This window comes from Alloacidobacterium sp. (assembly GCF_035631355.1).
Taxonomy (GTDB): domain Bacteria; phylum Acidobacteriota; class Terriglobia; order Terriglobales; family Acidobacteriaceae; genus Alloacidobacterium.
This window is the reverse complement of record NZ_DASQIX010000018.1, coordinates 1-40,859: the sequence shown is the minus strand read 5'-3', so window position 1 is coordinate 40,859 and position 40,859 is coordinate 1. Positions and strand designations below refer to the sequence as shown.

Sequence of the window (40,859 nt, the reverse complement as noted above, 5' to 3'; positions counted from 1 at the left end):
CAGGTCGACGAGCTCCATCCCGAACCGGAGGTCCGGCTTGTCGCTGCCGAACCGCTCCAGCGCCTCGTCGTAGGTGAACCGCGGGAACGGCGTCGTCGCGATCGGACGCTCCGGGGTCGTCTGCCGGCAGACGTCGATCGCCATCGCCTCGACGAACGACATCACGGCGTCCTCGTCGACGAAGCTCATCTCCAGGTCGAGCTGGGTGAACTCCGGCTGGCGGTCGGCGCGCAGGTCCTCGTCGCGGAAGCAGCGCGCGATCTGGAAGTAGCGGTCAAAGCCGGAAATCATCAGAATCTGCTTGAAGAGCTGCGGCGACTGCGGCAGGGCGTAGAAATTTCCCACATGGACGCGGCTGGGAACGAGGTAGTCGCGCGCACCTTCTGGGGTGGAGCGCGTCATGAAGGGCGTTTCCACTTCGAAGAAGTTCTGCTCCGACAAATACTGCCGCACTGCGAGCGCGATTTTGTGGCGCACCTCGAAATTGTGCTGCATCTCGGCGCGGCGCAGGTCGAGATAGCGGTACTTCAGCCGTACCTCCTCATTGACAATGGCGTCTTCCGCAGGCGAAAACGGCGGGACCTTCGCATCATTCAGAATGCGAATCTCGTCGGCGACGATTTCAATCTCACCTGTCGCCATCTTTGGATTGACGACGTCCTTGCCGCGTAACCGTACTTTGCCGACAGCCGCGACAACATACTCGGGCCGCGCCTGCTCCGCCTTTGCGTGACCCGCGGGGCTCAGGTCCTTATCAAGCACGACCTGCGAAATGCCGTAGCGGTCGCGCAGATCAAGAAAGATCAGGTTGCCGTGGTCGCGGCGGCGATTGACCCATCCAAGCAGAACAACAGATTTCCCGGCGTCTTCAGCGCGAAGCTCGCCACAGGTATGCGTGCGTTGCAGATTTCCTAAAAAGTCCAGCAAAGTTTCTGTCCTAAAAATTTAAGGTTGTCATCCTGAGCGCAGCGAAGGGTCTGCTTTATCTCGAAATTCGTGCCTCCGAAAAGAAAACCAGATCCTTCGCTGCGCTCAGGATGACAGGTTGGTTAGACTCATTCTGCTTTCAGCGACTGCGCTAGCTCCGTGCGGGGCACCTTCACTTGCTCGCCACTCGCAAAGTCCTTAACGGTCAGAATACCGGATTGCAGCTCATTCTCGCCGAGCAGCACAATCTTCCGCGCGAGCTTGTTTCCCATTTCGAACGACTTTTTTAAGCGGAAACCGCCATCGCCGAGTTCAATCCGCAATCCGGCGCGACGCAGATCGCGCGCCAGTTCCAGCGCAGCAGGATTCAGCGCCTCGCCCAGTGGCGCAATATAGGCATCGGCCAGAGCGAGCTTTTGATCTGCCTGCGCTTGCAACGTCAGGATCAAACGGTCCTCGCCCATGGCAAAGCCAATCCCCGGGGCCTTTGGTCCGCCGATGACTTCCGACAATCCATCGTAGCGGCCGCCGCCCAGCAAGGCATTCTGCGCGCCCAATCCGCCATGCGTGAATTCGAACGTTGTACGCGTGTAGTAGTCGAGGCCGCGCACCAGCCTTGGATTTACCGAATAGGCCACTCCGCAGGCGTCGAGCGCGGCGCAGACAGCGGCAAAATGCGCCTTCGACGATTCATCAAGAAAATCGGCAATCTTTGGCAGTGTTTCGATGATTGGCTGGTCTTCCGGAACCTTGCAGTCAAGCACGCGCAATGGGTTCGTGTTCGCGCGCTGCTGGCAATCGGAACACATCAGCGGAGCCTTTTCCTTCAGTGCCTCGCGTAACGCCGCAATGTAGCGCGGACGATCACTCATCGAACCGACGGAGTTGAGTTCCAGCTTCCAGCCCTCGATGCCAAGTTCAGTAAGCAGCGTCGCCAGCATCTCCAGCACTTCTGCATCCCGAAGGGGAGATTCAGAACCAGCGCTTGGCGGACCAATTACTTCCGCGCCTATCTGATAGAACTGCCGGTAGCGGCCCTTCTGTGGACGCTCGCGCCGAAACTGCGGACCGATGTAGTAGAGCTTCTGCAGCAGGCCCGTCTCACCAAGCTTGTTCTCGATGTATGCGCGGACCACGCCAGCTGTATTTTCAGGCCGCAGGGTCAGCGATTGCGCTTTTTCCGACTGCGCACGTGCGCGGTCTTCCCAGGTGTACATCTCTTTTGAGACGATGTCCGTCTCTTCGCCCACGCCGCGCGCAAAGAGCTGCGTGTCCTCAAAGATGGGCGTGCGAATCTCGCCGAAGTTGTAGCGCGCGAAGACACGTCGCGCAGTTTCTTCGACAAAATTCCAGAGTTCGGTTTCCGGCGGCAGTAAATCCCGTGTGCCGCGAACGGCTTTCAATGTGCTCATTTCTTTTGTGTAGGGCCTTATTTCCAGCTTATCAGGATGCCGGCTATTTCCAGTTCTTCTGCTCTTCGAGATAAATCTTCGTGTAATCGAGATAGTTGCGGGCGTACTTCAGAATCAGGTCGCGGTCGTCGGAGGTCAGCTCGCGACGCACCTTGCCGGGCACACCTGCGACCAGCGATTTCGGAGGAATCTGCGCGTTTTCAGGCACCACCGCGCCCGCAGCAATGATTGATCCCTCGCCGATGTGCGCATTATTGAGAATCACCGCGCCGATGCCGATCAGGCAGGCATCCTCAATTACGCAGCCGTGTATGGTGGCGTTGTGGCCGATGGTGACCCAGTCGCCGACAATCACCTGATAGAGATTTCGCATACCATGCAAAACCGCGCAGTCCTGGACGTTTGAATGGTCGCCGATGCGGATCGAGTTCACGTCGCCGCGCACCACGGCATTCATCCAGATGCTGGAGTGCTCGCCGAGAACCACGTCGCCGAGCACCTGGGCGGAAACATCGACGTAGCAGCTCGCGGGAATGACAGGCGTATGTCCCTGATAGGAGCGGATCATGACTTGCACCTCGGCATACATCAAGTGTAAGCCGGAGACGCGGTCAGGTGCGCGCCATCTCCTGCGGGCGGAAGATCGATCGCCAGGACGCATCTAGGTAGAGCCAGCGCTGCGTGCTGAACCAGCTGGTAGGCAGTTCCGGCACATGAAGAAAGCCGTGGCCCACGGCGCAGATCAGCTCGGTGCCGTTCCAGGCAAGGAAATTGCGTGAAGGCTCGCCGACATGCACGGGGTTGCGCAGCACTTGCAGGCAGACCGGGCAGCGGCGGCGCTGATCGCGCAGCATCCAGCGAAATGCGGCCAGAGCAGTCGCAAATGTGATGATGAGTTGAGCCGATTGCGTATCCTGAAATGCCTGTGCCGCGTCCAGCGACGCAAAACCTACAGCGGGCAGAATCAGAGCGAACTTCGCGCAAAAGAAGAGCCAGCGGCGCAGCCGCAACGAAAGTGTTTGCTGCCGCGGATTGTAGGGATATTCTCCCAGGGGCAAAGACGTGGTGGCCGGAAGCGCCAGTAGTGCCAGCAGCGTTGCGAAAGCGAAGAAGGCAAAGGGCTGGTGCTGATAATGGATTACGGAAACGCAGGCGAACCCTGCAGCGCTCTCACCTCTTTGCCATGCGGTCATGTGCCAGCTGCGCTCTGATGGATTGCGCGTGAGCGACGGCTGCATCCGGGCTACTACAAATCCGATTCCGCTGGGTGAAAGAGCGTCCATACGCTTGTCACTCTCCAGCAGCCATGCTTCGACTTTCCCGGGAAGGTGCCACGCATCGGGCTTAGCGACTCCAGCGATGGTGACCTTCTCGCCCATGAGGAAAACTACCCGTCCGGCAACATGAGGATCGGCGTGGAAATACCTGCGCCACACGGCGTCGCTCAGGATGAGTCGCGGGCCGGTGTCGGCACCGGATCTTTCAGCCGGAAAATTGGACGTTTGCAGCATGGACAACAGATTGCCCGAGGCGCGCGCGATGAAAAGCTCCAACTGTACGCCATGACCAGTGTGTAGTTCTCTGCGCATGATCTGGTAGAAGGCCAAATTAGAGAACACGCCCTGCGCCGCGCGTTGCCAGTACCGAAATTCATCCAGCGAAACACTCGGAGTCGGACTTTGAGTAGCGGCATCGCTCGAAACTATGACCAGCGTGCGCGCATCGTGGTACGACGACGGCAGCAGGGTTGCGTGCGTTCCAGGTAGAAGAAGGGCTGTACCCAAGCCCACCAGTCCGGTCAGCAGGAGAACAAGCAGGCACAATGCTGGAGAGGAGCCGAGCTTATGCGGCCTGTCAGCGTTAGCGACGCTAAGATCAGCCCGAAGCAGATGAGCATCCCGAAACGCGCCAGCGACAAATGCGGCAATCTCCCCTTCATCGCGCAGGTTAGCGATGTGCCACAGCTCGCCCTTCCATTCCTTCAGCCACTCGCGGCGTTCGTCTCCGGGAACCATCCACGAGGCAATACGCAGAGCAAGCATGTAAGGGCGCGTCATACGTGCTCCGTTTCGGTCTGTTTTTCGGTTTGCGGCAACAGCTTTTCAAGCAGAGGGTAGCGCTTGACTGATGCTTCCAGCGTCGTCTTTCCGGCGCGCGTCACTTTGTAATATTTGCGCGGCGGGCGCTGCTCGGCACTGGCGATGGACTCAGATTCCCACTTCGACTGGATCAAGCCGTCACGCTCCAGCCTGCGCATCGCCGGATACACGGTGCCGCTAGGCAGGCCTGTCATCTCCATCACGCTGAAGCCATAGATGTAGCCAGCGCTGATGGCGCGCAGAATCAGCGCGGCAGTATGCGAAAGTTTCGGCTCGGCGCCCATGCGCTGCATTTTACCTATGTAGCATGCTACTTGACAAGTAAATAAGTAGTTTGCTACATAGGGTACATGCAGGCTGCTCCTGTCCTCGAACTCCAGAACATTACCAAGCGCTACCGCGGCATTGCGGCAGTTGAAAATGTGAGTTTTCAGCTTGATGCAGGCGAGATTGCCGGATACCTCGGTCCCAACGGCTCGGGCAAATCGACCACGGTAAAGATCATCACCGGCATGGTTCAGCCAAATCTGGGCAAAGTCCTCTTTCGTGGCATGCCGATCCACGACAGTCTAGTCGCGTTCCGTGCTGTTCTCGGCTATGTACCTGAAGAGGCGCACGTCTACACGCATCTCTCTGGGCTCGAATATTTGCAACTTGTTGGACGCCTGCGTGGCATGACGGAAAAACTCATCGCGCTCAAGGCCAACACCCTCTTGAAACTGCTGGCGCTTGAATCCTGGCGCTATTCGCCGATTTCGCTCTACTCGAAAGGCATGAAGCAGCGCGTACTCATCGCAGCCGCATTGATGCACAACCCGCAACTGCTGATCTTCGACGAGCCGCTTTCCGGGCTTGATGTTGCTTCCTCGCGGCTTTTCAAAGATCTGCTCTCAGCGCTTGCAGCCGAGGGCAAGGCGATTCTTTACATCTCGCATGTGCTGGAAGTGGTCGAGCAGATTTGCAGCCGCGTGATTGTGATCGCGCAGGGAAAGATCCGCGCCAATGCCGCGCCATCCGAGCTGACGCAGCTTATGCAACTGCCGAGTCTCGAAAGCGTCTTCGCGCAGTTGGTTCAGCAAGAGGACACCAGAGCTGTCGCCTCCGAAATGGTTGAAGTGATGAGGGCAACCCGTGCTTAGCGCATTTCCATTTTTTTCGCCCTCAGAAAACCCCGTGCTGTCGCTCGAAGTGCAGGCGCGGGGGGTTTCGAAAGAAATTGTCCGCATGAACCGCTTCGTTGTCCTGACGGGGCATTTCTTCAACCGCTTTTTTGATAACCCGTTGACTTCGCTCGATGGAGAAAACGGCGTGAGGGTCATCCAGGTACTCAGTTTTCTTGCTGTCCCGGGCCTGATGATGGCCCTTTCGCTCATTCCTTCCTACTTCATTTTTCCTCCGAACACCGCGCCGCGCGGTTACTGGCCACGCGTCAGCGACCACTATTTTTACGTCATGTATGCCACGGTCTCGATGGGAGCTGCGACTGTTTTTGAGTGGGACCTGCTCTTTCCTGACTTGATCGATGCTCATGTCCTGACTCCGCTGCCGGTTCAGGCACGCAAGCTGTTTGCCGCGAAGCTGGCGGCACTGGGCGCGTTCGTAAGCCTCTTTCTGCTCGCCAGCGCCGTGTTCGGCACTGTGCTTTTGCCCCTCATTGCGGAAGAACACAGCTTTTTGCGGCACGTCATGGCGCATGTTCTTGCAGTGGCTGCTGGAGGCTTCTTTGCCGCCGGTTTTTTTGTTGCGCTCCAGGGAGTTCTGCTGAACGTTTTGGGGGAAAGGCTCTTTCGTTCGATATCGTCACTGTTGCAAGGTCTGTCGCTGGCTGCCTTGTTGCTTGTGCTTTTTCTTTTTCCTTTGCTGTCGCATAACCTGCGCCCACTGTTGACGTCCGGCGGACAGGCTGCGATCTGGTTCCCGCCTTTCTGGTTTCTCGGCATCTATCAGGTCCTGCTGGAAGGCGGACGGGCATCGCCGGTCTTTCACATGCTGGCTGTAAGAGGCCTATGGGCGCTGCTTGCCGTCCTCTCCCTTGCCTGCCTTACTTATCCGCTGGCATATCTCAGAAAGGTGCGAAGCACGATTGAAAGCAGGATTGGAAAGAGATCGCGCAACCGGCTGGCCGATATTAAGGATGCTCTTCTGCATTCGGTTTTCATCTTCAAGCCGTCTGAGAGGGCGGTGTATCACTTTACGAGCAGGACTCTACAGCGAGCGCCGCATCATCGGGTGTATCTCTCCATGTACGCCGGCGCCGGACTGGCGCTTCTGATTGCCATCACGGTCGAGCTTCGCCAGGCTGGCGGTCATCTGGCGATTGCCGTTTCCAGGCATGGACTGCTGGCGGCTGTGCCGGTCGTGGCCTTTCTCGCGGTCGCTGGGCTCAAGGGCGCATTTATGTCTCCGGTAGAGCTGAAGGCAAACTGGGCTTTTCATCTCACCGGCAGACGGCCCAATACGGAACATATTGCATCGACGCGGCGATGGACTCTTTTACGCGCTCTGTGGATCACTGTCCTGGTACTTTTACTGGCCCAGATCATCGGACGGGCCGCTTTTACAAGCCTTCGGCCGCTGATGGCGCAGTTGCTTGTGGCCCAGGGGGTCTGCCTTCTCCTTATCGACGTGTTGTTTCTGCGGTTTCTGTCGGTGCCGTTTACTGTGCCGCTGGCTTACTCGAAGCGGAATGTAGCGGTGATTGTCACTCTGTTTCTGGTTTTGTTTCCGCAGTACATCCGGCTGGCTGTCGCTGTCGGAGAGTGGACGGGGCAGGGCATCCCGCATTTCGTTGTCACGGGCCTGTTGATCCTGGTTGCCCATGTCCTCTTACAGAGGAAGCAGCGACAGGTGATTCAGGAGCGCGCGGCGCTGCCGGAAGACGACGACTTCGAGGAATTTCCGCAGCGGCTTGGGCTCTCATAAGCCCCAAAGTCCATAAGCTGCTCAATCAGCATTATTTAAATTCATCTAAATTGGCGCCGGAATCCTGATATCCTATACGAGCCCTGGTGGGCCGGTTTGGAGGTGTAGTTCAGTTGGCAGAGGTTCGTGTGCAGGAAGGCGAGCCGCTCGAAAATGCGTTGCGCCGGTTTAAGCGCAAGGTACAACAGGAGGACATCATCAAGGAAGTAAAGCGTCACTCCTTCTACCTGAAGCCCGGTGAAAAGCGCCGCGTAAAAGAAGCGCTGGCACGCAAGCGGAATCGCAAAAAGGCTCGTAAAGAGCAGGACTAACCCCACTTCCCATCATCATGCGTTGACAGCCCCGTAGCGATTGCGACGGGGCTGAGTCATCAGAAGTAGTGCCGCAGTTCACTCGGCATGTCTCTCGGCATGTCATACCGGTTCGATTAAGCAGCCGGTAGTCGCCGCCCCTCACCGCGGCCGGGCCCCTTTCATAAGAAGTTCACAAAAGAAGTTCGCTACGATCAGCAGCTTCCGTTCACCATTCTGTGAATTGGGGCTCTGAGCCGTCGCTGCGGTATCTTTGCAGCCCGGCTGGGGAACGCAACATGGAGTTTGTAGATAAGATTCTCAAGTGTGTGGACTGCGGGAATGAATTTGTATTCACCGCCGGGGAACAGCTGTTCTTTCACGACAAGCAATTCCGGAACGATCCAAAACGGTGCAAGCTTTGCAAGGCAAAGCGGGCTTCGGGGGGCTCGGCGGTTCGCGCGGAAACCCGCACGACGTGTTCGGAATGCGGCCACGAGACGACGGTGCCATTCAAGCCGACGCAGGGGCGTCCAGTGCTTTGCCGGGAGTGCTTTCAGCGGAAGAGGATAGTGCCTGCGGCCGCGCAGCCGCGGCCAGCTACTCTCTGAAATTTTATTGGATTCAGTGTGTCGCCAGGGCCTTGCGCGACGGTGTGCGTGTTTTTCCGGTGGATGCGTTATCCGCGACTGCCAGGGACGGTTGTTTCTTAGCGCTGCGTTTGTCATCTTCGTGCGTAACCAGCAGAGCTTCGATCTGCACCAGCAGGTCCTGGGTATTCATCGGCTTTACCAACACCTCGTCTGCGCCCTGCTCCTGCCAGTCGTCGCCGGGAATAGGAAACGCTGTCAGCATGGCCACAGCCGGTTGGTAAGGCGCTTTCTTGGCTGCGCGTACTACTTCAAGGCCCGCACTTTCGCTTTCCATGCGCATGTCGGTGATTACCATATGGAACGGGCCAGTTTTGATCTTTGATTTGGCCTCTTTGGCAGAAGCGGCTGTTTCTACTTCAAAGCCGTTGAATTCCAGCACTGCCTTCAAGGTCAGCAGGACCGCCAGTTCGTCGTCCACAAGTAAAATACGCCGCTTCATAGAAAACTCCTGACTGAAAAACCAAATAATACCGATCAACCCTGCATGACGCCAGAGTCAAACCCGCCGCATATCCATTGATACACTAAACAACGTGGCAGAATATCACGTCGAGAACTTCGGATGCCGAGCTAACCGTTCAGACGGCGAGGCCATTTCAGCAGAGCTGCGGCAGCAGGGTTGGCTTCCGGCAGCGGATTTCGCCAACGCCAAAGTCGTCGTGGTCAATACCTGCAGCGTTACTGCCAACGCTGACAGCGGAGCGCGCGCCTTCATTCGCCGCGTCCATCGCCACAATCCAGTGGTAAAGATCATTGTTACAGGATGTTATGCGCAGCGTGCGCCCGAGGAATTAGTGGCGTTAAATGGCGTGACTGGGGTCGTCGGCAACAGCCATAAATCACTGGTGGTAGAGAGAGTTCTTGAGCCGACGGGCTTTATTCCGCTGGCAAGGCTGGTCAACAACGTTCCTGTGCTGGTGGATGAAAATTTCGCGCATACCGATCTGGCGGCGCTGCCGTTCGCTGAGGATGCGCATCAAACTCGGCCTAATCTTAAGGTGCAGGACGGCTGCGCCAACCGCTGCGGGTTCTGCATCATACCGGAAACGCGCGGCCCCAGCCGGTCGGTTCCGCTGGCGGAATGTCTTGCGTCAGTCACGCGCTTCGTGGAAAACGGCGGTCAGGAGCTGGTGCTCTCCGGCATCAACCTGGGCCGCTGGGGACGCGACCTTAACCCGGCGCAGAAATTTGTCGATCTGGTGGCTGCGATTTTCCAACAGACGGCGCTGCCCCGCCTCCGGCTGAGTTCGATTGAGCCGATGGACTGGACATCTGAGTTGCTAGCTCTCTTCTCAGCTTATTCGGGACGGCTTGCACGCCATGCACACCTGCCGCTGCAATCGGGTTCTGATACGATTCTGCGCCGGATGTACCGCCGCTATCGCCCCTGGCATTACGCAGAAAAGCTCGCCCAGATTCGCAGCTTTATGCCTGACTCCGGTATTGGCGCGGATGTAATGGTTGGCTTCCCCGGCGAGACAGACAAACATTTCCAGGAGAGCTACGACTTCATCGCAGCCCAGCCGCTAACGTATCTACATCTCTTTCCATTTTCCGCGCGCCCGGGCACACCGGCTGCGGAACTTCATCGCCAACAGCCTGTTCCCGCAAAGTCCGTTCAGGAGCGGATGAATGCCATGCGTTCTCTGGCGGATGAGAAAAAAAGGACCTTCCGGAGCAGCTTTCTCGGACGTGAATTGGACGTTATCACTCTGAGGGGAAGCGGGGCTGCAACCACCCCAGCGCTGTCAGATAACTTCATCAAGGTAGACATTGCAACGGTTTGCCCGCCTAACCGCACCATGCGAGTGCAGGCCGCTCATCTGACCGAAACCGGCTTGTACGCGCTTCCGTTGCAGCAATAAAAAGCTACCAGCAATAAAAGCCATTCGCATCAGAAGTAAGAGTAGACCTGCTTGCTATACTGAGTAGGTATGTGGCGCTGCCACTATTTTGGAGGAAACACCCCATCGCACAACTAGACAAGCGTTCAGCCAAGCAGTTTATCCGTATCAATGAAAGAATCCGCGCGCGCGAAGTGCGCGTGATCGATGACAAAGGCGAGCAACTCGGCATCATGGCGCCTTTTGACGCACTGAAGATCGCCCGTGAACGCGGGCTCGATCTCGTGGAAGTATCGCCGAACGCGGTGCCTCCCGTCTGCCGCATCCAGGATTACGGCAAGTTTCTTTACGAAAAAGACAAGAGCGAGCGAGCGGCCCGCAAGAAGCAGAAAGTCATCGTGGTCAAAGAAGTCAAGTTCTCTGTCACTGTCGACGAGCATGACTACCAGACCAAGAAGAACCAGGCTGTCCGCTTTTTAACCGACGGCGACAAGGTGAAGGCCTCGCTGCGCTTCAAAGGCCGACAGATGGCCCATCGCGAACTGGGCTACAACATCATCAATCGCCTCATTCAGGACATTGGCGACGCGGGCACGGTTGAGTTTATGCCGCGCATGGAAGGCACGACGCTTCATGCGATTCTTGCACCCGGCAAGAAGGAAGCACCCAGGAAGCCGGCTGCTCCAAAGCCGCCTGTCACACAGACTCCGCAGGCGCAGCCCGCACAATCGTAAATTGGCAAGAGTTGTCATCCTGAGCGAGATTTGGACGCAAATTAAGAGAGAAGCAGATCCTTCCCCTTCGTTGCACTCAGAGAGTCAGGGTCAGGATGACAACGTTCTTCAATGCGAGTAGTTCTGGGCGTAGGTGTCTTTAGGCAGTCCTTCTTGAATGGCCTTGTCGCGCAATTGAAATGCGGAGGCGCGATCGGTGGCTGACCCCAGCGTTACCAGGAAGGGCGCTCCGCTGCCTTTGGGCGAGAAGACGCTTGCCTGCAAGCCGGGATGCGCTTCATTGATGGTGCGTGCCTTGTGCTCCGCCTGGTCCTGGTAGTTATAGGTGAAGGCCACCACCCGCCACATGCCTTTCGGTGATGTAGTAATGGTCGCGACAGCAGCTGGTTTTGCCGCAGGCTGCGGAGGAACTGCCGCGGGCTTTCTGCGAGGAGTTGTCTCCGGGGAAACGACTACAACCGGATTCTGTGCTGCGGCATCTTTGGAGCTGTATGCATGATGCAGCATGGCCCATAGTGCGAACCCGGCTAATAGAAGCAGCACAATGGCGCTGCCGATCTTGAGTGGTGCTTTGAGAGAAGCGCTTTGGCGCGCTGGTTCCAAACTCCGGTCCTGCTTGGTGGGCTCGCTCGCAACGGCTGACTTCTGGGGAGTTTTCGTTTGCGTGGGCATGGGTGCGGTCGTTGCGGGAGGGTGTAGTATCGCGGCAATTTCGTCGAGTGTTGCGCCTCCTGTCAAAGTTTGCCGCACAATCTGAACGAATGGGGGCGGAAGCAACTGCAATGATGGGTCGTTCCCGTCCGATACTCTTTTCAGTGGCTTTTGTGTCAGGCATTGATGCAGCAGGCTTCCAAGATCACGCAGGTCTTTGGCGGCAATCGGCTCGAAAGCCATGTCCGCCGGTACAAGTTGCAGGTAATCGCTGCGCAGCTTAATGGTATCGCCGGAAGCCAGCACGCTGGCCGCTTCCAGTCGCCCGCAGACCAGGCGCTCTTTGTGGATCGCACGCAGCGCACTCACCAGGCTATCCGCTACCTGCCTGGTTTCATCTGCGGAAAGCGCGCGTTCGCGAAGCACGTCTTCGAGGTTCTCTTCGGTGTATTCCATCACCGCGTAGACCAGCGGCGTAGCACGCAGCCGGGTCGCTCCGGATTCGAAAATCGCAACGACATCGGCGTCACTGACCTTCTCGACGACGCGCAGGCGTTCCAGCAGCATCTTTTCATCGTTCAGCGATTCAATCAGGCCGATGATCGCAGGCTTGCCCTCGAATTGCGCCTCAAACCACCCGCATCTACCCTCGGAGCGCATCAGCTTTCCGAGCGGATAGCGGCCTTCCACAACGTTGGATTCGAAATCACTCCACAAAACGCATTCTCTCTCTAATGAAGTTCAAAAGCTTTTGCGCGAGCACGCTACAGCATCTCACGCAACCAGCTGATTCAGGCAGGAAAGTTGAAGAGGGAGACGAAAACTATGCGACCGAGCTTTCCGGAGCGTTCATCGGCGGCGCGGGAGTCAGCCTGGGAACGGCGCTGGCTCGCGCCAGCAGCGACATGCCTTCCTGGGCAAGTTCGCGCGCCATCTTGCGTAACTCGTGGGGGCGCTCGTTGTGGACGTTGGTCAACTGGAAGAGAGCGGCCGCCGCTTTCAGCTTGGCCACGCCTTCAAATGCCATGGAACCCGCGCCGTCCGCGGCCTGCACAACGTTGTCCGCCGTGACTTTGAAGACATCGTCGCCGGCGATGACATAGGCTATCTGATATTTTTCCAGGGCTGAGGCGTAGGGGGGTGTGGTCGTCATATACAGATCCTTCAATAGGGAAGTAATAGGTACTACGATGCGTTCTGCGCGGGAACAGTTCACATCGCAGCGCCTTTCAACGTTAGTAAAGAACAGTTGAGAAGCAAAATCCAATGCTGTCTCTGTTTTTCCTGTGTCAGTTTTGATTCCCCTCGCATTTTTGCGCCCTCAACCTTGGTTTGCAGTCTGCAAAAATTGCCGTGCGATGTGCGAACGACGTGCTATTCTTGCTCCCGCATTCCTGAGGGGACAGCAATGGGAGTCAATAACTTCACTTACAGCCAGGATGGTCTTGCCCTCACCAAGCAGTTCGAGGGTTGCCGCCTGACAGCCTATCAAGATCAGGTCGGTGTCTGGACGATCGGCTACGGCCATACCGGCAAAGACGTTGTTTCCGGTCTGACGATCACCCAGGACCAGGCAGACGCCCTGCTGGCGCGCGATATCGCCGGGTCGTCCGCATATGTGAACCTGGTGGTCACGATGGCCTTGCAGCAGAACCAGTTCGATGCGCTGGTGGACTTCGTCTTCAATCTGGGCCGCACAGCCTTTGGCAACTCAACCATGCTCAAGTATCTGAACGCAGGCAATTTCGCCGGCGCGGCCGGCCAGTTCGTGCTTTGGGACCACGCCGGAGGCCAGGTCGTTCCCGGCCTCCTGCGCCGCCGCCAGGCTGAAGCGGCGATGTTCCAGGGTGCCGAAGACGGCGGTTTCGGGGTTTCAAATGGGTGATCGCATTACCTTGCCTGAGAGCGCGACTTTTCAGCGGCTGGAAGACCAGATTGCCTGGTATAGCAGCAAGAGCCGGTCCGCGCAAAAGATCTTCAAGCGCTTTAAGGTGGTCGAAATCATCGCTGCGGCGCTTATCCCGTTCCTGAGCGGCCTGAGCTTCAGCGACACAGTCAGGGTCTACATCCCGGTGACCACCGGCATTCTCGGCATGCTGATTACGATCCTCGAAGGCATCCTGCACCTGAACCAGTATCAGCAGACCTGGACCAACTACCGCGCAACGTCCGAGGCGCTCAAGCACGAGAAGTTCCTGTACATCGCTCATGCCGGTTCGTACGCCACGGTGTCAGACCCGGATGCGTTGTTGGCCGAGCGCGTCGAAGGCCTGGTTTCGCAGGAGAACTCGCAGTGGACTTCAGTCCAGCAGCAGTCGGCAAAACAGCAGGCTAAACCAGGTACCGATGATGGCGGATATGGTGTTCCAAGATGACAGGTAAACCTCGTGCCTACACTACCCGAAATTTATGCGCGCAAGAAAGAAGCTAGCGGTCAAGTTAGCGCTCAAACGCGAAGTTTAGCATTGGGTCTGCTCGCACTTACATGGGTCCTTCTTACTGCACATGATGAACCTCTGCGGTCAATGGCGGCTAATGTAAATCCGTATCTGATCCTCTGGCTCGCTGCCATTTCTATACTTGTCATCATGTGCGATCTCTTACAATACGTGGCTATAACGAGCATGGCTAATGCTGCTTACAAGCGAGCAGAAGCTTCACAAGCAAAGATGAGTCAGTACGATAACAAGTCCTTCGCATATAAGGCTCAAGCAACGTTGTATTATGCCAAATTCTGGATTCTTGCAGTAGGTGCCATCTTGCTCTTAGTTATCTTCATTCAACTTCTCTCGCCAATCAGGCCACCTAGTCAGTCATCAAGACACTGGTTTCCGCTCTGATTAATGTTTATTTTATTTCTAGGATGAGGCTAGCTACTGCCCGCGCACAAACTCAAGCTGGTGTGAATTGGCCGGGCGCTGCGCATAGGTGTTTTCGATCAGCACGTTGAGTGTTCCATTGCGGCTGGGGAAAATGGTCAGCGAGGCGACACGACCCTTTTCCTGTCCGGTGGCATCGCTCAACATGCTCCATGTCGCCTTAGCCTTTCTGCCGTCGAAGACAGCGTCCTGTGTACCCCAGTCGCAGTTAGAAGGGCGGCACAAGCCCCAGGCGTGGATGGCGAGCTGATCGCCTTCGCCGGAGATGTCAAGCTCGACAATCGCGTTGTGTCCATCGGCTTCATGGTTCGTCCATCGGCCGTTGAGAGCGCGCGCCCCACGTTCGGTAAAAGGGTGTTTCAGCACAAAGAAAAGGATGAGTGCGGCGACCACAATCGCGAGTATGATCAGGCCAGCGGACAGTCGTGAACCCGGCTTCATTGGCCCTTGTGCGGTTTCAGGCGCAGAGTGGAGCGGAGGCAACTGCACAGGCACGGCGGCGTGGACCGGCTCGGCTTCCAGCGCAGGGTGTAGTGGCGGCAGCTGGACGGGTACGGCGGCGTGGACTGGCTCGGCTTCCGCCGCCTTCGACGCGTTTACGTACTGCGCCAGTGCCTTGATAAGCAGCTCCACGTCTGAGTTCCAGCGGGCGTGCGTCAGCTCAACGCTGTTGCGGTAGGCCAGATCTTTCAGATTGTCCGGAAGCTGATCGGCGTGCGGCATGTGCGCGTCGTGCACCAGCACGGGAATGACGGCGATGTTCCGCTTCAGCGCCGAGGCGATTTCGAGCCGGACGTAATCATTTTCGTTGTCGAGGCGGCGCGCGCCGTCCGATCCGGCGATGGTCGCCCAGGTTGGCCCAATAATGGCGAGCTGCACGCCACAAGAGGCCACGTTATCATCGATGGCCTTGCGAAAATCCGTTCCCGGGTCGATGCCCGATACATCCATGAAAACCGCGTCGTTGCCGAAAGCCCGTGTCAGGTCGTCAAAGAGCCGTCCAGCCTCGCCTTCGGTGTCGTCACGGCGATAGCTGATAAAGATGGCGTGCGCCACAGTGTCCCCCTGTTTTTTCTGCGAAGCAGAATCATAGGGGGTGATGGGAGTTAGGGCAAGGCGATTTCACTGGCCTGATGCGGATTTGATCTCTTATCGGGCCCACCCGCTCGTAGCTAAATCCATGAAAAGGCGTGGTGCTCTGCCAGAATTGTCCAATTTCTCACGGGTTGTTGTGCTTTTGAGCCCTTTTCAGTCGGCGCCAGAGCGCAAGGCAGGAATAGCAAAAGGAATGAAAATAGTGATTGTTGTTCCACTGCGCTCTTTCTCGGTGCTGCTGGAGACAGAGATCTCGCCTCCGCGCTTCTCCACAAGCTGTTTTGCGACCCAGAGACCGATGCCGGTTCCCATGTCGCCCTTCGTGGTGAAGAATGGCTCGAATATCTTTTCCAGGTGCTCCTGCCCGATTCCAGTGCCGCTGTCGCGAATGACCATGTGAACCCCGTCACCTTTGGATCTGGTGAGCTCTCGAGTAGAGATATGGAGCAGCCCTCCTCCTTTCATCGCATCTATGGCATTGGTAATGATATTGGAGATGACCTGGAGCATCTCGCCCTTGCCTATCGCAATCTTCCGGACATCATTGAATCGCGTGTCCACTGAAATCGATGAAGCATGCAATCTGGAGTTGTAAACGGTCAACACGTTCTCTACCAGATCATGCAGATAAAGTTCCGTGGGCGAGTTCGAGTCACGATAATAGCCCAACGTCTGTTTCGCAATGTGGGTAACCCGTTCCAGTTCCCCTTCTGCGATACGCAGGAGATTGTAGGCTTTGCCTTCTGCGGGGCTGCATTCCCGCGCCAGGTAGATCAGGTTCATTAGCGATTCGAGAGGATTGTTGATCTCGTGAGCGATTGCGCTGGCCATTCGCCCAGTGGCTGCAAGCTTCTCAGACTGGATCAAAAGCCGCTCAATTCGTTTGCGGTCCGAAATATCCCGCGCAACCTTTGAGGCGCCAATTACCTTGCCCAATTCGTCGCGGATGGGTGAGATCGTGACTGACACCTCGATGAACTCGCCATTTTTCTTTTTCCGTGTTGTTTCGTAATGATCGATCCGCTGTCCCGCTCTCAGCTTCCGCAGGAGTTCATCTTCTTCGTAGTACAGCTCTTCAGGAATGAGCCGCAAAATAGGCTGGCCAATCATCTCGTCAGCGGTATATCCAAACATGCGGCATGCCCCTTCATTCCAGGTCCTCACAATGCCATTCAGATCCTTGCTGATAATGGCATCATCCGCGGAATCCACAATCGCAGCCAGCATGAAAAGGCTCTCGTCGTTTCTTCGCTGGTCCGAAATGTCGCGGGCGATGTTTGAAGCGCCGATGACATGCCCTTCTGCATCTTTGACCGGCGAGATGGTAACGGAAACAGGAAACCTTTCACCGCTCTTCTTCAGCCCCGTAGTCTCGAAGTGATCGATATGGCTGCCGTCCCGCAGTTTGGAACGAATTTGATCCCCCTCATAGTGCAATTCCGGCGGAATGAGCCGGCGAATGGACTGGCCGACAATTTCTTCCGGCTCATATCCGAATACGCGAGTCGCGGCTTTGTTCCAGGTGATAATCGTCCCGTTCAAATCCCCGCTGATGATGGGATCGTCGGAGGAGTCGACGATCGCGGCGAGGTGAAAACGAGGATCGAAGGCACTTTGTTTAATCTCTTTTGTGCCTTTCTCCCGGATGTAACGGACAGATTGCAAAGCTCATAACTCCAATTCGGTATCTGGTGGCGTCATGGCGGAATTTGACGCTTAGGAAGTACGATGCCGATTGAACTTCGAATGATTTCTACCCGGGAGCCATCGCATCGCAAGGCACCTTCATCCGGCAACGCATGGGTAGCGCTTAACACCTCAATCCCGTATACTGGTTGATGTTGTATCTACTGTTTTTCTAAGCAGGAAACCATGCCCAAATTGAAGACACACAGGGGCGCGGCCAAGCGCTTCAAAAAGACTGGTACCGGCAAAATCAAGCGCGGGCAGTCGAAGATGCGCCACATCCTTACGTCGAAGGAGACCAAGACCAAGCGCAAGCTCGCACAGAGCGCACTGGTTTCGGACGCCGACCACGCGAAGGTGGCCCGCATGATTCCATACGCCTGAGTCTGAAATTGCCGGAATCCGGCAATTTCAAGGTCTCCCGGTAAAGCGTTCCGATTGGAGGCCCCGGCCAGCAAAGGCCGAGCGATTCAGGATTGACAAGCGAGTGAAGAGGTTAAAGCCCGGAATTTCCGAGCCTCCTGCCTCCAGCCGCATAACGAAAGACGCAAAAGGAGAACCAAGGCAATGCCCCGCGTAAAACGTGGAACCAAACGCAGTGACCGCCGCAAGAAAATCCTGAAAAGGGCGAGCGGTTATTTCCTCACAAAATCGAAGCTGTACCAGGCAGCTCAGGAAGCCGTTGAACGCGGCCTCAAGTTTGCCTACAGCGGTCGCCGCCAGAAGAAGCGCCAGTATCGCTCCCTCTGGATCGTTCGTATCAATGCAGCCGCCAAGCAGAACGGCATCAGCTACTCGCAGCTGATCAACGGCCTCAAGAAGGCCGGCGTAGAGCTCGACCGCAAGATCCTCGCTGACATCGCCGTGAATGATGCGCAGGGCTTCACCGCTCTGGTAGAGCAGGCGAAGGCCGCTCTGGGGAATGCTGCCGCAGCGTAGTCGAGTTTCTTAGTTTAGTAAAAGGGAGCGCGAATTTCGCGCTCCTTTTTATTTTGCTCAAAGCTTTTGTGCGGAGCCGTAAAAACAGATCCCTCGCGTTGCTCAGGATGACAAATCTAGCGGGAATCGGCATTCTCGCCAAGCGGCAGAAAATACTGCGTACCCTTGATCGGCTCAGACAGCCGCTTCATCAGCAGTTTCAGGTCTTTGTTGTTGTTGACGAAGTCGATGTCCGAAGTATTCACAATCAGCAAATCGCTGGCCGAGTAGTGAAAGAAGAAATGCTCGTAGGCCGCGGCGATTTGCTCGATATAGGCATCGCTGATGGCGCGCTCGCCGGCGGCTCCTTTGCGTTTGAGGCGCTGCTTCAGTACGTCCGGAGTGGCCTGAAGGTAGATGACAAGATCAGGAGCGGGTAATTGCTCATGGAACATTTGGTAGTAACGGTTGTATAGCGCCAGCTCTGCGTCGCTGAGATTGACATAAGCAAAGAGCTTGTCTTTTTCAAAAATGTAATCAGCCACGACAGGCTCGTCGGCATTCTTGGCTTGCCGTAACTGCTCATAGCGTTCAGCGAGAAACCACATCTGTGAGGCAAACGCCATTCCCGGCTCTGCGCCATAGAAACGGTCGAGAAACGGATTGTTCTCCGGCTCGACGATGTGCTTGGCGTGTAGAGTCCGGGCCAGATGCTGCGCGAGAGACGATTTACCGACGCGAATCGGCCCTTCAACGGCGATATATCGAGGCTGCTCAAAAAGCTTGGCCATCACACTAGCTCACAGGCGAATAAAATACGAAACTATCATGCTTCCATGCTGGAGCGCCAGCGGCAGGTTCCAGAACTGGCAACAGGCTAAACTGAATCCACATGCTTGCCACGCTAGCCACTGCAGGAGCCGCGGCCACACTGGCTGCGGGCGGATATGCTTATGCCGCCATGTGGCCCACTTCCCAGATTTTTGGCCGGGCGATTGTCGGCGGCCTCGATCCAGGCGAATTTGCCCTTACCTATGACGATGGGCCAAATGATCCCTGGACGCTGCAATTGCTGGATGTACTGGGCCGCCATAACGTTCGCGCCACCTTCTTTCTGATCGGACGCTTCGTGCGCCAGCGTCCGGAGATTGCCCGCGCGATTCGCGCTGCGGGACATCTTGTCGGCAACCATACCATGAGTCATCCGATGCTTTTGTTTCAGTCTCCCCAAAAGGTGCGCGAAGAATTAGCTGGCTGCAACGCCGCGATCGAAGATGCCTTGGGCGAGCCGGTGCGATATTTTCGTCCGCCTCACGGCGCGCGGCGGCCGGATGTGCTGCGCGCGGCACGGGAACTGGGGCTGGCTCCTGTGCTGTGGAATGCGATGGGCTATGACTGGAAGCCGACGACCGCGGAACAGGTGCTCGAGAATTTGCAGCGTGGGATCAAGCGCAACCGGCGGCGAGGCATGGGGTCGAACCTTCTGCTGCATGACGGTGGGCAGGCCGGGATCGGGCAGGATCGCAGTCATTCTGTGGCAGCTACGGCCCGGTTGCTGGAAGGTGAGAACCAGGTTCGGTATGTGACTGTGGATGCCTGGGGCTGAACTCCGCTAATTCCCCGCTTCACGAACCGCAGCAAACGCCTCCCTTGCAGCAGCAATTGTCGCAGCGATGTCATTCATTGTGTGGGCCGCGCTCATGAACGCAGCCTCGTACTGCGAGGGCGGCAGCCAGACGCCCTGGTCGAGCATGGCGCGATGGAAGCAACCAAATGCCGCTGTATCGGAAGTCGAGGCAGACTCGAAATCGGTCACGCTGTTAGCAGTAAAGAACCAGGTGAACATTGCGCCTACGCGATTCATAGTGACTGGCACACCTGCTTTTACTGCTTCGGCGGCCACGCCGTCTGCTACAGCAGCGCTCAACGATTCGAGCTTGGCATAGACTTCGCTCTGATGTTCTTTCAAATAGCCGACCATCGCGATGCCTGCGGCCATAGCCAGCGGGTTTCCGCTAAGAGTCCCAGCCTGATAAACGGGGCCGAGCGGTGACAGCATGTCCATGATTTCCGCGCGTGCGCCAAAGGCGCCGCAGGGCAGTCCGCCTCCGATGATCTTGCCGAGCGTGGTCATGTCAGGCTGGATGCCATAGAGCTCCTGAGCACCGCCATAGGCGACGCGGAAGCCGGTCATTACTTCGTCGAAAATGAGCAGCGCGTGTTCCTGCTTCGTGATGTCACGGAGCGATTCGAGGTAATCAAGCTCCGGCGGAACGCAGCCCATGTTGCCGACGACCGGCTCAAGGATAATGCATGCGATCTGGTCGCGATGTGCGGCGAAAGCCGCTTCCACGGCGGAGATGTCATTGAAAGGCAAGGCGAGGGTAAAGTGCACAATCTCGTCAGGCACCCCGGCGGATCCTGGGATGCCGAAGGTTGCTACACCCGATCCGGCCTTCACCAACAGGCCGTCGGAATGGCCGTGATAGCAGCCTTCAAATTTGATGATGTAATCGCGCTTGGTGAAGGCGCGAGCCAGCCGGATGGCAGACATGGTGGCTTCCGTTCCGGAGCTGACGAAGCGTAGTTTTTCAATCGACGGATACGCCTCAACGACAAGCTCGGCGAGATCGCCTTCCGTCGGAGTGGAAGCGCCGAAGCTGGCGCTGTTGGCCGCCGCCTGTTGTATGGCTTCGACCACCGGCGGAAAAGCATGGCCAAGAATCATTGGCCCCCATGAGCCGAAATAGTCGATGTAGCGATTGCCGTCCGCGTCCCACAGATACGCCCCCTCGCCCTTGACCGCGAATGGAGGATTGCCGCCGACTGCGCGAAAGGCGCGCACGGGCGAATCAACGCCACCGGGAAAAAGCTGCTCTGCGCGGTGCTGGAGTTCGGCGGAACGATGGAGTTGGCGCTTCAGGGAAACAGGCATAACAGTTCAGTATAGAGCGCAGCAAAAAGCCTTCCGTTGAAGGAAGGCTTCTGTGTCTTGGATTCTTGCCCGGATTAAAGCGCTTCAGCCAAACGCGGCAGCAGGCCGGCATGGCTGGTTTCATAGAGGGCCAGCAATCGCCGCGTCATCAGGTAATAAGAAGAAGCTGCCTGATGGATGTAGAAGGGCGCGCGGATTTGCGAGCGGCGAACGATCATATCAATACGGAGACGGAAGATAGCGCGCTTGAGTTGCACTGCATCGTGACGCATGCGCTCGGTGACGATCACGCCTTCTTCAAAATTCCAGCGCTGCACATATGCGGCGAGCGCGATCAACAGATCGGCGTTAGCCCACATGCGGAGAAGTCCCTCCTTGCCGCCGATCAGTCCCCACAGATGTTCCGGCTCAAGCTGCAGTTGGTTTGCCTTGGGTTGCAGATTGTCGAGCGCTACGATCTCAAGGCCGCGTGAGTGCATGGGTTGCATGCGAGACAACAGGTCTTCCCACGTAGTTGAACGGAGGCGACTGGCGCAGGTCTGTAAATAAACAAGACCGCCAGCGAGAAGAACCAGGAATGAGATCAGTAACAAAATAACCATCGTGGCCAGCTCTCAGCGTAAATTTTGAGCACTGCTAACCTGGGTAGAATCGTATTGAACTTTTGCATGTAAGGCAACAAGATATTTTTGCATTTCTTCCGGTAGTTCCCGCCGTTCCGGTTCCGGCAGCCAGAAGGCTGCGATCCAGTAAATCACGGCGCCGATGTAGGCGAGTGTGCGAACATGCTCAAGTGTTTTAAAATCTTGCAGATGAGCGGTCCCGTAATAGCTGTGGGCAACATCGACCATGGCCGAAATCAGGGCCCAGGCGGTGAGTCCCTGCCCCAGACGCATAACATGATTTTTCCATACTAGGCCCAGCTTCTGTGCGGAGAACATAGTTACAAGGAACAATTCACAGAAAATAAGGCTGGTAAACAGATACGCCCGAATTCCCCAGGCATCGATGGTCTTGGGAACCGACGGATGCACTGCGAAAGTGAGCCCTGCTGCGATAAACGCTCCCACTATTCCGGAAATCAAGAAGCTGGCGCGCGCGTCCCGCACCCATGTACCGGTAGGCCGCAATACAACGCGCGCAACTTCGATGATCAGAGCGACCTGCAACAAGAAATCAAATGCAAATGTGATCCAATAGACCGTCGCATATAAATGAGGGTCATATCGTATCACCAGGAAGCCGATGATATTTTCAACGACGTAGTACCCAATCAGCGTAGTGAATACAGGAAACTGCTGCCATCGTCTGTAAAGGAGCAGGACGACGAACAGAATAAAAGTGCCTGCGAAGCTCGCTGCCCACAATGCGTTGTCCAACAGCGACACTTTCATACAGGCATCTTACGCGGACTGACCTTCATTCGAAGAAAAAAATCAGACAGTCTTGCAACTCATCCAATGACTTGACCAATCGGGCTGGGCATGCCGCCACCGGGGCCGAACTCTAAGTCAGATCTCTGACCGATAGGACTCGGCATACCGCCGCCAGGACCGAACTCTAAGTCAGCTTTCTGGCCAATAGGACTCGGCATACCGCCGCCGGGGCCGAACGCGATGCTGGTCTTCTGACCAATGGGACTGGGCATACCGCCGCCGGGGCCTGCACTAGTAGCGGCAACGAGAGGCAGGGCAGCGAAAGACAGAATGGTCGCGGCGAGAACGGCAGAACGGGAAAAACTCAACATAAGAAAGGCTCCAAGCGCAGGTGCGCTGCATTCAGCGTATCTGGTGGATGTACTTACGCGAAATATTTTCTTCAAATTTCTTGCATTTCACTGAAAAATGTGCATTTCTTACAATCGAGCTTCTTTGGCTGGTGGCTAAACGCAAAAGCAGTCCTAATTTCTTATTCCAAAAGTCTCGGTGCGAACGCTCCATGGTTTCGGAATATTTTCAGATGACTTGGAACGCTAGTCAGCCATGCGGTTTGTGCCTTTGCATCAAAAGCCAAAATCGAAGAAAGGAAGTAGCTTAGATGGGATGAGCGCTCCTGGCCGCGCTGCAATGCTAAACTGACACTTTCCAACCTCAATTCCTAACGAAAACGGAAATGCTTTGTCAGACGAAAAATCCAGCATCCCAAAATCTCCGGTGACCTATGCCGACGCCGGGGTCGATATCACCAGCGGCGACCGCGCCAAACAGCGAATCAAATATCTGGCCCAGAAGACGTTCACCCGGAACGTGTTGAGCGAAATCGGCGGCTTCGGCGGTCTTTTCAAACTGGATATGACGAAATATCAGCAACCTGTGCTGGTTTCAAGCGCCGACGGCGTCGGGACCAAACTTAAAGTTGCCTTCGAGCTGGGAGTTCACCACACCGTGGGCGCCGATCTGGTGAACCACTGCGTCAACGACATTGCTGTGCAGGGGGCTGTCCCGCTGTTCTTCCTCGACTACCTGGCGACCGGACGCCTTGATGGAGCCGTGACCGAAAAGATCGTAAGCGGGCTGGCCGATGCCTGCCGCGCTAATGGTTGCGTGCTGATCGGCGGCGAGACCGCCCAGATGCCCGGCTTCTATTCCGACGGCGAATACGACCTCGCGGGTTTCATCGTCGGCGTCGTTGAGCGGGAGAAGATCATTACCGGCGCGAAAACTCAGACCGGCGATGTGCTCATCGGGCTACCCTCGACCGGGCTGCATACGAACGGCTATTCGCTGGCTCGCAAGCTGTTTTTCGAAGTCGCCGGATACAAAGCCGAGCAGTATGTGAATGCGCTCAAGGAAAAAGCCGGCGCAGCGCTGATGAAGACGCACCGCAGCTACCTGAACGTCATCAAGAAGCTCACGGCAAGCGACTACGTCAACGGCATAGCACATATCACCGGTGGCGGCATTACCGAAAACCTCCCGCGCATTCTGCCGAAGAACATTTCCGCCATCATTGAACTGGGCAGTTGGTCGGTGTTGCCCATCTTTGAACATCTGCGAGAGCTCGGCAGCGTCTCGCAAGACGAGATGCTGCGCACCTTCAACATGGGTATTGGCCTGATTGCAGTCGTTCCGGCGGAGAAGTTCAAGCGGGTGAAGTCGATGCTGGAGCGCGCCAACGAAAAGTTCTATGTGATCGGACGCACGGTGAAGGGCGACCGCAAGGTGGTCTATCAGTGAGCGAGCACCAGCGGCTCGGGATTTTGCTTTCAGGACGCGGGTCGAATTTTCTTGCCATCGCCGATGCCATTGCATCGGGCAAACTTGCCGGAGCCAAAATTGTAGTCGTCATCTCAAATAAGGCCGACGCGCCCGGACTCGCAGCCGCACGCGAACTCGACCTGAACGCGGTCGCCATCGAGGCGTGCGGTCGCAAGCGCGCCGAGCATGACGCTGAAATCATTGCCTGCCTGCGCAAGCACGAGGTAGACCTCATCTGTCTTGCCGGATACATGCGGCTGCTCTCGCAGGAATTCATCGCCACCTTTCCGCAGCGCATCCTCAATATCCATCCGTCGCTGCTGCCCGCATTTCCCGGGCTTGACGCGCAGCAGCAGGCATTCGACTACGGCGTAAAGGTTGCCGGCTGCACTGTCCATTTCGTTGACGAGCAGCTTGATCACGGCGTCATTGTCCTGCAGAAGACGGTCCCAGTTCTCGATGGAGACGACGCGCACACGCTGGCCGCGCGCATTCTGGAACAGGAACACATCGCCTATTCAGAAGCCATCGAGCGCGTGCTGTCAGGAAAATTCCGCATTCTGGGTCGCCGCTACTTGCCGCAAAACTGAACCGGGGAATCGGAGAGCGCCGGCGAATCTTCTGATAAACTAAATTGAGTTCGCGCAGCAAAGAAAGCGCCTGACCAGGAGCGTCTTCCGCGGGAACAGCCTGCCGCACACGATCGGGGAGTGGCTCAGCCTGGTAGAGCACCTGGTTCGGGACCAGGGGGTCGGAGGTTCAAATCCTCTCTCCCCGACCATTCTTCATTTTTGTTCCTTTCGGATATAAGGTCGAAGGGTTCTCTAAAGCAGGATAAAGACTTACTTCACCGATAGAGCAGTTCAAAAGTACTTTTGAGCAGTTCAGCCTGTTCGCAGGTTTTGGCTTGATGGCCTTTCGGACAGATAACGTATACGCCAGCCACGCACAAAGCGCTCTAGCGTGTTGGCAGAGTTCTCAGGGAATTTCGCTTTGGCTGGAAGGGCGTGAAGCTGCATGCTTCTTCCGGTCCCAGCGGTCGAGCGTGGTGAAAGATTCGAGCAGTTGCCGAACGTCGTGTTCTTCAGCACTGGCGCTGAGTTGACTTCGGACGGACGCCCGTTATGAGTGTGGAGCGCAGCGCGCTAATCCAGTCTGCAGATCAGGCATTTCAGATACTCCGTCTCCGGAATCGTCAGCACAACCGGATGATCCGCGGCCGCGCCGCGCCTCTCAATGAGGTGCGCACGACGCCCCGCGTCTCCCACGGCCGCTGCCACAACATGCTGGAAATCGGCCAGCGATACATGGTGCGAGCACGAACATGTGACCAGCACTCCGCCCGGACGCAGCATTTTCAGCGCCCGCAAATTCAGTTCCTTGTAGCCGCGAAGCGCACCTTCAACGGCCCGCTTTGACTTGGCGAAGGCCGGCGGATCAAGCACGATCGTGTCATAGACTGCGCCTGACATGCTCCAGTCGCGCAGCAGCTCAAAGGCGTTGGCCTCCACCCAGTCAACATTCGAGCCTTGCAGCCGCTCGGCGTTCGCGGCAAGATTCTTCTCCGCTACTTCGAGCGCGGCCCGGGAGACATCCACGCCGGTCACGCGCGGACAATTCCGCGCCAGATGCAGCGCGAACCCGCCCTGATAAGTACACACATCAAGAGCTTCCCCATGCGCATATCGCGCGGCAGCGGCATAGTTTTCCCGCTGATCCAGGAACGCTCCGGTTTTCTGCCCAGCGTTGGCGTCGTAATGGAAGGTCAATCCATTGAGCCGGAAACTTGTGCTGAGCAGCGGGCCTTCTTTATTGGCAGCATAGAGCGGCGCCATAGATGGAGCACTTAATTGCTCCAGTTCCCGGATGCGCGGATCGCTTCGCTCAATAATGCTTTGCGGAGACAACTCCTCTCTGAGTATGTGCGCGGCAACAGAGCGAACCTCGTCGTTGTCGAGAGCCTTTGTCAGCAATTGCAGGATCACCAACTCGCCATATTTATCGGCAATGATTCCGGGCAGCGCATCAGCCTCGCTGAAAACAAGCCGGCAGGCGTTTGTCTCTGCGTCGAGCAAAGAAAGCCGCATCCGAATGGCCGACTGAAGACGCGTCCGCGCAAGATCAAGCCACTGAATCTGGTCAATCAACTCAGTCGATACCAGTCTCAGAGCGATCTGTGAAGCCGGGCTGTAAAGCGCCGTACCGAGGGGAATGCCGCGCTGATCAACCACCGCGAGCAGCCCGGAAGGCTCGCCGAAAATCCGCTCCACATCTGATTGATAAACCCAGACATGCCCGCCACGAATGCGGTCAGCCGCGCGCCGGGAAATGACAACTGCAGGGCCTTCAAATTCCGCCTGAAGCGAGGTTGGAGCAACTACGCGAGGCCTTCGATCGCGCTTTGCATGCTTCTCTGTGTTGCGTCCGGGCATACGCTCATCTTCGCATGAAAGAACCGCAGTGCTTTGTCGATGAAGGCTGCACAAAAATGCGCCAGTTGCCGTGCGCCCACACGATTCCCTAATGCCCTATTCGCCTGCAGAGACTATAATCAAGTATGGCAACTGCGCAAAGCGCGTCAGTCGAAGCCGCGAAACCCCTTGCGGCCGCCGACCCGTTTGCCTCCCGCTTCGCCAAGCTGATAGCCACTGTCCGCGCCAACCGCCCCAACGACGACACCGACATCATCCGCAAGGCCTGGGAGTTCTGCCTCGAAAAGCACAGCGGCCAACTGCGCGCTTCCGGCGAGCCCTTTGTTCTTCATCCGCTTGAAGTTGCCATCGTCCTTGCCGAAATGAAGCTCGATTCGACCGCCATTGCCGGCGGCCTGCTGCATGACACTGTCGAGGACACAAAGGCCACCATCGCCGAAATCAACGCCCGTTTCGGCGAACAGGTAGCGCACATTGTCGAAGGCGTCACCAAGATCGACAAAATCCAGTTCGCGAACAAAGAAGACCGTCAGGCCGAGAACGTCCGCAAGATGCTGCTGGCCATGGTCACCGACGTGCGCGTAGTCCTCATTAAACTCGCCGACCGCCTGCACAACATGCGCACGCTCGAACATTTGCCGCAGGAAAAGCAGCAGGCCATCGCGCGCGAAACGCTCGACATCTACGCACCGTTGGCGCATCGGCTGGGCATGGGCAAATTGCGCGGCGAACTCGAAGACCTCGCCTTCCGCTTCGTCGATCCCTACGCTTATCAGCAGGTGCGCGAAGCCGTCGAAGAACGCCGCAGCGAGGGCGAACAGTTCCTTGCCGGAGTAGAAGCGCTGCTGCAGGAAAAGCTGCACGAGCACAACATCAAGGCGCGCCTTGAGTGGCGCATCAAGCGCCTCTACAGCGTGAACCAGAAACTCATCAAGGCGCGCACCACCGTCGATCAGGTATACGACCTCCTCGCCCTCCGCGTTATCACCGCAAGCGTGGCCGACTGCTACGCCGTCTTCGGCCTCATCCACAGCATCTGGCGCCCGGTGCCGGGCCGCATCAAGGACTTCATCGCCATACCCCGGCCAAACCTCTACCAATCGCTGCATACCACCGTAATGGGCGAGGGCGGCCGGCAATTCGAAGTGCAGATCCGTACGGAAGAGATGCACCGCACCGCGGAGGAAGGCATCGCCGCGCACTGGAAGTACAAGTCCGGCGGATCGCCCGTGAGCGCGCGCGATGAGCAGCGTCTCGCCTGGGTGCGGCAGTTGGTCGAGTGGCAGCGCGAAATGAGCGACCCGAACGAATTTCTTTCGACGCTCAAAATCGATCTTTATCCGGAAGAGGTCTACACCTTCACCCCCAAGGGCAAAGTTGTCGTCCTCCCCAAAGACGCCAGCCCGCTCGACTTCGCCTACGCCATCCACACTGAAGTCGGCCAGTCCTGTGTTGGAGCAAAGGTCAACGGACGCATGGTGCCGCTGCGCTCCAAGCTGCACAATGGCGACATCGTCGAAGTCGTCACGCAGAACGGCCACACGCCCAGCCGCGACTGGCTTACCTTCGTCAAGAGCGCGCGAGCGCGCAACAAGATCAAGCACTGGCTCAACGAGCACCAGCGCGAGCGCGCCATCGAAATCGGCCGCAAGTTGCTCGAACGCGAAGCCCGCAAATACAAAGTTTCGCTCTCAAAATTCGACGACTCCGACTACGAGCGCGTCGCCGCCGAGTACAGCCTCGCCACGCCAAACGATCTGCTCTCCGCCATCGGCTTCGGCAAATACTCCGCGCGTCAGGCACTCAATCGCCTCTCTCCCGGAGTCACCAGCCAGCAGGCAGCCGAGACTGACGCCGGAGTCGCCGACACCGTCAAGCGCGTCTCCATGTCGAGCAGCGCGGACTCGCTCCAGGTCGAAGGGCAGAACGAGTTGCTCGTCTACCGCGCACGATGTTGCAATCCCATCCGCGGTGAAGAGATTGTCGGCTACGTCACACGCGGCAAGGGTGTCGCCGTGCATGCGCGTAGTTGCCCCAATGTGCAGAATCTGCTCTACGAATCCGACCGCCGCATTTCCGTCGAATGGGCGCGCCCCGCCGACGAGGCCCTGGGACGCCGCCAGACCTATCCCGTCAAGCTGACCGTCTACTGCGACGACCGCGCCGGCATGTTGAAGGAAATGACCGCCGTCATCAGCGACGACAACACCAACATCCGCTCCGTCGACTCAAAGCGCGGCCCCAACGAAGACGCCACCGTCGAATTCATCGTGGACGCGGAAGACGTGCGCCATCTCAACCGTTTAGTGCAGGGCCTGCGCCGCGTCCCCGGCGTGCGCGACGTGCAGCGCTCACAAAAGCTCTAGCGCCCCAAAATTGTCGAAATAAATACTGCGCTTTTTGGCGTAGAAGCACCAGGACTTCAGAGCTTCCAGAAAAAGTCGCGTCTTGAAGGGGCACGACTTCAGTCGTGCCGTTAATACATGAAATCGGTCGGCTTTAGCCGCTGAGGTACGACTTCTCCCGCTGTCACGCGTTTTTCCGCAAACTGTTAGACATTAGGCCATTATGAAAAAGCGCTGTCATCCTGATCCTGAGTGCAACGAAGTCGAAAAGCCTGCCCTGAGCTTGTCGACGAGGATCTGCTTTTCAACAGCTTCAAAACAAGCCTATGAAGGCTATCGCAGGAACCCTCGCAAGGCCAGACGAGCGCCTGCCGAAGACCTCTACGCTCGTGTACACTGAGAAAGACCTCCGTGTCGGGACGTGGCTCAGCCTGGTAGAGCACTCGCTTGGGGTGCGAGGGGTCGGCAGTTCAAATCTGCCCGTCCCGACCATTCTTCATTCGCAAATTTCTCCTGCTACTCAATCCGCTTACACTATCTCTTAGGAGCGGCTGTACGTCGACAACGTACAACTGCCGAATCCCACGTCTCTGCGAGACGTGGGGCACCCGCATTCGCTGGAGGCGAACTTTGAGATATGGGCCACCCGCCCACGTAAATGCGACAAGCGGACAACTGAGCCCAGCCACTTTCCAGGTATCCCCAACAGGAATCGTCAACGCTCAGGTACATTTCGACACTTTCAACCCTTCAACGGGCCTGTTTGGACTTGTTGGACACACGTTCTGGGATTACTTGATAGGAAAGCTGTTCTTTCACCATAGTGCAGGACTTGACAAAGGGTGTTGATATGAGAACAAAGCTTTTCCCAGCGCTCCTGTATGTTTTGCTCGCCTGCCGTATGGATGCTCAGGTAATTCAATTGCCGAGTTCTCAACTCTCTCTGCCCGAGGGAAATGTAGTCGGTGCGGCCTTCGATCACGACCTGCTCTTTATCCAGCAATCCATCCTTCATGCTGACGGCCCCAGGGTTAGCTCTGAGCGCCAGATTCTTTCTTGGGATGTAAGCAGTAATTCCGCCCTGAAGACGCGCACTCTTGAGGATAACGGGCCATCATCTTTGACCGGTGATCGATGTGGACGTGTGCAAGTAGACACAGACTTGCATCGCGTTTTCATTTGCTCCAGCGACACCGCATTGGCTGTGCTAGATCCAGTCACCTTGCTGACCATTGCATTGGTGCCTATTAAGGGCCACATTTATGATTTCGTCGTTGATGATAGCCTTCATCGCCTTTTTGTAGTGTCACAGTCGGATTCGAATGTTCAGCACCTTTATGTCTATAACATCTCTGATGGGAAACAAGTTGATCAGATTGAATTGTCGTCAGGATATGCAGATGATGTTCGATTGGCCCTTGATCAACGGGCTCATCGAATTGGGATATCGGAAAGCCATCTGAATCATTCTGGATATACGACCGACCTATACGGGTGCCATTATAACGACGGATTGAATTGCAATCAGGTTGCTAAAACCGGCCAGGTCTCTGAAATTGCCGTTGTAGGTGCAGAGTTGTTGGCAGCCAGTGGCTTACTGGCCGATGACAAGCAGGTGTGTCTTACACAGATCAATCTCATGAATCAAACGATGTCTCATCCATATTGTGCCCCCCGGACAGGTGTGCACTACGGTGTAGGAGTTGTTGGTCGTGAATATGTTGTAGGTTATACAGGAGCGAGCAAACGACTTCATTTTAAAGAAGCAACGGTTCCTTTGGGCAGTTCCGTTTCAGTTTGGAGACTAGAGAATAGCAAGATTGCGGCAGAAACTGCTCAACACAACTATGACGGGTCATTTCAAGGAGGAGTGCGGATTGCTTCTAGTAAAACCCAACCGCGCTTCCTGCTATTCAGTACAACATCGAACGTTGCGTATATCTATGACATCAAAGAATCGACTGGAAATTAATTGACCTCAAGCAACGGGCTGAGTTCAACGGGCGGCGCGGCCTATTCAAGCCCTCTTTTGGCTTGATTAGGGCTGTCACTGTACATCAGTTGAAAGCGGACAGCACAAAAGTTCTAAAATCGTCTGCTAAGGCCGACCATTCTTCATTCTCAAATTTCTCCTGCTACTGGTCTGCCTTACACTGTCTTAAGGAGACCAACTTGGAAAACATTGCAAGCCAGTTCTTTGTTCAGGCCGAGGAGCGCATCGAGCGCTACAACCTTCTGAAACATCCTTTCTATACCGCATGGACGGCGGGCGAACTGATCCCCGAAGACCTTCGCGAATATGCCGCCGAGTACTGGCATCACGTGTCCGCGTTTCCGGCTTATCTGAGCGCGCTTCATTCGCGCCTTCAAGATGGCGCCACACGGCGCATGATCGCCGCCAATCTTGCTGACGAAGAAGGCGTCGGCTCGCCCGATGGCCGTGCACACAGTGACCTCTGGATGGACTTCGCCAAAGGCATGGGCGCAAGTGAATCCGAGGTGAAAAACCGCGCGCTGCAACCGGAAATGCAGCAGATGATTGCCTCATTCGAGCGCATCGCCACCGAGGGCAGCCCCACTGCGGCATTGGCCGCCTTCTATGCTTACGAATCGCGCGTGCCCGCAATTGCCAGGGAAAAAGCGGCCGGCTTAAAGGAGCACTACAGCGCAGACTCCGCCACGATTCGTTACTTCGCGCTCCATCAGACTGCCGACATACATCATGCTGCTGTCTGGCGCGCTTTAATTGCCGACGAACTCCCTAAGACTCCGGAAGCTGTCAAAGAAGGACTTGATGCAGCCGAACAGGCCGCGGCCGCATTGTGGTCAGCACTGGATGGGGTGGAGCGGGGCCGTCAGATGCGCAAGAACCTTGCGACTGCCTGCGCTTAAGCGCTCTCTTGTTTGACAACCTGAGGCGCACTGGGACGCACATCTCTTTATTTCTGCGGCAATGTCTGAGCCTGTGCGGCCGCACGGCGCTTACGCCTGACACCGAGGGCTTGCGGCAGTGATGTGTGAATACGCGTCATGCATTTCCGGCACCGGATCGGATATCTGAGGACCGCCAGAAGCGGAAGATCCCGCAGCCGAAGTCTGGAGAGTCTGAATTCGTCAGAATAGCAATCTGGGCAGAGCAAATCAGTGCTACCAACAAGAGACATAATGAACCTTAGATACTGTTGTTTCTTTAGATGCCATCCTGAGACTGACTTTTGCCAATAATCAGAAAAATTCCTGGCGTAATTTTTCACACGAAACATAGGCCATTCTGGGGTACTGTATCTCTACAACCGCTCCGGCGGAGGGTGACGCTATGGTCTGGGACGTTTCGTTTACGTGCGATATTTGCGGGAAGAAGAAGGGCGAAGCCAACCACTGGTGGATGGTGATGCTGGGCGACGTGCCTTGCTTTGATGAAGGGCAGCCTTCCCAGCGCTTTACGCTTCTGCCATGGAACCTCAACGAAAGCCGTAACCATGATATGTATCACCTTTGCGGACAGAACTGTGCCATGGCAGCGATGGAGCGCTTTATGACACATGGCACGATTGAGTCCGACCTGGCGGCGCACTCCCGCCGCTGACCCTCATTCGCCGAAAAGATTTGGCCGCTCAAGAGAAGCAGTTTTCTTCGTCTTGTGTTCGCGGGGAACCGGAGCAGGTGACACAGAAAGCATGCCGAGCAACTCTTTTAGTTCTTTGCGCAATCGCTGAAGTCGTGCTTCAGTTCCACCCTTCTTCAGTCCAGCCATCTCCGCTCTCAATGGCAGTTCAGGCTGAGAACCATGCGCCTTTCGCATTTCGCGCCCTTCGACTTGCATCAGCTGGCGTGCGCCTGCGATTGTATAGCCTTCTTCGTGCAGCAGATGCTTGATGTGCAGCGCCATTTCCACGTCACGCTTGCGATACAGGCGCTGACCGGTTCCGCTCTTGTTTGGCTTCAGTTGGGGAAACTCGGTTTCCCAGAAGCGAAGGACATAGGACTGCACCTTGCACAGCCGGGCGACTTCGCCGATGCGAAAGTACAGCTTGTCCGGAATGGCGGTGCTTGCCGTTCCACGCTGCAGCGGTCGTTGTGAGGCATGTTTCTGCTTCTGCATGAAAAGACCGGCTGGCCCAACTACTGCCACTCCCAGAAGTATAGGCCACGGCGCGCGTGCTTCTGCAACTGAAAGTTTGGGCTAGAGCTCTAGGCCAGCCGCAGCGACTCAGCGTCGTCGGCCGAAATCGGTTCGCGCGAGGGAACACCGGCGCTGGCTGCGCGCAGATATTGCACCGGCCAGGCAATCGTCTGCCCCAATTCATCGGCGGCATGCAAAGCCCAATAAGGATCACGCAGGAATTCGCGCGCCATCAGAACGAGGTCGGCCTGTCCCGTACGCAGGATATGATCGGCCTGTGCCGGTTCGGTAATCATCCCCACTGTGCCGGTCCTGGCCCCGGTGTGTCTGCGTATCTGCTCGGAAAAATGTGTCTGGTAACCCGGGCCGACGGGAATCTTCACGCCGGGAATCAGTCCGCCTGAGGACACGTCGATAAGATCCACTTTTCTCAGCCGCAGCTGCGCTGCGAGAGCAATCGAACCTTGAACATTCCAGCCGCCTTCTGCCCAGTCCGTTGCGGAAATGCGAACGAACAGAGGCTTCTCTTCGGGCCACCAGTCGCGCACGGCGTCCACTACGCGTACCAGCAGACGCATGCGATTCTCAATCGGTCCGCCATACATGTCACTGCGCTGATTGCTCAGCGGGCTCAGGAACTCGTGCAACAAATAGCCGTGTGCTGCGTGGATCTCAATCACGTCAAAGCCGGCAAGCAAAGCGCGGCGCGCTGCCATCGCGAAGGCCTGGATAATTTTTCCGATTCCCGCTTCATCCAGCTCCCGCGGCTGCTTGTAATGTGGGGCAAAGGGAATCGGGCTTGGCGCCATGACTTCGTCCCAGCCGCCTTCTTCCACTGTCATAATGCGTTCGCCCATCCAGGGAGGAGACATGCTCGCCTTACGCCCGGCATGGGCAAGCTGTATTCCGGCGAACGCCCCCAGACCGTGCAGAAAGTCGACGACGCGTTTCAGCGGGACAATGTGCTCGTCCTTCCACAGACCGAGATCGCGCGGACTGATGCGGCCTTCCGCGGTGACCGCGGTCGCTTCTGTCATCACCAGCGCCGCTCCGCCGGCAGCGCGGCTGCCCAGGTGGACGAGATGCCAGTCGGTGGCAAAGCCGTCTTCGGAGGAATACTGGCACATGGGCGACACCGCTACTCGATTCGGCAGCGTTATGTTTCCCAGCTCCAATGGAGCAAACAGACTGGCGATGTGGTCCGGCATGGCAGCTCCCCTCTGTGTGCAAGCATCTCACGTTTTCTGCGCGCAGCCTCGATAAGATGCCACGAACTAATGTTGCCAGTTTGGCTGCAAAGAAAAGGCCGCAGCTAAATGCTGCGGCCTTCGACATTGAGCAAAATATTTCCTAGTGGTGTGGCGGTCGCGCGGATTGCTGATGTGGCTGCTGCTCGACGTGGGCTGGCCACTCCTTGTCCTGTTGCGGACCAGCAGGGCGCCCCTGCCGCATGTTCTCGACCTGCTGCGGTTCGAGCGGACGGCCGGGGTGCGTTTCCATTGCTCGCTGTTTCTCCTGGAAGGTTGGTTGCGGAGTGGGCGGCTGGCTGCGCGTGATCAGTTGCCTCGGCTGCTCGGGTTGACGGTTGTACTGGTCGGTCCTTCCTTTGTCTGTCTGCATAGGCGGATTGTTAGTACGCACCGGCGGGTTGTTGGGGGGAACAGGCCGCTCTGGTTGTGGATGCGCTACCTCAACCGGCTGGGTAGCACGGGGCACATTCTGCAGTGGCGCGCCAGGCCTAGACTGAGCCTCGCCACCATGCACCAGCAGCACTGGACGTACTGTAGATACCCGGACGGTATTTACGGGATGTGGGACCTTCGCGGAAATCGTCGGTTGGATGGACGGATGCGGAATAACCTGCGCGCGCTCGATCTGTGCCTGGTCAACGTGCACCATGTTCTCGCGGACGGGTCTCGCCGAAGAAAAAGTGGTGCTGTTCACCGCGGTAAATGCGCGTCCGCGGTTTGCATAGTCGATGTGCACATCATGCAGATTGTTCACATGATTGATAAAGGTGTTGTAGTTGTTCACCACCGTCACATTGCGAATGCGCGTGATGTTGATATTTGTCACGTTGATATTGCGAATGTATGTCGTGCTGCAGTGATACCAGGGGTAGAACGGCTCACCCGGCCCCAATGGGAACCATGCTGCAACTCCGCCTGCGACAAAGCCATCACCTCCTGCGAAAGCGACAAATGCAGGTGACCACACTGGATAAGCAACGACCGGCCCCGGCACCCAGCCCCAGCGCGAGCCGATAAATGCCCAGCGGCCATAGTGGAAGGGCGCATAACCCCACGGCTCATCTTCCACCCACGTCCATCCCCACGGATATACCCAGACCCAATGGCCGGAGCGATAAGGCACCCAATCAACAGCAACACCCCGCGGGTACCATACCGGGCCATAATCCGCTTCATTCGACCACGCACCGTATCCATCCAGGTCGTCGTAGCCGACCACGTTGCGCCCCACATATTGTCCTGCCTGGGCATTCAGGATGTGGCGGTCGCGTTCGACGCACCAGCTGTCAAAGGCATCGGGAGCAGGTGGCTGGACCGACGCAAGCTGAATCGGGTTCGTCCCTTCAAGCTGAACTGCCTGGCCTGCGTTGACATACTCCGACAGCCCCGGCCCCGTGACCTGCACCTGTCCGCTGCTTACGGTCACAACGGTTCCGCCGTTGCCGGTGTAGGAATCCACGCGGAAATCGCCCGGCTGCACCACCGTAAGCGAGCCATTCGGCGTATCGACCTCAACCTGTTGGCCGGGATTCAGTGAAAAGGTGCGGACACGAATGGTACCCTGCGCGAGACCCAGTTGCGTCAGTTGATCGGCCAGGTTCGTAAATGTCAGGTCGGTATTCTGCCACATGCGAATGGCCATCGATCCGAGCTGCACCTCGGCGCGCGAATTCTGGTCGGCGTAGATGCGGTCGCCGCTCGCTACCGGATAGTTGTCCGGTACCTGGCTCCATTGGTCCACATCGGCAGGCTGCACCGAAACATTGCCTTGCGTGGCGTGCAGCCTTCCTGCCACTGCCGGCGGGTCGCCCGCATCGGCGTGCAGCGGCAGCGCTCCGCAGACAACCGCAATAACGCAAGCAAGCACGACCAGAAAGGATCTTTTGATTGAAGTCGTCATCTTTCCTCCGGGAAATGCCATCGTCCTGTGGTTCCCCAGTCCATGTAACACCAACTTTTCAGGACAGATGCGCTGCAGGAAGATGGAAGCTGAAATTCCAAACAAAAAAGAGGCTTCAGGTGGGAAGCCTCTCAATCACAACCCATTGCGACTGCCAACGAATGAAACGCAGTTCTTTTGCCTCCGCGAAAAACCTCTCCCTAATGGGCTTTTCTTAGAAAGAATGCGTCAATTGCCCTACAAATAGAAGCAAATTAAGCAGCCGTCCTACATGTTGTATCCACAATGAAGATATGTCAAGAAGTTTCGCAAACAAATTTGTGCATAACGGGCAGTACGATGGCGGGAACGGACGGCGTTGCCGAAGCGTATGTCTTTTCAAAGGGAGAAAGAAGGATGAAACGCTGCATTTTGCCTTTGATGGCGCTTGCTCTGCTGGTTGCATCGGGCTGTCGTATTCAAGTCGACAAATCCAAGGACGGCGAGGACAAAAACGTAAAAATCGATACGCCCATGGGCGGATTGCATGTAAAAACCAATGACCTGACGGCTGCGGACGTCGGCCTCCCCGTGTATCCGGGAGCGCAGGTTGTGCCTGACCATGACAATGACAAGGCGGCGGACATCCATCTGGGATTCGGCAAATGGCAATTGCGGGTGAAGGTGGTCAACTATCAGACATCCGATTCACAGGACCAGGTTCTTACGTATTACCGCAAGGCGTTGGGCCGCTACGGCGACGTGATCCAGTGCAACCACAACGCGCCCGTTGGCACGCCGACCACCACCCGCGACGGCCTTACCTGCGGAGACCACGATAAAAATGTTCACGTCGATGAGGGCGACGATCTCAGCCTGCGGGCTGGCTCCAAACATCATCAGCATCTCGTGGGCTTCAAGAATGGCAACAACGGCAATACGAGGTTCGCGCTGGTGGAGCTGGAATTGCCTGAAGGCGTCAACGATAACGATGCAAACAGCCAGTAAGTTTGCCAGATTGCGCTCAACTGCCTAGTGAGATAGGGTCAAGGTATGGATCTGGCCTGCCATCACTGCGGCGCAACGTTATCGACACCCGATCTTTTCTGCCCGCATTGCGGAGCGCCCCAGTTGCGTTTCGAACCCGTCGAAGAAACAGGCCGCTACGAATCCGATGGCAATGGCTCCGGCTCTAACCAGTTGGTTGTCTGGCGGGCTGCCGTGCAGGTTGCTCTTATCGTCGCCATACCGGTTGGTCTGTTGAGCTCGTTGCTTGATTTCGGTATTATCTGGGTGCTTGTCGGCGGATTCTGCGCCATTGCGCTTTACCAGCGCAAAGCGACGCCGCTCATCAATCCGCGCGTAGGCTGGCGCATCGGCATGCTGGTGGGTGGGCTGGCCGCTTTTCTTTCAAGTGTTGCTGACGGCGTGAGCATGGTCTTCGAGCGCTACGGTCTGCACCATGGCGCATCCATTGACCAGAAGCTCGCTTCGCTGACCCAGCAGATGACCGACCAGATGATCCATCAAAACCCCGAAGCCGCACAGCAGATTCCCTGGTTCATCCATTTCTGGCTGTCGCCCGACGGACATGCTGCAGTCGTGCTCTTCATGTCGGCATTTGCCGCCCTGATGATGATCGCCTTTTCGTCGATCGGCGGAGCGCTGGGCGCACGCGTGCTGGGCGCGCGCAGCCGGCTTTCCCTGCACTCATAACTGGCCGCTTGCGGCGCAGCGCCTGCGCCTCGTATCATCCCCAAGAGCCTATATGTCAGACACACAAGCAATCTCCAAGCCGGTGCTTCGCGAGAAGGGCCGCATCCTGTCCGCCTCAGAAATCGAGCGGACGCTTGTCCGGCTCGCCCACGAAATCATCGAAAAAAACAATGGCAGCGACAATCTCGGCTTAGTCGGAGTGCAGCGTCGCGGTGTTCCGCTGGCCCAGCGCCTGGCGGCGCTCATCGGCAACATCGAGAAGCATCCGGTTGATATCGGCGTCCTCGACATCAGCTTTTACCGCGATGACCTCTCGACCAAAGACGTGCGCCCTGTTGTGAACCCGGGCGACCTGGGTTTCGACGTTAACGGGCGTGACGTTGTCCTTGTCGATGACGTGCTCTACACCGGGCGTACGGTTCGCGCCGCGCTCGACGCGCTCTTCGATCACGGCCGCCCACGCCGCGTGCAGTTGCTTACGCTGATCGACCGCGGGCATCGTGAGTTGCCCATTGAAGCTACTTTCATCGGCAGGACCATTCAAACCAGCGACAGCGAAATCATTGAAGTGAAGCTGCGCGAGGTGGACAACGATGAGCAAGTGCTGCTCGTCGAGCGTATAGATTGAGCATAATCGCGTAGACTGACTAGAGCGCAGCAGTCCTGAAGCCCAGTATCCACTCCAACGTATCCGCATGACGAAATCACAAGCCAAGCCGCGCAAAACGCCCTCAACAAACCCGCCGCAAATTTTCTCTCATCATCCGGCCTCTCTGCTTTCCGTCGCCGACCTGACGCTCGAGGATCTCACCTCTATCCTCAAAAACGCCTCAGCCCTCGAAAACGAAGACCCGCGCAAGCGCATGAATCATCTCTTCAAGCGCCGCGTATCACTGCTCTTCTATGAATCCAGCACACGCACGCGCACTTCATTTGAACTCGCAGCAAAGCAGCTTGGCGCGGACACGGTGCTGGTCAGCGCGCTTTCCTCCAGCATCGAAAAGGGCGAGTCTCTCAAAGACACCGGCATTACTTTGCGCTCGCTTGGCGCTGAGTGCATCATCCTGCGGCATCCTCAATCGGGTGCTCCCTATGTGTTGTCGCGCGCGACTGGGCTGCCAATTCTGAACGCGGGCGACGGCATGCATGAACACCCTTCGCAGGCGCTACTCGATCTCCGAACAATTCTGACTCATCTGCGCGGAACGAAACCCGCGCCTGTTTCCGAAAAGACCCTCAAAGGCGTGACCATCACCATCTGCGGCGACATCTTCCACAGCCGCGTGGCACGCTCGAATATGCTGTTGTTGCCGCGACTCGGCGCTCGCGTTGTGCTCTGCGGCCCCCCGGCACTGCTGCCAGAAATAGCGGCGTCCGCCGGCTCCGGAATTGCCATCGAACGCGACTTCGAGAAAGCGCTGAAGCAGTCGCAGGTCGTCATGATGCTGCGCATCCAGGCTGAGCGCCTCGCAGGATTGAATCTCGATCTCGACGAGTACAAGCTGCGTTACCAGGCCAACGCTGAACGCATTTCCGCGCATGCGCCGAACGCACTCATCATGCACCCAGGCCCCATCATTCGTGGACTGGAAGTCACCAGCGAAGTGGCCGATGGCCCGCAGTCAGCTATCGCCGAGCAGGTGCGGCATGGCGTGGCCATTCGCATGGCTCTGCTGGTGCGCGCGCTCACGGCAGCGCCGAAAGGAAAACGCAAATGACGGCCGTTCTCATTCGCGGAGGCCGCGTCATCGATCCATCTACAAGCCTCGACGCCAATCGCGATCTGCTGCTCAAAGATGGCCGCGTCTCCGCCATCGACGCTCCGGGCAAACTCAATGCCGTAGCAAAGCAGGAGTCGGCCGAAATCCTTGATGCAAAAGACCTCATCGTTGCACCCGGGCTCGTCGATATTCACGTCCACCTGCGTGAACCCGGACAAGGCTACAAAGAAACCATTGCCTCAGGGACAACTGCTGCTGCTGCTGGCGGATTCACAACCGTCTGCGCCATGCCGAACACCGTTCCAGTAAATGACTCACCCGAAACCACACGCTGGATGCAATCGCCAGAGCGCGGCGCACAGATTCGCGTTTTCCCCATCGCCGCAGCCACGCGTGGCAGCATGGGCGAAGCGCTGACTGAATACGGTGCGCTCAAAGCCGCTGGCGCTGTCGCCGTAACCGATGACGGCAAGCCGATCCTTGGCGATGCCATTATGCGCGCAACGCTGGCCGCTGCAGCCCGTATTGGACTGCCGGTGATCCAGCACGCTGAAGACACGCGCATGACCGGTGGCTGCTCAATGAACGCCGGCACGCTGGCATTTCGTCTCGGTCTGCGCGGGATGCCCGTCGAGGCCGAATCGAGCCTGGTCGAACGCGACATCCGCCTTGTTGCTGAACTGAAGGACAGCCGCCCTCATCTTCATGTAGCGCATCTCTCAACAGCAAAGGCCCTCGAAGCCGTCAAGAGCGCCCGCCGCAACGGACTGCGCGTCACTTGTGAAGTTGCTCCGCATCATTTTGTGCTTAGTGAAGAAGCCATCGCCGAATACAACACTCATGCCAAGATGAACCCGCCTCTGCGTTCGGATGCCGACCGCGAAGCTATGCTCGCAGGCATCATCGATGGTTCGGTTGACGCCATCGCCACCGACCACGCGCCCCACGCCGCGCACGAGAAGGAGCAGGAATTTGAGCGCGCTCCGAATGGAATCACCGGGCTGGAGACTGCTCTGGGTCTGACCATGTCCATTCTGCACGGCAAACACAAGCTGCCCCTGAGCCGTGTCATCTCTCTATTGAGCACACAGCCGGCAACTGTACTGAACCTGAAGGGACGCGGCAGCCTCGCCACCGGCTCCGTCGCTGAT

40 protein-coding genes, 2 tRNA genes and 2 pseudogenes are annotated in these 40,859 nt (G+C 57.0%); 25 read left to right on the top strand and 19 right to left on the bottom strand.

Annotation, left to right across the window (positions count from 1 at the left end):
• The 5 genes from aspS to VEV40_RS04610 all read right to left on the bottom strand — a co-directional run.
• Positions 1-927, bottom strand: a 927-nt coding sequence (aspS, locus tag VEV40_RS04630; RefSeq protein ID WP_324830515.1) for an aspartate--tRNA ligase, incomplete at its 3' end; no start/stop codon positions are given.
• A gap of 128 nt (positions 928-1,055) precedes the next feature.
• The gene (gene hisS / locus VEV40_RS04625; protein ID WP_324830514.1) at positions 1,056-2,339 is read right to left on the bottom strand and encodes a histidine--tRNA ligase; all 1,284 of its coding nucleotides are present in this window, start codon (positions 2,337-2,339) and stop codon (positions 1,056-1,058) included.
• Positions 2,340-2,382: 43 nt separating this feature from the next.
• Positions 2,383-2,907: a gamma carbonic anhydrase family protein gene (locus VEV40_RS04620; protein WP_324830513.1), complete on the bottom strand. Its 525-nt coding sequence runs from the start codon at positions 2,905-2,907 to the stop codon at positions 2,383-2,385.
• A gap of 43 nt (positions 2,908-2,950) precedes the next feature.
• Complete coding sequence (locus VEV40_RS04615; RefSeq protein WP_324830511.1) at positions 2,951-4,396, bottom strand: hypothetical protein; 1,446 nt, start codon at positions 4,394-4,396, stop codon at positions 2,951-2,953.
• Positions 4,393-4,731, bottom strand: a complete 339-nt coding sequence (locus VEV40_RS04610; protein WP_324830509.1) for a PadR family transcriptional regulator — start codon at positions 4,729-4,731, stop codon at positions 4,393-4,395. The genes VEV40_RS04615 and VEV40_RS04610 overlap by 4 nt, the downstream gene beginning before the upstream one ends.
• Positions 4,732-4,788: 57 nt before the next feature.
• Between VEV40_RS04610 and VEV40_RS04605 the strand changes: the two genes are divergently transcribed.
• The 4 genes from VEV40_RS04605 (at position 4,789) to VEV40_RS04590 (ending at position 8,261) form a co-directional block, all read left to right on the top strand.
• A complete protein-coding gene (locus VEV40_RS04605) occupies positions 4,789-5,577 on the top strand; it encodes an ABC transporter ATP-binding protein (protein WP_324830508.1) in 789 nt (262 codons plus the stop codon).
• Positions 5,570-7,360: a hypothetical protein gene (locus VEV40_RS04600; protein WP_324830507.1), complete on the top strand. Its 1,791-nt coding sequence runs from the start codon at positions 5,570-5,572 to the stop codon at positions 7,358-7,360. Before VEV40_RS04605 ends, VEV40_RS04600 begins: the two co-directional genes overlap by 8 nt.
• 113 nt (positions 7,361-7,473) lie before the next feature.
• Positions 7,474-7,671 (top strand): 30S ribosomal protein S21, encoded by a 198-nt coding sequence (gene rpsU, locus VEV40_RS04595; protein ID WP_129207262.1) that lies wholly within the window; start codon positions 7,474-7,476, stop codon positions 7,669-7,671.
• 278 nt (positions 7,672-7,949) lie between these two features.
• A complete protein-coding gene (locus tag VEV40_RS04590) occupies positions 7,950-8,261 on the top strand; it encodes a zinc-ribbon domain containing protein (RefSeq protein ID WP_324830506.1) in 312 nt (103 codons plus the stop codon).
• Between the two features lie 13 nt (positions 8,262-8,274).
• Here VEV40_RS04590 and VEV40_RS04585 read toward each other — a convergent pair whose 3' ends face one another.
• Positions 8,275-8,742, bottom strand: coding sequence for a response regulator (locus VEV40_RS04585; RefSeq protein WP_324830505.1), 468 nt, complete (start codon positions 8,740-8,742; stop codon positions 8,275-8,277).
• 94 nt (positions 8,743-8,836) lie between these two features.
• On the opposite strand from VEV40_RS04585, the gene mtaB reads away from it, so the two are divergent.
• Both mtaB and infC read left to right on the top strand, forming a co-directional pair.
• Positions 8,837-10,168: a tRNA (N(6)-L-threonylcarbamoyladenosine(37)-C(2))-methylthiotransferase MtaB gene (gene mtaB / locus VEV40_RS04580; RefSeq protein WP_324830504.1), complete on the top strand. Its 1,332-nt coding sequence runs from the start codon at positions 8,837-8,839 to the stop codon at positions 10,166-10,168.
• Between the two features lie 104 nt (positions 10,169-10,272).
• Positions 10,273-10,809, top strand: a pseudogene (gene infC, locus VEV40_RS04575) (translation initiation factor IF-3); the annotation flags it as partial.
• 180 nt (positions 10,810-10,989) lie between these two features.
• Here the strand turns inward: infC and VEV40_RS04570 are convergent.
• Positions 10,990-12,249 carry a hypothetical protein gene (locus tag VEV40_RS04570; protein ID WP_324830502.1) on the bottom strand — a complete coding sequence of 420 codons (1,260 nt, stop codon included), beginning with the start codon at positions 12,247-12,249 and terminating at the stop codon, positions 10,990-10,992.
• 106 nt (positions 12,250-12,355) lie between these two features.
• Positions 12,356-12,685: a hypothetical protein gene (locus VEV40_RS04565; RefSeq protein ID WP_324830501.1), complete on the bottom strand. Its 330-nt coding sequence runs from the start codon at positions 12,683-12,685 to the stop codon at positions 12,356-12,358.
• Positions 12,686-12,940: 255 nt separating this feature from the next.
• Here VEV40_RS04565 and VEV40_RS04560 point away from each other — a divergent pair, with 255 nt between their 5' ends.
• Positions 12,941-13,417, top strand: coding sequence for a lysozyme (locus VEV40_RS04560; protein WP_324830500.1), 477 nt, complete (start codon positions 12,941-12,943; stop codon positions 13,415-13,417).
• Entirely contained in the window at positions 13,410-13,907 is a 498-nt protein-coding gene (locus VEV40_RS04555) for a DUF4231 domain-containing protein (RefSeq protein WP_324830499.1), read from the top strand. The genes VEV40_RS04560 and VEV40_RS04555 overlap by 8 nt, the downstream gene beginning before the upstream one ends.
• 498 nt (positions 13,908-14,405) lie before the next feature.
• On the opposite strand, the gene VEV40_RS04550 is transcribed toward VEV40_RS04555, so the two are convergent.
• Together VEV40_RS04550 and VEV40_RS04545 are read right to left on the bottom strand one after the other, a co-directional pair.
• A complete protein-coding gene (locus tag VEV40_RS04550; RefSeq protein ID WP_324830498.1) occupies positions 14,406-15,467 on the bottom strand; it encodes a toll/interleukin-1 receptor domain-containing protein in 1,062 nt (353 codons plus the stop codon).
• Between the two features lie 192 nt (positions 15,468-15,659).
• A complete protein-coding gene (locus VEV40_RS04545; RefSeq protein ID WP_324830497.1) occupies positions 15,660-17,171 on the bottom strand; it encodes a PAS domain S-box protein in 1,512 nt (503 codons plus the stop codon).
• 207 nt (positions 17,172-17,378) lie between these two features.
• On the opposite strand from VEV40_RS04545, the gene rpmI reads away from it, so the two are divergent.
• Positions 17,379-17,576 carry a 50S ribosomal protein L35 gene (gene rpmI, locus VEV40_RS04540; RefSeq protein ID WP_324830496.1) on the top strand — a complete coding sequence of 66 codons (198 nt, stop codon included), beginning with the start codon at positions 17,379-17,381 and terminating at the stop codon, positions 17,574-17,576.
• Positions 17,577-17,759: 183 nt separating this feature from the next.
• A complete protein-coding gene (gene rplT, locus VEV40_RS04535; RefSeq protein WP_324830494.1) occupies positions 17,760-18,131 on the top strand; it encodes a 50S ribosomal protein L20 in 372 nt (123 codons plus the stop codon).
• Positions 18,132-18,247: 116 nt separating this feature from the next.
• Here rplT and VEV40_RS04530 read toward each other — a convergent pair whose 3' ends face one another.
• A complete protein-coding gene (locus tag VEV40_RS04530) occupies positions 18,248-18,901 on the bottom strand; it encodes a deoxynucleoside kinase (RefSeq protein WP_324830493.1) in 654 nt (217 codons plus the stop codon).
• Positions 18,902-19,002: 101 nt separating this feature from the next.
• Here VEV40_RS04530 and VEV40_RS04525 point away from each other — a divergent pair, with 101 nt between their 5' ends.
• The gene (locus tag VEV40_RS04525) at positions 19,003-19,716 is read left to right on the top strand and encodes a polysaccharide deacetylase family protein (protein ID WP_324830492.1); all 714 of its coding nucleotides are present in this window, start codon (positions 19,003-19,005) and stop codon (positions 19,714-19,716) included.
• 6 nt (positions 19,717-19,722) lie between these two features.
• Here the strand turns inward: VEV40_RS04525 and hemL are convergent, their stop codons facing one another.
• From hemL to VEV40_RS04505, 4 genes are all read right to left on the bottom strand, one after another.
• Positions 19,723-21,045 carry a glutamate-1-semialdehyde 2,1-aminomutase gene (hemL, locus tag VEV40_RS04520; protein ID WP_324830489.1) on the bottom strand — a complete coding sequence of 441 codons (1,323 nt, stop codon included), beginning with the start codon at positions 21,043-21,045 and terminating at the stop codon, positions 19,723-19,725.
• 74 nt (positions 21,046-21,119) lie between these two features.
• Complete coding sequence (locus VEV40_RS04515) at positions 21,120-21,533, bottom strand: hypothetical protein (RefSeq protein ID WP_324830516.1); 414 nt, start codon at positions 21,531-21,533, stop codon at positions 21,120-21,122.
• 126 nt (positions 21,534-21,659) lie between these two features.
• On the bottom strand, positions 21,660-22,439 hold the full coding sequence (locus tag VEV40_RS04510; protein ID WP_324830487.1) for a hypothetical protein: 780 nt from the start codon (positions 22,437-22,439) through the stop codon (positions 21,660-21,662).
• A gap of 59 nt (positions 22,440-22,498) precedes the next feature.
• The gene (locus VEV40_RS04505; protein WP_324830485.1) at positions 22,499-22,792 is read right to left on the bottom strand and encodes a hypothetical protein; all 294 of its coding nucleotides are present in this window, start codon (positions 22,790-22,792) and stop codon (positions 22,499-22,501) included.
• Between the two features lie 370 nt (positions 22,793-23,162).
• Here VEV40_RS04505 and purM point away from each other — a divergent pair, with 370 nt between their 5' ends.
• From purM to VEV40_RS04490, 3 genes are all read left to right on the top strand, one after another.
• Positions 23,163-24,221, top strand: coding sequence for a phosphoribosylformylglycinamidine cyclo-ligase (purM, locus tag VEV40_RS04500; protein WP_324830483.1), 1,059 nt, complete (start codon positions 23,163-23,165; stop codon positions 24,219-24,221).
• Positions 24,218-24,832: a phosphoribosylglycinamide formyltransferase gene (gene purN, locus VEV40_RS04495; protein ID WP_324830481.1), complete on the top strand. Its 615-nt coding sequence runs from the start codon at positions 24,218-24,220 to the stop codon at positions 24,830-24,832. Before purM ends, purN begins: the two co-directional genes overlap by 4 nt.
• 114 nt (positions 24,833-24,946) lie before the next feature.
• Positions 24,947-25,023: transfer RNA gene (locus tag VEV40_RS04490), tRNA-Pro, on the top strand.
• Between the two features lie 364 nt (positions 25,024-25,387).
• Here the strand turns inward: VEV40_RS04490 and VEV40_RS04485 are convergent.
• Positions 25,388-26,674: a class I SAM-dependent rRNA methyltransferase gene (locus VEV40_RS04485; protein WP_324830480.1), complete on the bottom strand. Its 1,287-nt coding sequence runs from the start codon at positions 26,672-26,674 to the stop codon at positions 25,388-25,390.
• 125 nt (positions 26,675-26,799) lie between these two features.
• Between VEV40_RS04485 and VEV40_RS04480 the strand changes: the two genes are divergently transcribed.
• The 5 genes from VEV40_RS04480 to VEV40_RS04460 all read left to right on the top strand — a co-directional run bounded on the left by VEV40_RS04480 (position 26,800) and on the right by VEV40_RS04460 (position 32,605).
• Positions 26,800-29,040, top strand: a complete 2,241-nt coding sequence (locus VEV40_RS04480) for a bifunctional (p)ppGpp synthetase/guanosine-3',5'-bis(diphosphate) 3'-pyrophosphohydrolase (protein ID WP_324830478.1) — start codon at positions 26,800-26,802, stop codon at positions 29,038-29,040.
• Between the two features lie 394 nt (positions 29,041-29,434).
• Positions 29,435-29,511 (top strand) — tRNA-Pro (locus VEV40_RS04475).
• Positions 29,512-29,869: 358 nt separating this feature from the next.
• Entirely contained in the window at positions 29,870-30,991 is a 1,122-nt protein-coding gene (locus tag VEV40_RS04470) for a hypothetical protein (RefSeq protein WP_324830477.1), read from the top strand.
• Between the two features lie 200 nt (positions 30,992-31,191).
• Complete coding sequence (locus VEV40_RS04465) at positions 31,192-31,911, top strand: CADD family putative folate metabolism protein (RefSeq protein WP_324830476.1); 720 nt, start codon at positions 31,192-31,194, stop codon at positions 31,909-31,911.
• Between the two features lie 424 nt (positions 31,912-32,335).
• Entirely contained in the window at positions 32,336-32,605 is a 270-nt protein-coding gene (locus VEV40_RS04460) for a hypothetical protein (RefSeq protein WP_324830475.1), read from the top strand.
• A 3-nt stretch (positions 32,606-32,608) separates the two neighbouring features.
• Here the strand turns inward: VEV40_RS04460 and VEV40_RS04455 are convergent, their stop codons facing one another.
• From VEV40_RS04455 to VEV40_RS04445, 3 genes are all read right to left on the bottom strand, one after another.
• The gene (locus VEV40_RS04455; protein ID WP_324830474.1) at positions 32,609-33,121 is read right to left on the bottom strand and encodes a MerR family transcriptional regulator; all 513 of its coding nucleotides are present in this window, start codon (positions 33,119-33,121) and stop codon (positions 32,609-32,611) included.
• Between the two features lie 89 nt (positions 33,122-33,210).
• Entirely contained in the window at positions 33,211-34,350 is a 1,140-nt protein-coding gene (locus VEV40_RS04450) for an NADH:flavin oxidoreductase/NADH oxidase (protein WP_324830473.1), read from the bottom strand.
• A gap of 142 nt (positions 34,351-34,492) precedes the next feature.
• Positions 34,493-36,292, bottom strand: a complete 1,800-nt coding sequence (locus tag VEV40_RS04445) for a DUF6600 domain-containing protein (RefSeq protein WP_324830471.1) — start codon at positions 36,290-36,292, stop codon at positions 34,493-34,495.
• Between the two features lie 396 nt (positions 36,293-36,688).
• Here VEV40_RS04445 and VEV40_RS04440 point away from each other — a divergent pair, with 396 nt between their 5' ends.
• The 6 genes and pseudogenes from VEV40_RS04440 to VEV40_RS04420 all read left to right on the top strand — a co-directional run.
• Positions 36,689-37,279 carry a hypothetical protein gene (locus tag VEV40_RS04440; protein WP_324830469.1) on the top strand — a complete coding sequence of 197 codons (591 nt, stop codon included), beginning with the start codon at positions 36,689-36,691 and terminating at the stop codon, positions 37,277-37,279.
• Between the two features lie 45 nt (positions 37,280-37,324).
• Positions 37,325-37,396, top strand: a pseudogene (locus tag VEV40_RS20665) (zinc-ribbon domain-containing protein); the annotation flags it as partial.
• A gap of 6 nt (positions 37,397-37,402) precedes the next feature.
• Positions 37,403-37,987, top strand: a complete 585-nt coding sequence (locus VEV40_RS04435) for a hypothetical protein (RefSeq protein ID WP_324830468.1) — start codon at positions 37,403-37,405, stop codon at positions 37,985-37,987.
• Between the two features lie 52 nt (positions 37,988-38,039).
• Positions 38,040-38,615, top strand: coding sequence for a bifunctional pyr operon transcriptional regulator/uracil phosphoribosyltransferase PyrR (gene pyrR, locus VEV40_RS04430; RefSeq protein WP_324830466.1), 576 nt, complete (start codon positions 38,040-38,042; stop codon positions 38,613-38,615).
• Positions 38,616-38,682: 67 nt separating this feature from the next.
• Positions 38,683-39,705, top strand: coding sequence for an aspartate carbamoyltransferase catalytic subunit (locus VEV40_RS04425; RefSeq protein WP_324830464.1), 1,023 nt, complete (start codon positions 38,683-38,685; stop codon positions 39,703-39,705).
• The coding region (locus VEV40_RS04420; protein WP_324830462.1) for a dihydroorotase at positions 39,702-40,859 on the top strand (1,158 nt) is incomplete at its 3' end. The genes VEV40_RS04425 and VEV40_RS04420, both read left to right, overlap by 4 nt.

Bases quoted from the DNA above. Each gene is read 5' to 3' on its own strand.
- hisS (WP_324830514.1), bottom strand. From the start codon at position 2,339: ATGAGCACATTGAAAGCCGTTCGCGGCACACGGGATTTACTGCCGCCG.
- VEV40_RS04620 (WP_324830513.1), bottom strand. From the start codon at position 2,907: ATGATCCGCTCCTATCAGGGACATACGCCTGTCATTCCCGCGAGCTGC.
- VEV40_RS04615 (WP_324830511.1), bottom strand. From the start codon at position 4,396: ATGACGCGCCCTTACATGCTTGCTCTGCGTATTGCCTCGTGGATGGTT.
- VEV40_RS04610 (WP_324830509.1), bottom strand. From the start codon at position 4,731: ATGCAGCGCATGGGCGCCGAGCCGAAACTTTCGCATACTGCCGCGCTG.
- VEV40_RS04605 (WP_324830508.1), top strand. From the start codon at position 4,789: ATGCAGGCTGCTCCTGTCCTCGAACTCCAGAACATTACCAAGCGCTAC.
- VEV40_RS04590 (WP_324830506.1), top strand. From the start codon at position 7,950: ATGGAGTTTGTAGATAAGATTCTCAAGTGTGTGGACTGCGGGAATGAA.
- VEV40_RS04585 (WP_324830505.1), bottom strand. From the start codon at position 8,742: ATGAAGCGGCGTATTTTACTTGTGGACGACGAACTGGCGGTCCTGCTG.
- VEV40_RS04565 (WP_324830501.1), bottom strand. From the start codon at position 12,685: ATGACGACCACACCCCCCTACGCCTCAGCCCTGGAAAAATATCAGATA.
- VEV40_RS04560 (WP_324830500.1), top strand. From the start codon at position 12,941: ATGGGAGTCAATAACTTCACTTACAGCCAGGATGGTCTTGCCCTCACC.
- VEV40_RS04555 (WP_324830499.1), top strand. From the start codon at position 13,410: ATGGGTGATCGCATTACCTTGCCTGAGAGCGCGACTTTTCAGCGGCTG.
- rpmI (WP_324830496.1), top strand. From the start codon at position 17,379: ATGCCCAAATTGAAGACACACAGGGGCGCGGCCAAGCGCTTCAAAAAG.
- rplT (WP_324830494.1), top strand. From the start codon at position 17,760: ATGCCCCGCGTAAAACGTGGAACCAAACGCAGTGACCGCCGCAAGAAA.
- VEV40_RS04530 (WP_324830493.1), bottom strand. From the start codon at position 18,901: ATGGCCAAGCTTTTTGAGCAGCCTCGATATATCGCCGTTGAAGGGCCG.
- VEV40_RS04525 (WP_324830492.1), top strand. From the start codon at position 19,003: ATGCTTGCCACGCTAGCCACTGCAGGAGCCGCGGCCACACTGGCTGCG.
- hemL (WP_324830489.1), bottom strand. From the start codon at position 21,045: ATGCCTGTTTCCCTGAAGCGCCAACTCCATCGTTCCGCCGAACTCCAG.
- VEV40_RS04515 (WP_324830516.1), bottom strand. From the start codon at position 21,533: ATGCAACCCATGCACTCACGCGGCCTTGAGATCGTAGCGCTCGACAAT.
- VEV40_RS04510 (WP_324830487.1), bottom strand. From the start codon at position 22,439: ATGAAAGTGTCGCTGTTGGACAACGCATTGTGGGCAGCGAGCTTCGCA.
- VEV40_RS04505 (WP_324830485.1), bottom strand. From the start codon at position 22,792: ATGTTGAGTTTTTCCCGTTCTGCCGTTCTCGCCGCGACCATTCTGTCT.
- VEV40_RS04485 (WP_324830480.1), bottom strand. From the start codon at position 26,674: ATGCCCGGACGCAACACAGAGAAGCATGCAAAGCGCGATCGAAGGCCT.
- VEV40_RS04480 (WP_324830478.1), top strand. From the start codon at position 26,800: ATGGCAACTGCGCAAAGCGCGTCAGTCGAAGCCGCGAAACCCCTTGCG.
- VEV40_RS04470 (WP_324830477.1), top strand. From the start codon at position 29,870: ATGAGAACAAAGCTTTTCCCAGCGCTCCTGTATGTTTTGCTCGCCTGC.
- VEV40_RS04460 (WP_324830475.1), top strand. From the start codon at position 32,336: ATGGTCTGGGACGTTTCGTTTACGTGCGATATTTGCGGGAAGAAGAAG.
- VEV40_RS04455 (WP_324830474.1), bottom strand. From the start codon at position 33,121: ATGCAGAAGCAGAAACATGCCTCACAACGACCGCTGCAGCGTGGAACG.
- VEV40_RS04450 (WP_324830473.1), bottom strand. From the start codon at position 34,350: ATGCCGGACCACATCGCCAGTCTGTTTGCTCCATTGGAGCTGGGAAAC.
- VEV40_RS04445 (WP_324830471.1), bottom strand. From the start codon at position 36,292: ATGACGACTTCAATCAAAAGATCCTTTCTGGTCGTGCTTGCTTGCGTT.
- VEV40_RS04440 (WP_324830469.1), top strand. From the start codon at position 36,689: ATGAAACGCTGCATTTTGCCTTTGATGGCGCTTGCTCTGCTGGTTGCA.
- pyrR (WP_324830466.1), top strand. From the start codon at position 38,040: ATGTCAGACACACAAGCAATCTCCAAGCCGGTGCTTCGCGAGAAGGGC.
- VEV40_RS04425 (WP_324830464.1), top strand. From the start codon at position 38,683: ATGACGAAATCACAAGCCAAGCCGCGCAAAACGCCCTCAACAAACCCG.